This is a genomic window from Ruegeria sp. SCP11, from assembly GCF_040329455.1.
Taxonomy (GTDB): domain Bacteria; phylum Pseudomonadota; class Alphaproteobacteria; order Rhodobacterales; family Rhodobacteraceae; genus Ruegeria; species Ruegeria atlantica_E.
In genome coordinates this window covers 1-56,539 of sequence record NZ_JBDZYG010000006.1, presented here as the reverse complement: position 1 = coordinate 56,539, position 56,539 = coordinate 1, and the positions used below count along the sequence as shown (strand labels likewise).

Annotated in this window: 54 protein-coding genes (1 of these 54 cut by a window edge); 26 read left to right on the top strand and 28 right to left on the bottom strand. The window is 58.5% G+C overall.

Annotated features, from left to right (window positions below; translation table 11 throughout):
* From ABLN94_RS10770 to ABLN94_RS10750, 5 genes are all read left to right on the top strand, one after another.
* Window positions 1-538, top strand: the 3' portion of a protein-coding gene (locus ABLN94_RS10770; RefSeq protein WP_352992256.1) for an alpha/beta fold hydrolase. The gene continues 185 nt to the left of window position 1, outside the view; only the last 538 of its 723 coding nucleotides appear in the window; the start codon falls outside the window, past its left edge; the stop codon is at window positions 536-538.
* A 71-nt stretch (window positions 539-609) separates the two neighbouring features.
* Window positions 610-1,809, top strand: a complete 1,200-nt coding sequence (locus ABLN94_RS10765) for a TCR/Tet family MFS transporter (protein ID WP_352992254.1) — start codon at window positions 610-612, stop codon at window positions 1,807-1,809.
* An 81-nt stretch (window positions 1,810-1,890) separates the two neighbouring features.
* A complete protein-coding gene (locus ABLN94_RS10760; protein WP_352992252.1) occupies window positions 1,891-2,985 on the top strand; it encodes a Zn-dependent alcohol dehydrogenase in 1,095 nt (364 codons plus the stop codon).
* Between the two features lie 26 nt (window positions 2,986-3,011).
* Window positions 3,012-4,244: a mandelate racemase/muconate lactonizing enzyme family protein gene (locus ABLN94_RS10755; RefSeq protein ID WP_352992250.1), complete on the top strand. Its 1,233-nt coding sequence runs from the start codon at window positions 3,012-3,014 to the stop codon at window positions 4,242-4,244.
* Window positions 4,245-4,355: 111 nt separating this feature from the next.
* Window positions 4,356-4,643, top strand: coding sequence for an ArsR/SmtB family transcription factor (locus ABLN94_RS10750; RefSeq protein WP_170492585.1), 288 nt, complete (start codon window positions 4,356-4,358; stop codon window positions 4,641-4,643).
* Here the strand turns inward: ABLN94_RS10750 and ABLN94_RS10745 are convergent.
* Complete coding sequence (locus tag ABLN94_RS10745) at window positions 4,640-7,636, bottom strand: ABC transporter transmembrane domain-containing protein (RefSeq protein ID WP_352992615.1); 2,997 nt, start codon at window positions 7,634-7,636, stop codon at window positions 4,640-4,642. The two genes, ABLN94_RS10750 and ABLN94_RS10745, sit on opposite strands and share 4 nt — an antisense overlap.
* Window positions 7,637-7,879: 243 nt before the next feature.
* Between ABLN94_RS10745 and ABLN94_RS10740 the strand changes: the two genes are divergently transcribed.
* Window positions 7,880-8,239 carry a DUF3307 domain-containing protein gene (locus ABLN94_RS10740; RefSeq protein WP_417750518.1) on the top strand — a complete coding sequence of 120 codons (360 nt, stop codon included), beginning with the start codon at window positions 7,880-7,882 and terminating at the stop codon, window positions 8,237-8,239.
* On the opposite strand, the gene ABLN94_RS10735 is transcribed toward ABLN94_RS10740, so the two are convergent.
* From ABLN94_RS10735 to ABLN94_RS10705, 7 genes are all read right to left on the bottom strand, one after another.
* Window positions 8,197-8,985, bottom strand: coding sequence for a hypothetical protein (locus tag ABLN94_RS10735; RefSeq protein WP_352992248.1), 789 nt, complete (start codon window positions 8,983-8,985; stop codon window positions 8,197-8,199). The two genes, ABLN94_RS10740 and ABLN94_RS10735, sit on opposite strands and share 43 nt — an antisense overlap.
* A 52-nt stretch (window positions 8,986-9,037) precedes the next feature.
* Window positions 9,038-10,342 (bottom strand): NAD(P)/FAD-dependent oxidoreductase, encoded by a 1,305-nt coding sequence (locus ABLN94_RS10730; RefSeq protein WP_352992246.1) that lies wholly within the window; start codon window positions 10,340-10,342, stop codon window positions 9,038-9,040.
* Window positions 10,339-11,013 carry a TetR/AcrR family transcriptional regulator gene (locus tag ABLN94_RS10725; protein WP_352992244.1) on the bottom strand — a complete coding sequence of 225 codons (675 nt, stop codon included), beginning with the start codon at window positions 11,011-11,013 and terminating at the stop codon, window positions 10,339-10,341. Before ABLN94_RS10725 ends, ABLN94_RS10730 begins: the two co-directional genes overlap by 4 nt.
* Complete coding sequence (locus ABLN94_RS10720) at window positions 11,014-12,567, bottom strand: trimethylamine methyltransferase family protein (RefSeq protein ID WP_352992242.1); 1,554 nt, start codon at window positions 12,565-12,567, stop codon at window positions 11,014-11,016. It lies immediately after the preceding gene.
* Window positions 12,567-14,969, bottom strand: a complete 2,403-nt coding sequence (locus tag ABLN94_RS10715; RefSeq protein ID WP_352992240.1) for a GcvT family protein — start codon at window positions 14,967-14,969, stop codon at window positions 12,567-12,569. Before ABLN94_RS10715 ends, ABLN94_RS10720 begins: the two co-directional genes overlap by 1 nt.
* A 111-nt stretch (window positions 14,970-15,080) precedes the next feature.
* On the bottom strand, window positions 15,081-15,710 hold the full coding sequence (locus ABLN94_RS10710; protein ID WP_352992238.1) for a glutathione S-transferase family protein: 630 nt from the start codon (window positions 15,708-15,710) through the stop codon (window positions 15,081-15,083).
* Between the two features lie 16 nt (window positions 15,711-15,726).
* The gene (locus ABLN94_RS10705; RefSeq protein WP_352992236.1) at window positions 15,727-16,224 is read right to left on the bottom strand and encodes a class I SAM-dependent methyltransferase; all 498 of its coding nucleotides are present in this window, start codon (window positions 16,222-16,224) and stop codon (window positions 15,727-15,729) included.
* Between the two features lie 234 nt (window positions 16,225-16,458).
* Between ABLN94_RS10705 and ABLN94_RS10700 the strand changes: the two genes are divergently transcribed.
* The 5 genes from ABLN94_RS10700 to ABLN94_RS10680 are packed head-to-tail and all read left to right on the top strand — an operon-like array spanning window position 16,459 to window position 23,680.
* Window positions 16,459-18,231: an ABC transporter ATP-binding protein gene (locus ABLN94_RS10700; protein ID WP_352992234.1), complete on the top strand. Its 1,773-nt coding sequence runs from the start codon at window positions 16,459-16,461 to the stop codon at window positions 18,229-18,231.
* Complete coding sequence (locus tag ABLN94_RS10695; protein ID WP_352992232.1) at window positions 18,224-20,134, top strand: ABC transporter substrate-binding protein; 1,911 nt, start codon at window positions 18,224-18,226, stop codon at window positions 20,132-20,134. Before ABLN94_RS10700 ends, ABLN94_RS10695 begins: the two co-directional genes overlap by 8 nt.
* Before the next feature lie 14 nt (window positions 20,135-20,148).
* On the top strand, window positions 20,149-21,177 hold the full coding sequence (locus ABLN94_RS10690; RefSeq protein WP_352992230.1) for an ABC transporter permease: 1,029 nt from the start codon (window positions 20,149-20,151) through the stop codon (window positions 21,175-21,177).
* Window positions 21,174-22,328, top strand: coding sequence for an ABC transporter permease (locus ABLN94_RS10685; protein WP_170492287.1), 1,155 nt, complete (start codon window positions 21,174-21,176; stop codon window positions 22,326-22,328). The genes ABLN94_RS10690 and ABLN94_RS10685 overlap by 4 nt, the downstream gene beginning before the upstream one ends.
* Window positions 22,325-23,680: a CoA transferase gene (locus tag ABLN94_RS10680; RefSeq protein WP_352992228.1), complete on the top strand. Its 1,356-nt coding sequence runs from the start codon at window positions 22,325-22,327 to the stop codon at window positions 23,678-23,680. The genes ABLN94_RS10685 and ABLN94_RS10680 overlap by 4 nt, the downstream gene beginning before the upstream one ends.
* Before the next feature lie 88 nt (window positions 23,681-23,768).
* On the opposite strand, the gene ABLN94_RS10675 is transcribed toward ABLN94_RS10680, so the two are convergent.
* Entirely contained in the window at window positions 23,769-26,138 is a 2,370-nt protein-coding gene (locus tag ABLN94_RS10675) for a mechanosensitive ion channel domain-containing protein (protein ID WP_352992226.1), read from the bottom strand.
* Between the two features lie 370 nt (window positions 26,139-26,508).
* Between ABLN94_RS10675 and ABLN94_RS10670 the strand changes: the two genes are divergently transcribed.
* From ABLN94_RS10670 to ABLN94_RS10640, 7 genes are read left to right on the top strand one after another with little or no spacing between them, the layout of a single operon-like run.
* Complete coding sequence (locus tag ABLN94_RS10670) at window positions 26,509-27,723, top strand: glycosyltransferase family protein (protein ID WP_352992224.1); 1,215 nt, start codon at window positions 26,509-26,511, stop codon at window positions 27,721-27,723.
* Window positions 27,720-28,967 carry a glycosyltransferase gene (locus ABLN94_RS10665; RefSeq protein WP_352992222.1) on the top strand — a complete coding sequence of 416 codons (1,248 nt, stop codon included), beginning with the start codon at window positions 27,720-27,722 and terminating at the stop codon, window positions 28,965-28,967. Before ABLN94_RS10670 ends, ABLN94_RS10665 begins: the two co-directional genes overlap by 4 nt.
* Window positions 28,967-30,043: a glycosyltransferase family 4 protein gene (locus tag ABLN94_RS10660; protein WP_352992220.1), complete on the top strand. Its 1,077-nt coding sequence runs from the start codon at window positions 28,967-28,969 to the stop codon at window positions 30,041-30,043. Before ABLN94_RS10665 ends, ABLN94_RS10660 begins: the two co-directional genes overlap by 1 nt.
* Window positions 30,040-30,624 carry a histidine phosphatase family protein gene (locus tag ABLN94_RS10655; protein ID WP_352992218.1) on the top strand — a complete coding sequence of 195 codons (585 nt, stop codon included), beginning with the start codon at window positions 30,040-30,042 and terminating at the stop codon, window positions 30,622-30,624. The genes ABLN94_RS10660 and ABLN94_RS10655 overlap by 4 nt, the downstream gene beginning before the upstream one ends.
* Window positions 30,621-31,760 (top strand): glycosyltransferase family protein, encoded by a 1,140-nt coding sequence (locus ABLN94_RS10650; protein WP_352992216.1) that lies wholly within the window; start codon window positions 30,621-30,623, stop codon window positions 31,758-31,760. The genes ABLN94_RS10655 and ABLN94_RS10650 overlap by 4 nt, the downstream gene beginning before the upstream one ends.
* The gene (locus ABLN94_RS10645; RefSeq protein WP_352992214.1) at window positions 31,757-32,524 is read left to right on the top strand and encodes a polysaccharide deacetylase family protein; all 768 of its coding nucleotides are present in this window, start codon (window positions 31,757-31,759) and stop codon (window positions 32,522-32,524) included. The genes ABLN94_RS10650 and ABLN94_RS10645 overlap by 4 nt, the downstream gene beginning before the upstream one ends.
* Window positions 32,524-33,000: a class I SAM-dependent methyltransferase gene (locus tag ABLN94_RS10640; RefSeq protein WP_352992212.1), complete on the top strand. Its 477-nt coding sequence runs from the start codon at window positions 32,524-32,526 to the stop codon at window positions 32,998-33,000. Before ABLN94_RS10645 ends, ABLN94_RS10640 begins: the two co-directional genes overlap by 1 nt.
* Here the strand turns inward: ABLN94_RS10640 and ABLN94_RS10635 are convergent, their stop codons facing one another.
* Complete coding sequence (locus tag ABLN94_RS10635) at window positions 33,001-34,140, bottom strand: alpha-D-ribose 1-methylphosphonate 5-triphosphate diphosphatase (protein WP_352992210.1); 1,140 nt, start codon at window positions 34,138-34,140, stop codon at window positions 33,001-33,003.
* A 52-nt stretch (window positions 34,141-34,192) separates the two neighbouring features.
* Here ABLN94_RS10635 and ABLN94_RS10630 point away from each other — a divergent pair, with 52 nt between their 5' ends.
* Window positions 34,193-34,876 carry a DUF1045 domain-containing protein gene (locus tag ABLN94_RS10630; protein ID WP_352992209.1) on the top strand — a complete coding sequence of 228 codons (684 nt, stop codon included), beginning with the start codon at window positions 34,193-34,195 and terminating at the stop codon, window positions 34,874-34,876.
* On the opposite strand, the gene ABLN94_RS10625 is transcribed toward ABLN94_RS10630, so the two are convergent.
* The 7 genes from ABLN94_RS10625 to phnG form a co-directional block, all read right to left on the bottom strand.
* Entirely contained in the window at window positions 34,858-35,406 is a 549-nt protein-coding gene (locus tag ABLN94_RS10625) for an AAA family ATPase (protein WP_352992208.1), read from the bottom strand. The two genes, ABLN94_RS10630 and ABLN94_RS10625, sit on opposite strands and share 19 nt — an antisense overlap.
* Window positions 35,403-36,086, bottom strand: coding sequence for a phosphonate C-P lyase system protein PhnL (gene phnL / locus ABLN94_RS10620; protein WP_352992207.1), 684 nt, complete (start codon window positions 36,084-36,086; stop codon window positions 35,403-35,405). The genes ABLN94_RS10625 and phnL overlap by 4 nt, the downstream gene beginning before the upstream one ends.
* Window positions 36,087-36,097: 11 nt before the next feature.
* Window positions 36,098-36,868 (bottom strand): phosphonate C-P lyase system protein PhnK, encoded by a 771-nt coding sequence (phnK, locus tag ABLN94_RS10615; protein WP_352992206.1) that lies wholly within the window; start codon window positions 36,866-36,868, stop codon window positions 36,098-36,100.
* Complete coding sequence (locus ABLN94_RS10610; protein ID WP_352992205.1) at window positions 36,865-37,725, bottom strand: alpha-D-ribose 1-methylphosphonate 5-phosphate C-P-lyase PhnJ; 861 nt, start codon at window positions 37,723-37,725, stop codon at window positions 36,865-36,867. Before ABLN94_RS10610 ends, phnK begins: the two co-directional genes overlap by 4 nt.
* A 232-nt stretch (window positions 37,726-37,957) precedes the next feature.
* Entirely contained in the window at window positions 37,958-39,049 is a 1,092-nt protein-coding gene (locus ABLN94_RS10605; protein ID WP_352992203.1) for a carbon-phosphorus lyase complex subunit PhnI, read from the bottom strand.
* A gap of 3 nt (window positions 39,050-39,052) precedes the next feature.
* A complete protein-coding gene (phnH, locus tag ABLN94_RS10600; RefSeq protein ID WP_352992201.1) occupies window positions 39,053-39,628 on the bottom strand; it encodes a phosphonate C-P lyase system protein PhnH in 576 nt (191 codons plus the stop codon).
* Entirely contained in the window at window positions 39,628-40,086 is a 459-nt protein-coding gene (gene phnG / locus ABLN94_RS10595) for a phosphonate C-P lyase system protein PhnG (RefSeq protein ID WP_352992200.1), read from the bottom strand. The genes phnH and phnG overlap by 1 nt, the downstream gene beginning before the upstream one ends.
* Window positions 40,087-40,188: 102 nt before the next feature.
* Between phnG and phnF the strand changes: the two genes are divergently transcribed.
* A complete protein-coding gene (gene phnF, locus ABLN94_RS10590; RefSeq protein WP_352992198.1) occupies window positions 40,189-40,899 on the top strand; it encodes a phosphonate metabolism transcriptional regulator PhnF in 711 nt (236 codons plus the stop codon).
* Window positions 40,900-41,042: 143 nt separating this feature from the next.
* Here the strand turns inward: phnF and ABLN94_RS10585 are convergent, their stop codons facing one another.
* The 5 genes from ABLN94_RS10585 to phnC all read right to left on the bottom strand — a co-directional run bounded on the left by ABLN94_RS10585 (window position 41,043) and on the right by phnC (window position 45,802).
* Complete coding sequence (locus ABLN94_RS10585; RefSeq protein WP_352992197.1) at window positions 41,043-41,678, bottom strand: chloramphenicol acetyltransferase; 636 nt, start codon at window positions 41,676-41,678, stop codon at window positions 41,043-41,045.
* Window positions 41,679-41,700: 22 nt separating this feature from the next.
* Window positions 41,701-43,068, bottom strand: a complete 1,368-nt coding sequence (phnE, locus tag ABLN94_RS10580) for a phosphonate ABC transporter, permease protein PhnE (RefSeq protein ID WP_352992195.1) — start codon at window positions 43,066-43,068, stop codon at window positions 41,701-41,703.
* Window positions 43,065-43,946, bottom strand: a complete 882-nt coding sequence (gene phnE, locus ABLN94_RS10575) for a phosphonate ABC transporter, permease protein PhnE (protein WP_170492217.1) — start codon at window positions 43,944-43,946, stop codon at window positions 43,065-43,067. Before phnE (ABLN94_RS10575) ends, phnE (ABLN94_RS10580) begins: the two co-directional genes overlap by 4 nt.
* Before the next feature lie 67 nt (window positions 43,947-44,013).
* The gene (gene phnD, locus ABLN94_RS10570; RefSeq protein ID WP_352992193.1) at window positions 44,014-44,916 is read right to left on the bottom strand and encodes a phosphonate ABC transporter substrate-binding protein; all 903 of its coding nucleotides are present in this window, start codon (window positions 44,914-44,916) and stop codon (window positions 44,014-44,016) included.
* Between the two features lie 64 nt (window positions 44,917-44,980).
* Complete coding sequence (phnC, locus tag ABLN94_RS10565; RefSeq protein WP_352992614.1) at window positions 44,981-45,802, bottom strand: phosphonate ABC transporter ATP-binding protein; 822 nt, start codon at window positions 45,800-45,802, stop codon at window positions 44,981-44,983.
* A 163-nt stretch (window positions 45,803-45,965) separates the two neighbouring features.
* Here phnC and rpe point away from each other — a divergent pair, with 163 nt between their 5' ends.
* Window positions 45,966-46,667, top strand: a complete 702-nt coding sequence (rpe, locus tag ABLN94_RS10560; RefSeq protein ID WP_352992191.1) for a ribulose-phosphate 3-epimerase — start codon at window positions 45,966-45,968, stop codon at window positions 46,665-46,667.
* A 14-nt stretch (window positions 46,668-46,681) separates the two neighbouring features.
* Here rpe and ABLN94_RS10555 read toward each other — a convergent pair whose 3' ends face one another.
* The 6 genes from ABLN94_RS10555 to ABLN94_RS10530 form a co-directional block, all read right to left on the bottom strand.
* Window positions 46,682-47,623 (bottom strand): lipid A-modifier LpxR family protein, encoded by a 942-nt coding sequence (locus ABLN94_RS10555; protein WP_352992189.1) that lies wholly within the window; start codon window positions 47,621-47,623, stop codon window positions 46,682-46,684.
* A 189-nt stretch (window positions 47,624-47,812) separates the two neighbouring features.
* A complete protein-coding gene (locus ABLN94_RS10550; RefSeq protein ID WP_352992187.1) occupies window positions 47,813-48,478 on the bottom strand; it encodes a Crp/Fnr family transcriptional regulator in 666 nt (221 codons plus the stop codon).
* Window positions 48,479-48,584: 106 nt separating this feature from the next.
* Window positions 48,585-48,782, bottom strand: a complete 198-nt coding sequence (locus ABLN94_RS10545) for a hypothetical protein (protein WP_170492203.1) — start codon at window positions 48,780-48,782, stop codon at window positions 48,585-48,587.
* Window positions 48,783-49,055: 273 nt separating this feature from the next.
* Window positions 49,056-50,231 carry an elongation factor Tu gene (gene tuf, locus ABLN94_RS10540; protein ID WP_352992185.1) on the bottom strand — a complete coding sequence of 392 codons (1,176 nt, stop codon included), beginning with the start codon at window positions 50,229-50,231 and terminating at the stop codon, window positions 49,056-49,058.
* A gap of 113 nt (window positions 50,232-50,344) precedes the next feature.
* The gene (locus ABLN94_RS10535) at window positions 50,345-50,938 is read right to left on the bottom strand and encodes a hypothetical protein (protein WP_170493951.1); all 594 of its coding nucleotides are present in this window, start codon (window positions 50,936-50,938) and stop codon (window positions 50,345-50,347) included.
* 97 nt (window positions 50,939-51,035) lie between these two features.
* Window positions 51,036-53,384, bottom strand: a complete 2,349-nt coding sequence (locus tag ABLN94_RS10530) for a DNA topoisomerase IV subunit A (RefSeq protein ID WP_352992183.1) — start codon at window positions 53,382-53,384, stop codon at window positions 51,036-51,038.
* 200 nt (window positions 53,385-53,584) lie between these two features.
* Here ABLN94_RS10530 and ABLN94_RS10525 point away from each other — a divergent pair, with 200 nt between their 5' ends.
* From ABLN94_RS10525 to ABLN94_RS10505, 5 genes are all read left to right on the top strand, one after another.
* Entirely contained in the window at window positions 53,585-54,202 is a 618-nt protein-coding gene (locus ABLN94_RS10525; RefSeq protein WP_352992181.1) for an SH3 domain-containing protein, read from the top strand.
* 69 nt (window positions 54,203-54,271) lie between these two features.
* Window positions 54,272-55,099 carry an SDR family NAD(P)-dependent oxidoreductase gene (locus ABLN94_RS10520; RefSeq protein ID WP_352992179.1) on the top strand — a complete coding sequence of 276 codons (828 nt, stop codon included), beginning with the start codon at window positions 54,272-54,274 and terminating at the stop codon, window positions 55,097-55,099.
* Window positions 55,100-55,179: 80 nt separating this feature from the next.
* A complete protein-coding gene (locus ABLN94_RS10515; RefSeq protein WP_170493942.1) occupies window positions 55,180-55,383 on the top strand; it encodes a twin transmembrane helix small protein in 204 nt (67 codons plus the stop codon).
* Window positions 55,384-55,956, top strand: a complete 573-nt coding sequence (locus tag ABLN94_RS10510; RefSeq protein ID WP_352992176.1) for a cob(I)yrinic acid a,c-diamide adenosyltransferase — start codon at window positions 55,384-55,386, stop codon at window positions 55,954-55,956. It abuts the gene before it with no gap.
* Between the two features lie 295 nt (window positions 55,957-56,251).
* Window positions 56,252-56,539 (top strand): electron transfer flavoprotein subunit beta/FixA family protein (locus ABLN94_RS10505; protein ID WP_417750516.1); only part of this gene is annotated, 288 nt, incomplete at its 3' end.

Below are 56,539 nucleotides of genomic sequence, written 5' to 3'. Positions count from 1 at the left end.
GACCCCGCAAACAATCATCGTCGGGCATTCCTGGGGCGGCTATCCCATTAGTGCTGCAGCCGAAAAAAACGCGAAAGCCATGCGCGCGCTTATCTATCTGTGCGCCTATGTCCCGAAAGACGGCCTATCCATGGTCGAGATGCGCAAGCGAGCCCCCCGTCAGCTCATCGTCGATGCGGTCGAAAAATCGGCAGATGGCCTGTCCTACACAGTCAAACCAGATATGGTGCAGGACCTGTTTTATCACGACTGCCCGCCCGAAACCGTGCCTTATGCTTTTGCGCGCCTGTGCCCGCAGGCCATCGCTCCACAAGATACCCCTCTACCCTTGTCCGATAACTTCGCGCACGTCCCCAAGGCCTATATCCGCGCCACCGACGACCATACGATCCCCACGGAATACGAAGAACAGATGAGCCATATCGCGCCCGAGGACTTGCGGGCGACGATCAACAGCTCGCATTCCCCGTTCTTCTCACATCCCCGCTATCTGGCTGAAATTCTCGACGATCTGGAACAAAAGCTACCGGCGGCATAACGCGACGTAACCGATCCTTCACACGTGAACCAAGCGTGATAGGGTCTGGGTGAAACTCGCGAACGGTAGTCATGCGTCTTCCTTTTCTCTTCGTTCTCGGCACGGTCATGATCGACGCCATGGGTATCGGTTTGGTGCTGCCGATTATGCCCGACCTGATTGTCGAGGTTCAGGGCGGATCGCTGGCCGATGCCGCCATCTGGGGCGGCGTTCTAAGTACCGCCTTTGCCGCGATGCAGTTCGTTTTCGGACCGATTCTTGGAAACTTGTCTGATGCTTATGGTCGGCGCACTGTTCTGCTGGTGTCGTTGTTCGTCATGTCGCTGGACTATGTAGTGATGGCGGTCGCAGGCAGCATCTGGTTGCTGCTGGCCGGGCGTATCGTTGGAGGAATCACGGCGGCCACCCATGCCACGGCGGCAGCCTTCATGGCCGATGTTTCCAAACCGCATGAAAAGGCCGCGAATTTCGGCCTGCTAGGTGCGGCCTTTGGAGTCGGCTTTGTGCTTGGCCCGGTCATCGGAGGGGTGCTGGCTGATTACGGTACCCGGGCGCCGTTTTGGGCAGCTGCCGCCTTGTCGGCGTTGACCTTTTTAGCTGGCCTGTTGGTGATGCCTGAAACGGTCACAGACAAAACGCGCCGGGCCTTCAGCCTGCGCCGCGCCAATCCCGTAAACTCTCTGCGCGCCATTGCGGCCTTGCCCGGCATCCGTCCGATGCTTTGGGTCTATTTCCTCTATTCAGTGTCCATCTACGTCTATCCCGCGATCTGGGCGTATTTCACAACCGAGCGTTTCGGCTGGTCTCCACAAATGATCGGCTTGTCGCTGGGCGTCTACGGAATTGGCATGGCCGCTGTTCAAGGCGGCCTGATCCGTCCCGCAACCCGGTATCTGGGCGAGAGGGTCACAATCATCTACGGCATGGGGTTCGAGATCGCCAGCTTCCTGCTGCTGGCCTTTTTGACCAATGGTTTCATAGCGCTGATGTTGATCCCGATCACTGCGCTTGGGGCTGTCGTAACCCCTGCCTTGCAAGCCCTGACATCGCGCGCCACCCCCGACTCGCAGCAAGGAGAGGTGCAGGGCGTTCTCACCTCGCTTCACGCTTTGTCTATGGTGATCTCACCGTTGGTGATGACCACTGTATTTGCGCAATTCATTAAACCCGGTGCCTCGTTCTACCTGCCCGGCGCACCGTTTTTGTTGGCTATGTTGTTGATGATTGTCGGATTCGCGCTGTTTCTGCGCTCGCGCCCTGTCGTGGCGTAACAACGACGCGCCGATGACGGATTCTGTCTTGCGGCATGCATTTTCCCGCGCCACCGTGATCGAAAGGGAGCGAGGGACATAATGCAAACCATCAAAGCCGCCGTCTGCCGAGCGTTCAGCGAACTTCTGGTCATCGAAGACGTATTAATTGCGCCGCCCGGTACGGGCGAGGTCGAAGTCACGCTGGATGCTGTGGCGATCTGCCATTCGGACATCACCTTTGCCAGCGGGGCATGGGGCGGGCACCTCCCGGCCGTCTACGGGCATGAGGCCGCCGGGATTATCACCGCAACTGGTGATGCGGTCGGTGACTTCAAGGTCGGCGATCCGGTTGTCGTCACCCTTATCCGCGCCTGTGGATCATGTCCGTCCTGCGCGGGCGGGCAGCCGACAATCTGCGAGACGCCCTATGACACGGTCAATGGTCCGCTGCGCACTGCGGATGGTGGACCTCTGGAACAGGCGATGGCCTGCGGCGCCTTTGCGGAAAAAGTCGTGGTCAGCCATCGGCAGATCGTTAAGATCCCTGAGACCATGCCGAAAGACGTGGCCAGCCTGTTGTCCTGCGGCGTGATCACCGGCGTCGGTGCGGCGGTGAATGCCGCAAAGCTGCGCCCCGGTCAGGACGTCGTAGTGATCGGCGCGGGCGGTGTCGGACTGAACGCTATTCAAGGCGCACGCTTGGCCGGAGCCCGTCGGATCGTGGCCGTCGACATGACCGAAGAGAAACTTGAAATCGCCAAGGAGTTCGGTGCGACTCACGGCGTATTGGCCAGCCTCGACCAGCCGTGGAAGGCCGCCTTCAAGGCGCTCGGCGGGCGTGGCGCAGACGCCGTTCTGATCACCGTCGGCGCGATCCCGGCCTATGATCAGGCCCCGCGTTACCTGGGCCGGGGCGGTAAGGCAATCATGATTGGGATGCCGCATTCGGGTGCTATGTCCACTTACGAACCCGTTGTATTGGCCGCTCTGGGACAAGGCGTGGTTGGCTCGAAAATGGGTGATGTGGTCATTCAACGTGACATTCCGTGGATGATCGACCTCTATGAACAGGGACGGTTAAAACTGGATGAGCTGATCTCAGGCCGCTGGTCACTGGATCAGATCAACGAGGCGATCGAGGACACCAAGACCGGATCGGCCAAACGCAATGTGATCCTGTTTGACAAGAGCTGACACCATCCATTGGGGAAGGACACCGGATGAAACTGCAGGACCTCGACATCATCGTCACCGCTCCGCCTGCGCCAGGCTGGGGCGGGCGCTATTGGATACTGGTCAAAGTCACCACCGACACCGGGATCACCGGATGGGGTGAATGCTATGCTTCATCCGTCGGGCCCGACGCGATGCGCCATGTTATCCGCGATGTATTCGAACGGCACATGCTGGGCGAAAACCCCGAGAATATCGAACTTATGTTCCGACGCGCCTATTCTAGCGGCTTCACCCAGCGCCCGGATCTGACCGTGATGGGCGCGTTTTCGGGGTTAGAAATCGCCTGTTGGGACATTCTGGGCAAAGAACGTGACCGCCCCGTTTATGCCCTGCTGGGAGGGCTGATGAACGAACGCATCCGCGCCTATACCTACCTCTACCCCCTGCCACAGCATAACTTGACCGACTTCTGGACCTCACCCGAACAGGCCGGAGAATGCGCCGCCGAGATGGTCCGACGCGGGTTCACTGCAGTCAAGTTCGACCCCGCAGGTCCCTACACCATTCGCGGCGGGCATATGCCTGCGATGTCCGATATCTCGATGTCCGTGGCCTTCTGCAAAGCCATCCGCGAGGCCGTTGGTGACAAGGCCGACCTGTTGTTCGGCACTCACGGCCAGTTCAATACCGCAGGCGCGATCCGCCTGGGTCAGGCGCTGGAGCCCTATTCGCCGCTGTGGTTCGAGGAACCGACGCCACCCGACATGATCGAGGACATGGCCCGTGTCGCCCGTAACGTCCGCATCCCCGTGGCCACCGGGGAACGTATGACCACCAAGGCCGAATTCGGGGCCGTCCTGCGCGCAGGCGCGGCCGAGATTCTGCAACCCGCGCTCGGCCGCGCTGGGGGCATCTGGGAGATGAAGAAGGTCGCTGCAATTGCCGAAGTGTTTAACGCGCAGATGGCACCGCACCTCTATGCAGGGCCGGTGGAATGGGCAGCCAATATCCATCTGGCAGCGTCAATTCCGAACCTGCTGTTGCTAGAAACTATCGAGACCCCCTTCCATGACCAACTGATAAAGGGATCGCTGCGTGTGGAGGAAGGATTTGTAACCGCCCCGACCGCGACCGGTCTGGGGATCGAGGTCGACGAAGATCTGGCCCGCGCGCATCCCTACACTGGAGATGGGCTGCACCTGCAAATGCAGGAAGAGCCTTGCGATTACGTCGATGGCAACGCTTTCCAGGGCGGTGCGCCGGCGACCGAGGGGTGACAATTCAACCTGATTTGGGGCATATTGGTCCGACCCCATTTGCGAAACAGGCCTCGCGTGACCGCCACAGACAAAGATAAAAACCAAGCCAATTCTGAAAAACCCGCGGACATGAAAGAAAGCGCCGCGCGGGCGGCCGCGTTTCTCAAAACGCTGGCGCATGAAGGTCGTCTGATGATCCTCTGCCATCTTGGCGAAGGCGAAAAATCGGTAGGTCAACTGGAGGAGCTGCTGGAAATCCGCCAGGCCGCCGTCAGCCAAATGCTGGCCCGGCTACGGCAGGAACGTCTGGTTTCAACACGCAGGGACGGCAAGACAATCTACTACTCGCTACAGGACGGCAACACGGCGCAGGTCATAGGGCTGCTGTATGATCTGTTCTGCAACCCCGAGGCCTAGTTCGAGACGTATCCCGCAATCACCTGCATCAGCTTGAACGCGGTCGCCGCATCGTTTTCGACCACGGCCAGGAATTCTTCCTCACCGATCCGCAAACAAGACAGCTCGGTCTCGGCAATCATGCTCAGCGCGCGTGGCTCTTTGCGGATCAGCCCAAGCTCTCCGACCAGCGCCCCTGGTCCCACCTTGGTAATCAGTTGATCCGGCCCTTCCATTTGCGGAAGATACAGCCCTGCCTCACCTTCAAGCACAACATACGCGCCGTCGGTGGGCTGGTCGTCTTTCAGAAACACCACCTCACCCGGCTTGGCATCGAACCAGCGCGCACCAAATGCCAGCAGTCGCAGCTGCCGCCGGTCGAGACCGGAGAACAGCGGTGTTTGCTCCAACGCGCGCAGCTTGCGTGCCAAGTCGGCTGAGGCGGCGCTGTCTTCTTCCACCTTGGCATCCCCTTCGTCCGAAACCACCCGACCTTGCCGGATTTCAACATACATGTCGAATACATCCGGGTTATCGAACTGGTCGTTCAAATAGATAACCGTCGTCTCCGGCAGCAATTCCCGCAGATTTTTGTACACGGCCACCTGGGTCGCCATGTCATAGCTGGCTAGCGCGTTTTCCAGAATAAGAATGTCAGGCTTCTTGATCGTTGCTCGGGTGAAGGCAAGCGGTTCAGCAAAAACCGCGGGCAGGTTCTGTCCACCTATGGCAATCGGCACATCATAAATCAGCTCAACCACAAGCGAGCGCGCGCCGTTTTCGTCCAGAACATCAACAATCAGCTTGCGCGCCTCGTCCGAGCGACCGCCGCCAATCTGGCTGACCTTGCCGAACAGGGCATTCTCCATCACCGTCAGGCCGGGCGCAAAAGCGTCTTTGTGCAGCGGCAAAAAAACATCCTGCAGCCGCTCCAACAGCTTCTCCGAGTGACTATGGCGCAACTCCAGGATGCGGTTCTTTAGCTCATCCGTAAAAGCAGGCCCGATCTGTTCGGCCGAGATCACGAACGGCACAGCCAAAAGGTTCGCCAGCTTTTCGTCATCCAGCCCCGAAACGCCCTCGTTCCGGGTTTTCTCGACAAGCTCAAGCGCGGTCTCATAGGTTTTGGCTTCCAGACCAAGCTTTCGGAACAACGGATGGTCCGTGCCATCCAGACCAAAGATCTGACGCAGCATCTCGATCACGTCTCGGGTCAGACTGACCAGCGTTTTGTCCAACCCCAATTCACGCAACTGGCCAAGGAAAACGGTCTGGCGGGCCAACAGCTCCTGCGTAACCGGAACCCGCGGAGTCGCGAACAGCAGGTTTTCCGCGACGGGCAACGCCGAATTATACGTGCACCAGTCAAAGACCAGCGCCTGTTGATCCAGCCCGGCCTTTTGCACCGCCTGCCGGACTAAAGGGCGCATTTCAACTAGTTTCTGCGCCAGTTCCGGGTGTTCGGCGGCGACGAATACCTGATCTGATCCGCGCTGAAACAAAGCGGCCCCCGATCCCATTCCGTCGATCAGATGCAGCCACCAATCCCTCAACGCCTCGGGGCTATCGAATCCAGCCAGAGATGGGTCCAGCCAGTTTGCTTTGTACGGATCGGCGCTGTTGCCCGCACGCTGTGTCTCGGCAAAGTCGGGGTCGTCGGTCGGGGTCGTCAGAGGCCTCTGGCGCATCGGCATCATGACGTTGTCGCCCAGCGTGCCCTGAAACATGACCGGGCGCGACGAGGCATAACCGATGTGTGCGGCCACGACACTTTGGTGTAGGGTCGACAGGTTTTCACCGCTCACCTCGACCCGGCCCGAACTGGGCAGGATTTCCCGTGTCAGCAATTCGGCCACAGCGCGTCGATCCTCTTCGCTGGGTGCGGCGATTCCGATGGTTTTGCCGCCCTCAAAAGTGAGGTTCAGATCATCCAAAACCTGATTTCCATCCAAATCCCGAACCGAAACACGGTCCAGAACAATATCACCGCACAGACGAGGTCTTGTCTCGGGCTCACCTTCAAACAGCTTTTCATCCGGCATTCCCGGCGGCGCAAAGCGTTCGATCACCACGTCCCAGCGCAGCGACATGTCCTGCGTCTGGTTGTAGTAAGTCAGCAGCTCTTTCCACGGCGAGCTTAGATCCTTGTACGCCGCCAGCGCCGCAACCAGCGCCCCCAGGGAAACCGAACCCTGTAGAACCAGAAGACCACCGATTAGGTAGAACATGAAAGGCGTCAGCTGCGAGATGAAGTTATTGATGAACTTCATGAAGAATTTCTTCTGGTAGATCTCGAAGCGGATGCCAAACAACCGACCCAACTGCTCTGAGATCATCGCCCGGCGATAACGCCAGCCGCCATTGGCCCGAAGGGTCGAGGCACCAGCAGCGTTCTCTCCGATCTGAGCGGCCAGTATCCGCACCTCCTGGATACGCTTCTTGTTCAGCAGGTTGATCTGGCGCTGCAGCTTGGGAATCAACCAGGCCTGCAAAGGAATCAGCGCCACCGCGGCCAGACCGAACCAGACGCTTTGCAGGAACAGGAAGGACAGGATGGTGATCATCTGACCCGCCTGCAAAACCGGCTGGCTTATGGCGTCGCCCATCAGACCGCCCATTGGCTCGCTTTCGGCGGTGATCATCGACACCATTTCTCCCTGACTGACCCGTTCGAAATAGGGCTGGGGAAAGCGCAAGGCGCGGTTGATCAACTGATACCGGAACCGGCGCAGCATCCGTTCACTCAGCACACCTTTCATTGTGTTGATGCGCATCTTCATCAGACCGTGCGCCAGAACAGCCACCAGAAACGCGCAGCACAGAATGATCAGGAAAGTGGTCTGCGGAACTTCATACCCAAGTACGTCCACGACGGGGCTAGCGGCACCAATCGCATCGTTGATGATGCGCTTGGGCAGCTCCAGCGTCAGATAGAGCAAAGGGAACAACGTAGAGGTCACGGCCAGCAAAATCAGCTGATCGCGTTTTGAGTACTTCCAAATGAACCGGAAAATCGAACGTTCTATTGAACCTGCCCCTATTATGGATCACCGATCCGATCTTGACGAAAGTGCCGCACATCCAACACTTTGAATTTACCGCAATCTCGGCCAAAGACGCAAATGGTTTCCGATTTGAACATTATTCCGCCTTGTGTGAACAAGTTCATTTGCGCCGCAACGGTTTAAGGCCTAAACTTTGCCTTGGACGATATCGGGAGGAACACTTTGACTGCCAATTTAGGCGCAGTGTTTTTGATGCTCTGCTTACTGCAGATCAAACATATGTTCGCTGACTTCTATCTCCAGACACCCAAAATGTTGTCCGGTCGAGGTGAGTATTTTCACTGGGGCCGTGCTCAGCACGCCGGCGTCCATGTTGTCGGTTCAGTAGTCGTGTTCCTGATATTCGGTGCGCCTTGGTCGTTCATTCTTATCATCGCCGCGCTGGAATGGATCGTGCATTTCAATATTGATTTTGCCAAAGCCAGCTATTCCGACAAGAAACAACTGGTGCCGTCCCAAGCAGCGTTCTGGCGCGCAGCTGGGCTGGACCAGTGCATGCACAATCTGACCTATATTGCCATGGTTTGGGCTTGGGTGAAGTTCGCCGTCTGATTCACCGCCATCTCGCGGGCTTTATGTTGCAAAACAAATGGCCGATAGGCCGCCATCCACTGGCGATCCACCTCATCAAGTTTGGCCACATCGAATCTGTCCTCAGCCTCCCAATAGCGGCCGGAAGGAACAAGATATCCCAACTCATCCTCCACCTGTAATACCCCCGTCATCGCATCTGTGTCTGGCAAATCTTGCGCCCCCAAGTCATCCAAGGCGACGGAAGGAAAAAGCAATCGGCTTTTCCCCCGAGACAACCGAACAACCCTGCAGCCCTGCGCCGCGCCAAACAATGCAAGTCGTGCGGATTTGGCCTCAAGCGACCGCAGAGAAATATCCGCGCGCAAGGGATCTGCCGATCCGATCCCGTAGAAATGGGTCTTACCGTTTCTCGGATAGATCATGTCACAACCGAAAAAAGCCAGAACCGCAGGGTTCAATGCGGAAAGCGCCCAATAGCCGGCAGTGAAGGCCATCGTACCCCCGGCATAGACAAACCCACCGAACTCGTTTTGGGCCGGAACGTATTCCTGTGCTGTGACGACCCGCTGTTGAGGGCCGATACTGTCCGGGTGATTTTCGGCCGGGAAATCTTCGGGATGAATCAAAATGTCCCAATCCGGCCTGATGCGCCACGCATTGTTAATGGCTACGATATGCGTAAAGGGGTCGCGCACCCATTGCTTCGCAGCGACTGCGCTCGGAGCGCTACCTAGAATCAGAACTCGGTTTGTTGGCTTGGTCATCCTGGGCCCCACATTTGGTTCCCAGGAAAACTAGAGCCTTTTGGCCTTCTGGCTAGCCCAGCACGGAGAAACTGCTTTCTTCGTTGATCGGACGTTTACGGGAATAGAACCCGACATCAATCATGCGCTTGATATAGGGTAGTTCGAATTGCAACGGTTGCGCGTCGTGATCCATCCCGCCTTCACAATAGTCGATCAGCGCGGTCATCATCTTGCCTGCAATCGGTGCGTTCTTGTACTGGTTCCCGCTGGTACCGCAAGCCATGTAGAACCCCGGTAGACTGGACTTGTCATAGATCGGAATCCAGTCGGTCGAGGCGTCATACAAATCGACCACCCCACGCGTTTTTGATGGGATACCAAGGCTGGGTACACGTTGCGCATAGCGCATGGCCTGCGTGGTCCACTGATCCGTGAAATCGTGATTGTAATGCACGTCGTCCTCGCACCACTGGTGAGGATCACATTCCGGGTCTTCCGAGCCGACGAGGATGTGGTTGCCATGTTCAGGGCGGCAATAGCAGGCAATATCGCTGTCCGATACGATGGTTCCGTCGTTTTCGAAATCGAACCCTTCGGGCGCGGGGACGTGTACCACTTCCTGCCGCAAAGGGCGGGTCTCAATGGTCATGTCGTCCAGCACACCGGCCAACTTGTTGATGATGGCCGAGCCCGGCCCCGCGACGTTCACCACCACTTTGGCGCGGATTTCCTCACCCGACGCCAGTTTGACGCCCGCAACACAACCTCCTTCGGTCAGTATCTCGACCACCTCGGCCCCGGTACGCACCTCGGCACCGTGCTGTTTGGCGGCATCCATCAAGTTCTGCGCCGAAAGCGCCGGGTCGGTAACGTAACCGGCCTGCGGCCAAAACACACCGCCCTGCATCTTGCGCCCGTTGGGCTGGCCGAACTCCGGATCATCCATGCGGCGCGCCGGCGAAAAGCTATCCAGAGAATAGACTGGCAAGCGTTCGGTGATCTTTTCAGGCGACCATTCCTCGAAAGGGCAATCCAGATCGGCACTGTTCTTCATGTGCTTTTCCAGCATCCCGTTGGCGTCCGTCTTCATAACCAAACACCCTGTTTCCCGGAACTGAGCCAGGTTGGCGTCTGCAGGCAGGCCCAGATACTCGGCCCAGTCACGCCAGTAGTGGTAGCCTTCCCAGGCAAAAGCGGTGCCGTCGAAGGTTGAGTAATGCATCCGGATGATCGCGCAGGACCCCGCAGTTGAACCGTGACCGACCTGCGCGTTTCGGTCCAGCGACAGGGTTTTCCACCCGGCCTTAGCCATCTCGAATGCAATGGCGGCGCCGATGACGCCGGTGCCGATGATGACTGCGTCTGGTTGGCTCATTCTATGTCTCCCTCCCAATAGCGCTTTGAATATGCGCTGAATTCTTCAACTTCCTCGGGTCGCGGTTCGACACCGGTAAAGACGTAAAGGTAATGCGATACCATCGACAACCGCGTTTCCATTGGCTCGTTCAGTTGCGCCAGATCGTAGCCAATCTGCATGTAGTACAACACGCGGGCACGGGTTTCGGCCTCGACCTCGGAATACCCATAACGCGCGAACATGGCATGAAGTGCCTCGAGCCGCCGGGCGTCCGATTGATCCAGCGCACGCCGCACCTTGCCCGACTTGCGCGCCCAATCGCGCACGGCAAAGTCCAACGCCGTGTCGAACAGATCGGTGTTCACCACGCAGCGATGCACGTTACAGACTGCGCCTGTGATCGTCTCTGCCGGAGCTTCGGCCTGCGCGATCAGGGCTGCCGTATTGGTCGCCTGCCAGCGGGTTAGCAACGCGTCCAGCAGTTCCTGCCGCGACTTGAAGTACCAGTAGAAAGAAGACCGCGATACGGCCATCCGCTCCGCCAAATTCAACACCTTGATGTGGTCCACACCGTCCGAGATGAGCACGTCCATCGCCACGTTCAGCCAATCGTCGCGCGTGACCTTGATGTTGCCGACCAAAGGTTCAGCCTTGGGATCGTCCCGGTGCAGGATCGGTTTGGTGTTCATTCAACTCTCCGGCGGTGCGCCGCCCTCAGCCGTACGACGCGCTATGAAATCCTGCAAGGCACCCATTCGGTCGCTGTCCCCAGCGGGTGCTTTGAAATCGCTCAGAATGCCTTTCCAGACACTGGTTGCACGGTGATTGGCATCAACCGAACCGCGTTCGGTCCAGGTGCCGAAATTGGCGTAGTCGTGGACGTGGGGCTGGTAGAATTCGGTGTTATACCGCTCCATCGTCTGACTGGAGGCAAAAAAGTGACCGCTGGGTTCAACCTCCCGCAGGGCCGTATCAAAGCCGATCTCGGCGGTTCCCGCCTGCGCCCCGGCGCAGAGTTCGGCGACCATGTTCAGCACCTCGGCATCACAGATCAGCTTTTCAAATGACACGGTCAGCCCACCCTCAAGCCATCCGGCTGAATGGATGATCACTGTCGCGCCGGCCATCAGACAGCCCCAGAGGCCGAACTGGTTCTCATTCGCCGCCTGCACGTCGTTGATATTGGCGGCTGATCCGGCTGCGGACCGCCACGGCAGACCCAAATACCGCGCTAGCTGTCCCGCCGCCAGTGACGCCTGAAAATGCGACGGCGTTCCAAAAGCCGGTGCGCCGGATTTCATGTCCACATTGCTGGTGAAGGTACCATAGCAGACCGGCGCGCCCGGATTGGTTAGTTGGGTCAGCGTCAGTGCCGCCAAAGCCTCAGCATGGGACAGCGTGATTGCTCCAGCCACAGTGATCGGTGCCATCGCGCCCATCAGAGTAAAGGGCGTGATGATCGACATCTGGCCGTGGCGGGCAAAGTCGATCAGGCCCTGAGCCATCGGGATATCCAACGTACGTGGGCTGTTGGTGTTGATGATCGTGTAGCAATGCGCGTTGCCCCGGAAGTCGTCGTCCGACAGGCCTCGCGCGGTGGACAGCATCTCAAAACAGTCCATCACCTGCGGGGTCCCGCGCGAAAAGAAGAACGGGAACTTGTCCGTCAACTCCATCTGCGCCTGCGTCGTGAAATAGTGGCGTAGGTGGGTTGGCACGTCCTGAGGCTCGACTTGGGGCGAGATCATCTGGAACACGTCGAAATGATGTGTGAGTTTCAGGAATTCCAGATAGTCCTGCCTGGTCGCGGGGCGGCGGCCCCGTTCCAGATCAGTGGCGTTCGGGGCGCCCGCACCCGGCTGGAATACGAGGCTGCCGAGTTCCAGCGCAAAATCACGCCGACGCGCGCCTGCCCGGCAGTTGATCGACTTGGGGGCAGCAGCGACGGCGGCTTCAACCATGTCGCGACCGATGAAGACCATTTCGTTGTCTTCTTCCACGCGCGCGCCCGCTTTCTCAAAGATCCGGCGGGCTTCGGGCAGCAGGACCTTTACTCCCAATTCCTGAAGCGTCCGCAAGGCCGTTTCATGCATGTCTCCAATCTGATCTGCAGGAAACACATCCATCTGCGGGAACGGATTCCTGAGCTGGCGATAGTTCACATCGCGCTGCGGCGGAGGTGTTGCCTCAGCCCCGCGTCCACGCCGTCGCCTGCCGCGCTCGGATGTTTGCGAAATGACCATCAGCCCCTCATCGCCTCGCCCTGCGGGTCATACGGAGACGCCGCTATGACGCGTGCGGAACGCTCAATACCGACCACATGCACAGTCAGTTCCGTACCCGGTTCGGCCTTGTCGCGATCAACCAATGCCATCGCCAGCGACTTGCCGATGTAATGGCCGAAACCGCCCGAGGTCACGAATCCCACACGGTTTTCGCCTGACCAGATCGGCTCATACCCGCTGGCATCTGCGTCCAGCGCGTCCACCTCGAGCGTCACCTGAACCTGCGCAGGACCGTTGCCGTCTCGCTCGGCAACAGCCGCGTCCTTGCCGACAAACTCCTTGTCCCAGTCGATCCAGCGGTCCATCCCGGTCATACCTGGTGTATAAAGCTGGGTGAATTCCGCAGACCAGATGCCAAAGCTCTTTTCCAACCGGGTCGAGAGCATGGCGTTGAAGCCACATTCGCGAATACCCTCATCCGCTCCGGCCTCGAGCAACATGCGGCGCAGTTTAATGTGATCGCCGCAGCGACAGTTGATCTCGTACCCCTTTTCGCCTGTCACCGACATGCGTGCCACGCGGGCGCGGACCAGCCCGATATCGTAGTCACCGCAACCCATGAATTTCAGGCCCGAGAGATCCTGCTCGGCCAGTTTCTCGACTACAGCCTGCGACTTCGGACCGACGACGGCGAACCCACAGTACTCCTCACCCAGATCGCGGATATCAACGCCGTCAATCATGTGATCGTCAAACCACCGCATATGCCAGGCGCGCAGGTAGTAGCTGCCCATGATCCACCACGTGCCATCGCCCCAATTGAGCACGGTCAGATCACCCTTGAGCCGCCCATTCTCGCCCAGCATCGGAGCCAGCTTGGCGCGGCCTGGCGCGGGCAGTTTTGAGGCCATTACCTTGTCCAGCCAAATCTCCGCATTCGGGCCGCTGACTTCGAACCGCGAAAAGCCCGAGATGTCCAGCAAGCCCACACCTTCGCGGATCACCTTGCACTCTTCGGCCACGATGTCATGCGCGTTGGAGCGTTTCAGTGTCGGCGTCTCTTCAAACCCTTTCGGCGCGAAATAGAGCGGCACCTCGAGATCCCAGCTGACACCCCATTTGCACCCGGCCTCGGTCATCGCGTCATGGGCCGGAGCCATTTTCAACGGACGACCCGCAGGCAATTGCTCGTTCGGATAGGTCATCACGAAGCGGCGGGAATAGAACTGGCCGGTCGTCTCGCGGATGTAGCGCTTGTTCTGCGCGAAGTCGCCATAGCGCGCCACATCCATCGGCCACGCATCAGCCTCGGGCTCACCATGGATCATCCATTCAGCCAGCGTTTTGCCAACACCGCCACCCTGCAGGAAACCTGCCATCACCGCACAGGCAGACCAGTAGCCGGGCTTGCCGGGCACCGGCCCAACCAAAGGGTTGCCGTCGGGTGAGAAGGTAAACGCGCCGTTCACCCATGTCTTGATGCCCACATTCTGGATGGACGGGTAGCGTTCAAAGCCCAGCGTCAGTTCGTTCTCGATGCGATCGAGCTGTTCCTGAAACAGTTCCTCGCCATAGTTCCATGGCGCACCGTCCATGGCCCAGTGTTCGTGATCGACTTCGTAGATACCGACCAGAACGCCCTTCTGGTCCTGCCGCATATAGGTGAAGCCTTCGAGATCCACGGTCATCGGCATCTCGAAATCCGCCTCGGCGACCTCGGGAACGGTGTCGGTGATCAAGTAGTGGTGTTTCAGCGGAGAGACTGGCAACTCAATCCCAGCCATACGCCCCACCTGTTTGGCCCAGAGGCCTGCCGCATTGACAACATGTTCACAGGTGATCGTGCCCCGGTCAGTCACCACCTGCCAACCATCGGCGGTCTGGATCAGTTCCTCGACCTTGGTTTCTTCATAATACTCCGCGCCGCGTTTCTTGGCGGCGGTCGCATAAGCCTGAACGGTCCCGGTCGTGTCGATATACCCCTCACGATCCGCCCACATTGCACCAAGCACACCGTCGGTGGACATGATCGGGCAGCGCCTTTGCGCTTCTTCCGGGGAAAGCAGCTCGCAATCATCAATGCCAATGGACTGGAAAATACGATAGTTGGCCTGCAGCCACTCCCACCGTTCCGGTGTTCCCGCCAGCGTCAGGCCACCGGTCATGTGCAGGCCGATATTTTGGCCGGACTCTTTTTCGATCTCGCTGAGCAGGTCGATTGTATACGCCTGAAGCGAGGCCATGTTCGGGTCGGCGTTCAGTGCGTGGATACCGCCTGCCGCGTGCCAGGATGACCCCGAAGCAAGCCGCCGTCGCTCCAGCATCACCACATCCGACCAGCCGAACTTGGCCAGGTGATACAGAACCGAGGCACCCACGACACCGCCCCCGATAACCACAACGCGATACTGAGATTTCATCCTGCCCTCCCCTGCATGGTACGCAGTGGACGCTAAACTCACTGTTCACTTCTGTCTAGACATTTCTGTACAGTTCTATCTGCGCGCAATTTGCGAACGAAAACTACCGGATTAGAGCTGAGCGCTGGGACGTGCGCTGATCGTTTCATACCACGCCAGCGTGGCCGAATTTTCCTTTGGAATTCGCTTCTTGATCACCCGAGCAAAGTCCACAAAGACAAAGGTGGTGATATCGGCCAGCGTAAACTCGCTCCCGGCGATATGGGGGCTTTCCGCCAATCGCGTTTCGAGCAATTCGAAGAAATGTTCAACGCGCCCGGCCCCACGCTGCGCGAGTTCAGGAATCTGAGGATGATTCACCGGGCCCGGAATCGCCCTGTCGGCAAAGGCCGGATGCGTGTTGCGAAGCGTCTCGGCGATGGGTTGCCCACCCTGCTGCTCGACAATGCTGTTCCACATCAAAACCTGGCCCTTTTCATCTGGGGTTCGCCCCATCAAAGGAGGTTCAGGAAAACGGGCTTCCAGATAAGCGGCAATACCAAGGTTTTCGGTCAGTGCCGCGCCTTCATCGGTGATCAGCACCGGAACAGTCGCGTTTGGGTTTACCGCTTTGAACGCATCGCTCAGTTGTTCACCCATCGCAATCGAAATCTCGCGGGTTTCGATGTCCAATCCCTTCTCGGCAATGAACATGCGGGCGCGGCGTGGGTTGGGGGCCGTCGAGCAATCGTAGAACAGCATGGAACGCTCCTGAGGCTTAACGGCGATAGATAAAACACCGGCCCTCGACGGCACCGAGCGGCAGGGGAATTTCGGTCAGGCCATTGAAATACATCCGGTCGCTGGAAACCATCAGCCCGCCTTCAGCCAGCAGAGGCTCGATCAGGGGCGATACGAATCTGGCAAAAGCGTCGTTCTTTTCGCGGTTATGACCGCCGAGATCGGCGTGAATAAGGCTTGCTGTCGCGCCAAATCGGTCCAAAGCGGCGGGCAGCGTCTCGCGCACATCCCCCAGAATCACTCGGTCCTCGGGCGGTGTGGAATCCGGATGTGAGGCCACCGCTCTCTCGAAAACAAAGACTGGGCGGTTCTTCACGTATTGCACCATGTGATGATAGGTGCGCCCATTGCCCAGACCCAGCTCGAAAACCGGACCTGACATGCCGCGCGTTTCGGCGATGGCAAAATCCAGACAGGCGCGCTGCGACACCATGCGGTCAATAAACAGATCCAGTCGGCTTTGGTCGTCGGACACGGGGAAATATCTCCTTGATAGTAAGTCGACTTGTTAGATGTGGCCGACAAGGCATTTGATGACAAATCCTCAAGACTTTGTGTAGGCAAATTGGCGTCAGATTCACAATTCCGCGACATTTCGGCGTAAGAACGGGTTTGACTAGCCTGCCCCAACCGCGCGAAACTGCGTCAAAAAACACGGGGAGTTGATCAAGCCGATGCCGAACTACGGCCGAACGGGTGGAATACCCGCATGACCGCGTTGCTGTCTGTCCGCGATCTCAGCATCGGATTTGGTGCGGGTGAGGCCGTTGTCAAAGGCGTCAACTTCGATGTGGAGGCTGGGCAAACGCTCGCTCTGGTGGGTGAGTCCGGATCGGGCAAAACCATCTCATGCCGTGCCGCCTTACGCATTTTGCCGCGAACGGCTCAGATTCGCAGTGGCACGATTACCCTGAATGATTCCAAAGGCATGGTAGATCTGACCCGGATCAACGAACGTGAGATGCGCGGCATTCGCGGCAATCGGGTCTCGATGATTTTCCAGGAACCGATGCGGTCCCTGTCACCTCTGCACAAGATCGGCAATCAGGTCAGCGAAGTTCTGTGGCTGCACCGCGGCGCTTCCGAGGCGCAAGCCCGCAAAGAAGTCATTACGCAGTTCGAACGTGTAGGATTCCCGGACCCTCAGCGCGCCTATGATTCTTACCCGTTCGAGTTGTCTGGTGGTATGCGTCAGCGTGCGATGATTGCGATGGCAATGGTGTCCAAGCCGGAACTGTTGATCGCGGATGAGCCAACCACAGCGCTTGACGTAACGACACAGGCGCAGGTGCTGGGTCTGATCAAAGAGTTGCAGCGCGAGACCGGAATGGCGCTTATCCTTGTCACGCACGATCTGGGCGTTGTGGCCAACATGGCCGAGCAGGTCGTCGTCATGCACAAGGGCCGCGTGATGGAGTCGGGTGCCGCTGCACCGATCCTGACCGCGCCTGCACATCCCTATACGCAGCAACTGTTCAACGCCGCGCCCGAGATCCCCGATAAGGAAGCGGTCGGGATTCCAATGCCCGACGAGGACTTGATCCTGCAAATGAAGGATGTGTCCAAGACCTACACCATGCGGTCCAGCAGAGGCTGGCAGGGGGAGCGTCTGATCCATGCCTGTCGTGGAGTTGATCTGAAACTGGCGCGCGGCAAAACTCTGGCCATAGTGGGCGAAAGCGGATCGGGTAAGACCACGGCCGCGCGCATCGCATTGGGCGCCGAGCCACCCGACCCCGGTGGAGAGGTACTGTTTCGCACCTCTGCTGCCGAAGACCCGATCACCGTACACCACATGACCCGCGCCCAGCGCACGGCCTTTCAGCGCAAGGCGCAGATGGTGTTTCAAGACCCCTACAGCTCGCTCAGCCCCCGGATGCGCATTCAGGACGCGATGACCGAGCCGCTGGAGATACACAATATCGGGTCGGCATCAGAACAGCGGGACAAAGCTGCCGAGATACTGCAACGGGTGGGCCTGAACGCGGATATGCTGAAACGTTACCCTCACGCCTTTTCCGGCGGGCAGCGGCAGCGCCTGTCCATTGCCCGAGCGATGATGCTGGACCCGCAACTGATCGTCTGTGACGAGCCGACCTCGGCACTGGATGTTTCCGTTCAGGAGCAAATCCTGACGCTGCTGGAAAACCTGCAAGACAGTCTGACGCTGTCTTATTTCTTCATCTCGCATGACCTTGCCGTTGTCGCACGCATCGCCGACGAAGTTGCCGTTATGCGCCGCGGGCTGGTGGTCGAACAGGCCCCGCCCGAGACCCTTTTCTACAACCCCCGCCACCCTTACACAAAGGCGCTGATTGCCGCTCAGCCAGAACCTGACATCAACCGACCCATCGACCTGAAATTGGTTGCTTTGGGCGCAGGTTCGCCAGACAGTTGGGATGACGCCTTCCGATTTACGGACTCCGTGGTACCTTCACTGGTAGAGATGGAGCCCGGCCATAAGGTAAGATGCCATGTTTAAGACCACTCGCCCCCTGTTTCTGGCCGCCACGCTGGCCGCCACATGGATGCTGCCCGCAACGGCAGAGACACCCACCCCGCTGGAAGGAGAATTCTGGGCCACCGAGGTGAATGCAGGCAACCTGCCACCTATTCAGGAACGCCTTCCCGCCGAACCGCTGGTCGTAGATCTGGCTGCCAAAGGTCGGGAGTTCGGAACACCCGGCGGCACATTGCGCACCATGGTCACTCGGTCCAAGGACATTCGCCAGATGGTTGTGTACGGCTACGCCCGATTGGTCGGGTTCAACGAGAATTATGAATTGGTCCCCGACTTGCTTGAGTCGTTCGAGAGCGACGGCAACCGCAAATTCACGCTGAACCTGCGCGAAGGGCACAAGTGGTCCGACGGGTCGCCTTTCACTTCCGAGGATTTTCGGTACTGGTGGGAAGACGTTGCAAATAACGAGCTTCTCAGCCCCTCTGGCCCGCCCGATTTTCTGATCGTCGAGGGCAAGCTGCCAACCGTCTCCTTCCCTGACGAGACCACTGTCGTTTATGAATGGGAGGACCCCAACCCCGACTTCCTGCAATCGTTGGCTCAAGCTCGCCCGCCGTTTATCTACCGGCCTGCCGAGTTTCTAAAACAATATCACGAGAAATATGCCGACGCCGAAGAACTGTCCTTTTTGGTCAACGATGCCCGCGTCAAAAGCTGGGCAGCACTGCATAACAAGCTGGACAATTTGTACAAATACGACAACCACGAGTTGCCGACGCTACAGCCTTGGCTGAACGCCAGTTCGGGCAAGAAGATCCGGCACAATTTCGTGCGCAACCCATACTATCACCGTATTGACAGCAAAGGCGTGCAACTCCCCTATATCGACGTGGTCGAGATGGAGATCGTCGCCCCCGGTCTGGTTGCCGCTAAGGCCAATGCCGGAGAGACAGACCTGCAAGGGCGTGGGCTGGCGTTCCGCGATGCCTCGATCCTGAAAAAAGGCGAAGAGGTCGGCAACTATAAAACGCGGCTGTGGAAGACCGGGGTGGCCTCGCAGATTGCAATCTATCCCAACTTGAACTTTGCAGATGAAGGGTGGCGCGAGGTCCTGCGCGATGTGCGCGTACGCCGTGCCCTGTCTTTGGCCATTGATCGCGAGACGATCAACCAGGCACTGTACTTCAAACTGGCTCTCCCTGGCGCGATGTCAGTCCTGCCGGCCTCTCCGTTTTACTCCGAAGAAAACGCACAGGCTTGGGCGCAATTCGACGTCGATCAGGCCAATGCCTTGCTGGACGAGGCCGGTCTGACCGAGCGCAGCAGGAACGGAATCCGCTTGTTGCCTGACGGTCGCCCGATGGAATTGATCATCGAAACCGCCGGTGAACGGCAAGAGGTCGAGAACGCCTTGCAGATTGTCACCGACACATGGCGCGAGATCGGTGTGGATTTGGTGATGCGCCCGCTGGACCGGGACATTCTGCGCAACCGTGTGTTTGCGGGCAACACCATGGCCTCGGTGTGGTTCGGCTGGGATGACGGCATTCCGCAGGCCCACACCTCGCCCGCCTATCTGGCTCCAACCGATCAGGTCTTTCTCGCCTGGCCGAAATGGGGACAATACTATCAGACCAGCGGTGATGTGGGCGAAGCGCCCGATATGCCCGAGGCCGAACGTCTGATGCAACTGGCCCATGATTGGGAAGTTGCCACCTCTGATGACGAGCGTAAGGCAATCTGGACCGAAATGCTGAACATCCATGCCGACCAGCTTTATGCCATCGGTATCTTGAATGGCGCGCCTCAGCCGGTTGTGGTTTCCAACCGCCTGCGCAACGTGCCTGAACAGGCCATGTGGGCTTGGGAGCCCGGCGCGCATTTCGGCATTCACCGGCCGGACGAATTCTTCTTCGCCGACTGATCAGGAGCAGCTAAATGGTTATGCTGCGCTATGCAGTCTATCGCTTTTTCACGATGCTGTTGACGCTGCTGGTGGTGTCGGTACTGATCTTCGTGATCATCAACCTGCCGCCCGGTGATTACCTGAGCAACCAGATCGCGGAACTGCAGGCCTCGGGCCAGTCTGCCGGCGTTGCCAAGGCTGAATTCCTACGCACGGAATATGCGCTGGACCGGCCCATCTCGGAGCAATACCTGATCTGGATGGGCTTCTGGCCCGGCCCCCATGGGTTTGAAGGGCTGCTGCAAGGCAACTATGGTTGGTCCTTCGAATTTGACCGCCCGGTGGCCGAGATCGTGGGTGACACCCTCTGGCTGACAGTAATCGTCAATCTGGCAGCAATTCTCTTCGTTTATGCGGTCGCCCTACCCTTGGGTGTCATCGCTGCGGCCCGGTCGCGGACGTGGATCGACTATACTTCGGCCTTTGTCGGCTACCTCGGCCTGGCCACCCCGAACTTCCTGCTGGCGCTGATCCTGTTCTATTACGGCCACCGTTATTTCAACCTGCCGATTGGGGGCCTGATGGATCCTTCGTTTGAAGGTCAGCCAATGAGCTGGGAGAAAATGAAATCCATCCTCGTCCACCTGATCGTACCAACCTTTGTCATTGGCACATCAGGTGCATCGGCCATGATGCAACGCTTGCGTGCCAATATGCTGGACGAGCTTGGCAAACCTTATGTGGAAACCGCTATTGCCAAAGGTATGTCCCCGTCACGGATGCTGACGAAATATCCGCTGCGCGTTGCCTTCAATCCTTTCGTGGCCGATATCGGCAATCTGCTGCCCTCGATGGTGTCCGGGTCAGTTCTGGTCTCAGTCGTGCTGGGCCTGCAGACGATCGGACCGGCCTTGCTGACGGCGCTGAAAACGCAGGACCAGTTCCTGTCCGCCTTCATCCTGATGTTCGTAGCTCTGCTGACCCTGATCGGCACCATGATCTCCGACATCCTGCTGGTTATGCTGGACCCGCGCATCCGGTACGAGGGGCGTGAAGCATGACCCAACATCCCGACGGTCGCTATGTCGACGACGCTCCATATGATCCAGACGCCGCCCTGCAACAGCTTGAGCGCGCAGATCTGGACGCGCCGAATTGGGTGCTTGTCTGGCGCAAGTTCAGAACCCACAAGCTGGGCCTGATCTCAGGCATCTTCTTGCTGCTTTGCTACCTGATGCTGCCCTTTGCGGGGTTCATCGCGCCTTATGGACCGAATGAACGGAACGGCGAGCATCTCTATGCGCCCCCGCAAAGTGTCAATTGGTTCTACGAAGGTAAATTCATTGGCCCCCACGTCTTTCCCATCGTGGCCGAGGCCGATCTCGAAACCTTCCAGTGGAAGTTCGTCCCCGACCTTGAAGACCCGCGCGCGGTTAAGTTCTTCTGCGAAGGGTCTGAATATAAGCTTGCGGGTCTGATCAGATCAGACACCCATCTATTCTGCGCCCCCGAAGGTGCAACCTTGTTCCTTTGGGGATCAGACCGTCTGGGTCGCGACGTGTTCAGCCGCATTCTCTACGGTGCGCAACTGTCGCTGACCGTGGGTCTGATTGGCATTTCGGTGTCGTTTTCCCTTGGAATCATATTTGGCTCGATGGCCGGGTATTTCGGCGGCAGGATAGACTGGGTCATCAACCGCGTGATCGAGATTCTACGTTCTCTGCCCGAGTTGCCGTTGTGGCTGGCACTGTCCGCTGCTGTGCCGTCGAACTGGAGCCCGGTCGCGGTATTTTTCATCATCTCCATCATTCTGGGCATTCTTGACTGGCCCGGCCTTGCCCGTTCCGTTCGTGCTAAATTCCTATCGCTGCGCGAAGAAGAATATGTGCGCGCAGCCGAGATGATGGGAGCAAGTTCCGGGCGGGTGATCCGCAAGCACCTGCTACCGAACTTCATGTCCCACCTGATCGCATCGGCCACCTTGTCGATCCCAGCGATGATCCTTGGGGAAACGGCCCTCAGCTTTCTTGGTCTCGGCTTGCGGGCACCGGCGGTCAGCTGGGGCGTGATGCTGAATGACGCACAGAACCTTGCCTCGATCGAGATTTACCCGTGGACGGCGATCCCGATGCTTCCGATCATCGTCGTGGTGCTGGCCTTCAACTTCCTAGGTGACGGTCTGCGCGACAGCCTGGACCCGTATCAGCAATGACCCTGATCTCCGCCCTCCCCGCCTCTGACGGTTACAAGGCGACCGGAAAGGGCGCGCGACCAAGCGCCTTTGCCGTGTCCGAACTTGCGACGGCCAGTTTTGGTGCGGTCGGTCAGGAACTGGCGCGTTTTGTGACTGCTCTGAGCCTCGCAGCCAAAGCGCCAGAGGTTACTGTCGATCATCGCCTGGCCTCGCTCTGGTACGGCTTTTCATTCAAACCAGACGGGTGGGAAATGCCGGACCTCTGGGATGCGGTCGCCGGAGATTATCAAGCCTCAGACGGCTGGATCAGGTTACACACCAACCTGCCCCGCCACAAATCGGCAGCGCTGAAGGTTCTCGGTGTGAAGGCTGATCGAAACGCCGTAGCGCAAGCCCTGAAAGACTGGTCCATTGCTGATCTGGAAACAGCCATCGTCGCCCAGGGCGGCGTTGCCGCGGCCATGCGCAGTCGCACGGAATGGCTCGACCATCCTCAAGGCAGGGTCATTTCCCGCGACCCGCTGATCGGCTGGCACAGCCCGAGGCAGATAAAGTTACGCGACCGCCCCGAGGCAACGGCCAGCCGGCCCCTCGCAGGCCTGCGTGTTCTGGACCTGACCCGCGTTTTGGCAGGTCCGGTTTCAACCCGCACGTTGGCTGGATTTGGGGCCGAGGTTTTGCGCATCGACCCACCTGGATGGGACGAGCCCGGCGTTATTCCCGACATTTCGCTGGGCAAGCATTGCGCTTACTTGGACCTGAAATCTCCTACCGGATTGAGCAAGTTGCAGGACTTGCTTTCACAAGCCGATGTTTTCGTTCACGGCTACCGCCCTGGCGCATTGGATGCCCTTGGCCTAACCAAAGCCAAGCGGGATGAGCTGGCTCCGAACCGGGTCGAGGTCACCCTGAACGCCTATGGCTGGCAAGGGCCATGGTCCACCAGACGCGGTTTTGACAGCCTTGTGCAGATGAGTGCAGGCATCGCAGATGCCGGGCGGAGCTGGGCCAAAGCGGAAAAGCCGACACCACTGCCGGTTCAGGCTCTGGATCACGCGACAGGCTATCTGATGGCCGCCGCCGTGCTGTCGGCACTGGCCGAGGCCGCCTCGGGCAATTCGATCATGCTTGCCCAGTTGTCACTGGCTCGCACCGCAGAACTGCTGGCCCGACTGGCGAAATCCGAAACGGATGAGGACATAACCAGTGCTGTGCCTGCCGATTATGCACCCGAGATCGAAGCTTCAGGCTGGGGCAACGGTCATCGTCTAAAACCAGCCCTGGTCGTAGGTTCCGCTAAAATGTCCTGGCCCCTGCCCGCTTCCAAGCTGGGCACGTCCAATTCAGATTGGCCATCCCTTACCGCATGATCCGACCGCCGCGCGGAACGCGCGGCCCTGCCCAACGCTTTGAATGGCGTCTCGTCAGAGATGCAATTCAAAGGGGCGGGAGCCGCCCCTAGCGGTCGTCGCCTCCACCGGGTCCGATATCGTCCAGATAGTCCTCGTCGATCGCGGCCTGTACGGCACCGGTCACAGCTTCGCGTTGTTTCGGTGATAGATCTTCCGGGTCTTTCCCTTCGGCCAGCCGCACGGTGACCTCGCGGTGGGCAAACTTGATACCTTCACGGGCAAACAGCTCGCGGATCTCCTGATACACCTTCTTGCGCACCAGCCACTGATCCCCCGGCTTGGTCATGAACTTGACCCGGATGATCATCGCCGAATCCTGCATCTCGATCACACCCTGCGATTTCAACGGCTGGATAAAGTTGTCACCGATCACCGGATCGCTCAGCAACTGCTGACCCAGCTTCTTGATCAGTTTGCGCACCTTTTCGACATCGGTGTCATAGGTCACGCGCAGGGGCAGTTTCATGATCACCCAATCGCGCGAATAGTTGGTCAGCACCTTGATCTCACCAAAGGGAATGGTGTTCAGCGCGCCAAGATGGTGGCGCAGCTGGAACGACCGGACTGAGATCTTCTCCACCGTTCCCTTCACGTCGCCGATGTCGATGTACTCACCCTTGCGGAAGGCGTCATCCATCAGGAAGAACGCCCCTGAAAAGATATCGCGTACCAATGTTTGCGAGCCGAACCCAACAGCCAGACCTACGACACCGGCGCCTGCAAAGAGCGGACTGACATTGATGCCCAACTCCATCAGAACGATCAGCGCGATGGTCACGACCACAACAGCCAGAATGGCACCCCGGAACAGCGGCAGCAGCGTCGCCAGACGGCTCTGCCCACCTTCGCCGCCCTCGTCGCCCAATTCCGCCTCTTCACCGCCATCGTCGATTTCCTCGGCAATCTTGCTGTCGATCCAGATGCGGAAGAAATGGAACAGGATGTAGCCGATGAACAGGATGACCATCACGTCCAGCGCGCGATCGATTGGCAGGTCTTCACTCCAACTGGCTTCGGGGTTCCAGATCACAACCAGTGCATATAAGCCAACGACAAAGGCTAATATCCCCGCCACACGACGGGCCAGATCCTCATATGTCAGGATCGAGTGTTGGCGTTTCTCCGCCTCAGGTGTCTCGGCGGGTTCCGCAACCTCTTCCGCTGCCTCCGCATTCAAATCTTCCATTTGGCGGTTGCGGTCGAAATAACGCTCCAACAGATAGTTCATCGCCCCATAAGCCACGACCACCGACATGAAGATCGCATAGCTGCTGGCTACGATCGGAAGCGAGTTCTCATTTTCCAGAACCAGATCAACCGCCAGTTTGAACCAGCTAAAGACGATATAGACGATCAGCGCCGGTGCCCAAGCGAACGAGATAAAACGCGAAATCCAGGACACCTGATCCGGTGCACGCCCCCCGCGGATGGCGTTGGAAATGGCGCGGGCGTTGAACAGGATCATCAGCACATTGCCCAGCGCGCCGAACATGGTCAGGCTGCCATAGACCATCGCATAGACATTGTAGTTCAATCCGAAATCGGCAACCCAGGTCGAAAACAGAACAACTGATATGTCATAGGTCGCAAGTGCAGAGGCCCAAAAATACAGGCGTTTCGCGTCCCGATCAGAAAACGGTGGCAGACGATATTGGCTAAGGTAAGGCGACAACACCATACGCCACAGATCGGACACCGTTCGCGACAGGAAGAAGGCGGTAAATATCGCCGTCACGGTGAATTGGATCGAGATGTCTTCAGCCTCACCAAAGAACAGGTATCCAACGATAAGCGCCATGAGCATCGCAAAGATCGTGGCTCCGATACCCATAAAGAAGCGGAACACCAGAAACGGCATCTTTTCCCGATAGCCCTGAGGGTTTTCCTTGGACCGTGCGACAACAAGCTTCTTGGCCATGCGCTTGCCATAGATCTCGGTTGACAGCCAGCGCCCCAACAGCAGGAAAAGGATATTCCAGAACAGCACCTCAACATAGGTTTGGATTCGACCATCTGGGCTGGTCTGACGCAAAACGTACTGCACTTCGAAAATCGAGTAGGGCAAGGCCTCCAAGCGCGATTGCATGGACGCGCGGAAGTCCGAAAACTTCTCTTGCGCCTTCATTAGCTGCGAGCCTTCGGCCATTGGGTCGTGCGCTTCTGGATCCGCAGCGCCAGCCTGATTGCCCGATGAGACGACCTCTCCGGTGCTGTCGATGACGATCACGCTGGCACCGGCTTCGGTCGCAGCCCTGATCGCGGCGGCCAGATCACCGTCCTGATCCGAAGCTGTCTCCGCTTCGGAGCCCGAGTTATATCCAGGGATCAAAGACGTTTGCGCTGCTGCTGCGGTGACAAAGGCCGCTGCGAAAGCCCACAAAACAAGGGCTATTCCAGCAATGAGTTTGAGTTTCATCGAGCAGTCTATCCAATTCACGTGTTGCACCGCAGGTTATCGAAGCGCCTGAGTATATTCAAATATTCAGCCTTTCGCTTCCCGAAATCGTGTCATTTCGTGTTCCCGCTGCAATGTTGGAGACAAGAGTGTTTTCAACCTTGAAAAAACTGAATATGACCGACGCAGTAGTTTGGGTGGAATAGCAAGATCAACGCCGACCTCGGCAGGTTAAAACACCTGTTTCCCTCGGCGCTCAGGATGTTGCCATTTCGCCATGCTTAACGAATTTGCACGATCTCGAGACCCCCTTTGGCAAGCGGCGTCAAAGAATATACGGTAACGGGGGGAAACGCGCGGATTTGCACCCAGAAACACGATAGGCGAAGGCATGAGCCTAGGAATACAAAACAATACAACCGGCCGGGCGCCGCGCATTCTGTTCTACAGCCACGATACGTTCGGATTGGGGCACCTGCGCCGGTCGCGTGCTCTAGCCGCGGCCATTACACAGGCCAACCCGCAGGCGTCGGCTCTGATCCTGACAGGATCCCCTGTGGCAGGCCGCTTCACGTTTCCGCGCCGGGTTGACCACGTGCGCCTGCCGGGCGTGACCAAACGCGCCGATGGATCTTACGCGGCGCGAACAATCGGCATGGGTATCGAAGAGGTCACTGAACTCCGCTCGGGGCTGATCCAGACAGCGGTTCAACAGTTCGGCCCGGATATGCTGATCGTCGACAAGGAACCCACCGGCTTTCGTGGAGAGCTGGTCCCGACACTGGAACACATGCTGCATTCGCAGCGCACCAAACTGGTTCTTGGCTTGCGCGATGTGCTGGACGAGCCTGAAGTACTGGCCGCCGAGTGGGAGCGAAAAGAAGCCCTTGCAGCGACCGAGCGTTTCTATCACGAAATTTGGGTCTATGGGCTGCGCTCAATCTATGACCCGACCAAAGGCCTTCCGCTCAGCCACGCGGCGCAATCGCGCATTCACTGGACCGGCTATCTGCGTCGCGACCTTGGCCCGGTGGGTGAGCCGCCCGAACAACCTTACATCCTAATCACGCCCGGTGGCGGTGGCGATGGCAAAGCGATGGTTAATCTTGTCCTGTCTGCCTATGAGAAGGACCCGACGCTATCGCCCCGCGCAGTGCTGGTCTATGGACCCTTCCTGTCCGGCGAGTTGCGTGAAGAGTTCGAGACCCGCGTCGCCGCGCTGAATGGCCGGGTGACCGCTGTTGGGTTCGAATCCCAGATCGAAACGTTGTTTGCTGGGGCAGCCGGGGTGGTTTGCATGGGCGGGTACAACACCTTTTGCGAGGTGCTCTCGTTCGACAAACGCGCCGTCATTGTACCCCGCACGACTCCGCGTTTGGAGCAATGGATTCGCGCCTCGCGTGCCGAGGGGCTTGGTCTGGTCAGCATGCTGGACGAAAACCGGGACGGCTTGACACCGGACTCAATGATAAACGCGATCCGCAACCTGCCGCATCAGCCCCTGCCGTCACAGGCCATTCAGGCCGGGCTGTTGGATGGGCTGGACTACGTCACCGACCGCGTAGACACATTGCTGAGCCTGGAACAGGAACGGGCCATCGGATGACCGCAGCCCAAACGAAACTGGCGGTGCTGGTCAAAGGGTGGCCGCGCCTGTCCGAGACGTTCATCGCCCAGGAACTCGTCGCCCTGCAGGAAGCCGGGCACAGTTTTGACATCTGGTCTCTGCGCCATCCGACCGACGTAAAACGCCACCCGTTGCATGACCGCTTCCAAGGTCAGGTGCATTACCTACCGGAATACCTGTACGAAGAACCGCAGCGTGTCTGGGCCGCTCGGCTGACGGCGCAAGCGCTGCCGGGTTACACCGAGGCTTACCGGGTCTGGCGCGCCGACCTGCGCCGTGATCCGAGCCACAACCGCATTCGGCGCTTCGGGCAGGCCTGCGTACTGGCCGCGGAACTACCCGAAACAACGCGGGTGATGTATGCACATTTCATGCACACTCCGTCCTCGGTCGCGCGCTACGCCGCGATCATGCGTGGCCTGCCGTGGAGCTTTTCAGCCCACGCCAAGGACATCTGGACCTCGCCCGAGTGGGAAAAGGTGGAAAAACTACAGGCCAGCACCCACGGCGCAGCGTTCGGCGCGACCTGCACGGCATTCGGGGCGAAACATCTGCGCAGCCTCGCCGATGACCCGTCTCGCGTTGACCTGATCTATCACGGATTGGACCTTGGCCGCTTTCCTGCCCCGCCCGACCGCACGCCACGCGCGCCGGACGCATCGTTTCACATGCTCTCGGTCGGTCGTCTGGTCGAGAAAAAGGGCTTTGACCGTCTGATCGACGCCTTCGCGCTGCTGCCTAAGACGCTTGACTGGCATTGGACCCATATCGGTGGCGGCACGCTAAGTGACGCCCTGCAAGGCCGCGCCGAGGCCGCAGGCTTGTCACACCGGATCACATGGAAAGGCGCCTGTGACCAGCCCGAGGTCATTGCCGCGATGCGCGTCGCCGACTTGTTCGTGCTGCCTAGCCGAATTGCCGAGGACGGAGACCGCGACGGACTGCCCAACGTTCTTATGGAAGCCGCGTCTCAGCTGTTGCCGATCCTGTCGACGCCGGTCTCTGCTATCCCCGAGTTCATTGAAACGGGAATACACGGGGTCTTGTCTGATGATGAGCCCAGCGCGCTGGCCACGGCAATCGCCCAACTGGCTGCCGCACCGGATCAGGCTGCGTCGATGGCTTCCGCTGCCTATGACCGGTTGATTACTGATTTCCGCATGGACCCCGGCATCGCACGTCTGTCAGAACGTCTATGCGCGTTGGGTTCAGGCACAGATTGATGGCAAGGGTCGCATTTTACGCTCCGATGAAGGCCCCGGACAGTCCAGTGCCATCGGGGGATCGCGAAATGGCCCGCAACCTTATGCAGGCGATCTCGGCACAGGGCGATACCGTCGATCTGGCGTCCCGGTTACGCGTGTACGACAAGGCCGGAGATGCGCAGGTGCAGGCCGCATTGCGCGCCGAGGCCGCATCGGAAGCACAGCGTCTGATCGCCGAACTGTCGCCGGACACCGCTCTTTGGGTGACCTACCACAATTATTACAAAGCTCCGGATCTGCTGGGGCCAAGCGTTTGCAAGGCGCGGAATATCCCGTACATCCAACTCGAAAGCACCCGTGCGACCAGTCGCCTGAACGGCCCCTGGGCCGAGTTTGCGCAAGCCGCGCATGATGCCTGCGACATGGCTCAGGTGATCTTTTATCACACCGCCAATGACCTGATCACTCTGAAACGGGAACGGTTCGGTGACCAACGTCTCGTGGAACTACCGCCGTTTTTGCCGCTGTCAGACTTACCGCCTGCATCCCCTTGCGTTGGCCCGATGCTGACGGTCGGGATGATGCGACACGGCGACAAGCTGGCGTCTTACACCATGCTTGCTGACGCGTTGGCCCATCTGGACATCGATTGGAAGTTGAATATCGCCGGCGATGGCCCAGCCCGCGCAGAGGTCGAGGAACTCATGGCCCCCTTCGGGTCCAAGGTCCGGTTTCTGGGTCAGTGTGACCGCAATGCTTTAAAGGCCATGTACAGTACGGCCTCCCTTCTGGTGTGGCCCGGTGTGAACGAGGCCTACGGAATGATCTATTTAGAGGCGCAGGCCAGCGGCCTACCAATTGTCGCGCAAGATCGACCCGGTGTGCGTGACGTCCTGACCCCGTCGGATTACCCTTCGGTCGATGCAGGCTCAGAAGGTCTGGGCGCAAGAATGCAAACTTTGCTGAAGGACCACGCCTTGCGGCTATCGGTCGGAGCAAAGGCCCGCACACTGATGGCTAAGCGCCACATGATGCCTGCTGCCACAGACACTTTCTGGCAAACCGTGCGACCAATGGTGGAGACCACCAGATGACCCGATTGGCGCTGCTTCGACACGGGCACACCCAATGGAATCGCGCTGGGCGTATTCAGGGGCGCAGCGACATTCCTCTGGACGATGAGGCCTGCGCGGAACTTGCAGGGACACGCCTTCCTGCCCCATGGGACGGCGCAGACCTTTGGTCCAGCCCGTTGTTGCGCGCCAGTGAAACGGCGCGTCTGGTCGCCGGGCGCGAACCGCAGACCAAGGATGCGCTGACCGAGATGAACTGGGGCGATTGGGAAGGTCTGCGCGGAGTGGACCTGATCGCCGATCCAGACAGTGGTTATCGTCATATCGAAGACTGGAGCTGGGATTTCCGCCCCCCGAACGGCGAAAGCCCGGCCGAGGTTTGGACCCGACTGAAACCTTGGCTGAACGGGCTGACAGGTGACACGGTTGCTGTCTGCCATATCGGCATCATGCGAGTCATACTTGCGCGTGCCTGGGGATGGAATTTCGACGGCCCCGCCCCCTTTAAGATCAAGCGCAACCGACTGTATGTCGTTGATATGCCGACCCTTACCCCTTTGCCGGAACCGATCCGCCTGATCAAACCCGAGGCGCCAAAATGAAGGTGATGATTGTTGTCACACATTTGCTGGGCACGGGCCATCTGAGCCGGGCGTTGACACTGGGCCGGGCATTTGTAAGTGCAGGCCACGAGACATTTGTCGTCTCGGGCGGGATGCCAGCACCGCAGTTGGACAGTACAGGCCTGACGGTGCTGGGCTTACCGCCCCTCCGCTCGGACGGCACTGATTTCACCCGGCTTTTGACCCAAAGCGGTGAGCTAGCGAAAACTGATTACCTGAAGGCACGTGAGACAGCTTTGGCCGAAGCCATTCGGAGTTTTGCGCCGGACGTTCTGATCACAGAGCTGTTTCCCTTTGGACGGCGGTCTCTGGCGGCAGAATTCAACGCCGCTTTGGAAACGGCACACTCCCTGCCGCGCCGCCCAATTGTTCTGGCTTCTATCCGGGACATTCTGGCGCCGCCCTCCAAGCCATCGAAAGCGGACCGCACAGCAGAGATTGTCGAGCTATTCTATGACGGCGTCCTCGTTCACTCGGACCAAAGCGTCATTCAGCTGGACATTAGTTGGCCCGTTACAAGGCAATTGCGCCAGCGGCTGTTTTATACAGGCTTTGTTGCACCCAATGCCCCGGTACCGCACGCCGATTTGGTAGGCAAAGACGAAATTCTGGTCAGCGCAGGTGGTGGATCAGTGGGCCAGCCGATCTTTCACGCGGCCATCGAGGCCGCCCGAAAGATGCCCAACAGGCGCTGGCGCCTGTTGGTGGGCGGACAGGACGCACGAACGCGGATTGATCAATTGCAGAAGCTTGTTGGCGATGCCCCGGTTACATTGGAACCGGTGCGCCCGGATTTTCGCCAGATGCTGCCTCTTGCCGCGGCCTCGGTCAGCATGTGCGGCTACAATACTGCGCTGGACATACTGCAATCCGGAACGCCGGCAGTGTTCATTCCGTTTGACGACGGTAAAGAAGTTGAACAGAGCTTGCGCGGTCAGAGCCTCTCTGAACAGCCAGCCATCGACGTTCTGCCCAGCAAGGAACTTAATGCTGATGCTTTGGCACGGGCCGTTGCTGCGGTCATTTCCAGCGGCCCGCGCCCGGTGCCCTCTCAGGGTTTTGACGGCGCCGCCAGAACGGTCGAGATTGCGGTAAACCTGAGGGGTCAAGCATGACAGTGGACTGGCGCCCTCTGGATACCGAATTGACTGCGTGGAAGGCTGAAGAACTGACGCTGCCCGTATGGTGGCGTGATGACGATGCCGTTTCTGCGACACCGCAGCTTAAGACACTGTCGAAGCTTTCAGTCGCATTGGGTTTGCCGGTACACCTTGCGATCATTCCCCGCGACGCCGATGCAACGTTGGTGGAACATGTCACGGCCCACAAGACATTGATCCCGGTGGTGCATGGCTGGGCACATCATAACCACGCGCCGCCTGACGAGAAAAAATCCGAGTTCCGGTTGCACCGCCCGCAAAAAGAGATCCTGAGCGATGCACAGTCCGGGTTGGAACGGTTGAAATCACTGTTCGGGGATAGACTCTGCCCGATGTTCGTTCCTCCGTGGAACCGCATAGCGCCTGACGTCGTTCGAGAATTACCTGGCTTGGGCTATTGCATCCTCTCAACCGCGACACCGCGTGCGACCAGCTGCCCTGTGCCTGGGCTAGAGCAGATAAACACCCATCTGGACCCGATCGACTGGCGTGGCACACGCGGTCTGATCTCTAAGAATACACTGATCATCCAGACAGCAGGTCTGCTGCGCGACCGGCGCGAGGGGCGTGCCGACAATGCCGAACCGTTCGGTGTTTTGACCCATCATTTGGTCCACGATCAAGACATCTGGACTTTCACCGAAGAGTTGCTGCGCAGACTTCTGGACGGCCCCGGCCATGCCTGGGCAGCACCAACCAAACCAACCGGGGGATTTTAATGAGCCGACTGGATTCCATGCTACGCCGCCTTACGGCCCAACGCGACGGGCTGAATTGGGCCGTGGCGCAGATCAGCGATATGGAGGGCGATGTTCTGGACATGGGCTTGGGCAATGGCCGCACCTATGACCACCTGCGGGAAATCCTGCCGGAGCGGAGAATCTGGGTGATGGACCGAGTGTTGCAATGCCACCCGTCCAGCACGCCCCCGGCCGAGGATTTTTTGCAGGGTGAGGCGGAACCCATGCTAGAGAAACTGGCTTCTAATGCCTCCAGGATCGCACTCGCCCACTACGATTTCGGACGCGGTATCAAGGAGGAGGACGTTGCCGAAGCCGCCCGCCTCAGCCCGCTGATCGCAGAGGTGATGCAGCCCGGAGGGTTACTGATCTCAGGCCAACCTCTGGTCGGATTCGAACAAATCCAAGGCCCGGGCACTATCGCACCAGACCGCTATCTGTTCTATCGCGCCTGATCAGGCTACGCGCCGCCCGCGCGACCACACTCCGTTCAGTGCAGGGGCACCCTCACGCATACGGAACCGGATCACATCCGCGCGGGCTCCGGTGCGCAATTCACCTCGGTCAGGTAACCCGACGACCTGCGCGGGCGTCTGCGTTACAGTCCGCAGACCGCGGGGCATGTCCCCCCACATTTCACCCAATCGTGTGGCCGACAAGAGTAACGCGGCGGGTACGTAGTCCGAAGACAGGATATCGAGGTGGCCCAGATCGGCCAGCTCCCGTGCGGCGACGTTCCCGGAATGCGAGCCGCCCCGGATCACGTTGGGTGCTCCCATCATCACCTTGATGCCATGATCATGGCAGGCTCGGGCAGCCTCGACTGTGGTGGGAAACTCCGCCAGTTTAATACCGTGACCGGCCGACACCGCCACCTGCTCTTGCGTGGTATCATCATGGCTGGCCAACATCGCACCAAAGCGCTTGGCGGCTTTTACGGTTTCGACTTCATGACGGTCACCATTGCGCTCGCGCAACGTTTTGAGCTGCGCAACGTGCTGCAGGAACTCGTCATCATTCATGCTGTGCTTGCCCTTCATGTAGGCTTCGAGCTGCGACATATCCCGGAACTGCCGCTGCCCCGGTGTATGATCCATCAACGAGACCAGACCGACGCGATCTTCTGGGCCGAATTCGTCCAGCTCATCGACCAGCGTTTCAGAACAAACTTCGGCCCGAAGATGCAGGAAATGGCTGATCTTCAGGGCGTCCTGTTCGCGCAATTGCCACAGCTCTTGGGACAGGTTGCGCGCGTATTTCTTGTAGCGGCTACCACTTGGGATCGAGCCGATGCGCATCGCGTCAAACACGGTGGTGATTCCGGTGCTGGCCAGTTCCGCATCATGGGCCAGAATCGCTGCAGCGTGGGGCCAGTCGACCTTGGGGCGCGGCTGGATGTGGCGCTCAAGGTTATCCGTGTGCAACTCGACCAAACCGGGGCTGACGTAATCGCCTTCGCAATCTTCCGCTCCTGCTGGTACTGTCGAGCCAATATCGAGCTCGGCAATGGTCTCTCCAACAATGCGGACGCTGCCGGTTACCGTCTCATCCGGAAGAACAAGGGTGGCATTGGCAAGGATCGTTTCTTCTGTCATCTGAACTTCACACAATCTGAGCTATTGGGAAGGCCACGCATAGGAGGCCAATGTGACATTCACGCGATACGCGATCTATTTTGCGCCACCGGTCGAGGCCGAATGGACGAAATTCGCCACCAACTGGCTGGGCTGGGACATGGAAGCTGGCGAAACCTGCGCGCATCCCGTGATTGACGGTATTGACGTGGCGGCCGTGACCGAGGTGCCGCGCAAATACGGGTTGCACGCGACAATGAAGCCACCCTTTCGCCTGTGCGACGGGCAAACGGTTCAGGCGCTGTCCGAAGCCTGCGCGCGGCTTGCTGCCACGCAACCCCCTGTCACTTTGAACGGGTTGGAGATCGCGCGGCTGGGTCGCTTCCTTGCCTTGCGCCCGCGGGGCGATGAGACCGCATTGAACGCCTTGGCGGCGGCCTGCGTGCGCAATCTGGACAGCTTTCGCGCCCCTGCATCGCAGGCTGAATTGGACCGTCGACGTGCCAACGGCCTGTCGGCCGAGCAGGACGCCAACCTCGTGCAGTGGGGCTATCCATATGTGATGGAGTCCTTCCGGTTTCACATCACCCTCAGTGGCAAGCTGGACAAACCCACGCTTGCGATAGTTCAGGATGCCTTGGAAACGCAACTGATGCCCTTGCTGCCGACCCCGTTCCGGATCAGCGATCTGGCCCTTATGGGAGAGGCCGAGGATGGGCGGTTTCACCTGATCCATCGCTACGCCCTCTCCGGCTGAAGCTGCGCGAGTATAGCGCCGATCGTCGCGTCCAACGGCCCCGAGTTGTCGATCTCGATCACGCGGGCCAACCCCTCAGGCAAGGGCGCTTGGGCGCGGGCCAGACGTCTCGCCTGTTCGGTTGAACTTTCTCGCCCGCGCACAGACAAGCGTCGCGCCAGAACCTGCGGGTCGGCGGTCAGCGAGATCACGACCAGATCACCAAACACCTCCTGCGCCCTTAGCAGAACCGAGCGTGATAGGTTCACCAGCACCGCATCCGCCTGTTGCCTGAGGTCTCCGATATCTTTGGGCACCCCATAAAACAGCCCGTGTGCGGGCCAGTGGAGGGCGAAAACGTCCTGCCCGACCAACTGCTGAAACCGTTCAACAGACACCCGGTCAAAATCCTCACCCTCTTCACCTTCTGGCCGCGTAATCACCCGGCGTGCCCGCACGATGCTGGGTACGCGGGCTTCCAGCGCCTCCATCACGCTGTCCTTGCCAACACCGGACGGGCCAACGACCGCTATGACTGGCGCGAGGCTCATGCGGGCACTCCGGGTGTAAATTCAGACACGTTGATCTCACGATCACACACCCGATCACGTGCACCGACATCGTGGAAGATACCTACAATAGCTGCGCCCCGCGCCTTGGCCTCTTCAATCAGCGTCAACACTGTCTCGCGGTTCTGCACATCCAGCGAGGCCGTAGGTTCATCCAGCAGCATCGCCGGATAGTCATGCGCAAAGCCGCGTGCGATGTTTACCCGTTGCTGTTCACCACCGGAAAAAGTGGTTGGGCTCAACATCCACAGGCGTTCGGGAATATTCAGCCGCGCCAGCAGAGACGCCGCCTTATCCAGTGCCAATTGCTTGTCGCGGCCGATGGCCAGCAGAGGTTCAGCCACCACCTCTAACGTCGGAACGCGCGGCACAACACGTAGGAACTGGCTGACATAGCCCAGCGTCTCGCGCCGCAGGGCCAGGATTTCCCGTGCCTCAGCCCGTGCTACATCCAGCCCCCCGACAAAAACCTGACCGGAGGCCGCCAGATAGTTGCCGTAGATTACGCGCATCAGGGTGGATTTACCCGCCCCCGATGCCCCCGTCAGGGCCACGCATTCACCGGGTGCGACCTTAAGCGAAGCCCCGGCCATCACCGGGATCACCGCACTTCCCTGATTGTGCAGGGTAAAGCTCTTGCTGACATCTTTAAGTTCAATCATTGCCTTCACCTTCAAACCTGCAGAACGCTGGAAACCAACAGCTGCGTGTAAGAGTGTTGCGGGTCGTCCAACACCTGATCGGTCAGCCCGGCTTCGACCACGCGGCCGTCCTTCATCACCATCAACCGATCCGCCAACAGGCGCACCACAGCCAGATCATGAGTGACGATAATGGCGCTCAGCCCCATCTCGCGGACCAACCCACGCAGCAAGTCCAGCAATCGCGCCTGAACCGAAACGTCCAGCCCCCCGGTCGGTTCGTCCATGAACACCAGCCGAGGCCCAGTCACCAGATTGCGCGCGATCTGCAGCCGCTGCTGCATCCCGCCAGAGAAGGCTGTGGGGCGATCATCCACCCGGCCCTCATCGATCTCGACCCGCTCCAGCCAGTCGATTGCCTTGTCACGGATGTCGCCATAGTGGCGGTCACCCACCGCCATCAGACGCTCACCGATGTTACCTCCAGCACTGACCGACATGCGCAGCCCATCACGGGCGTGTTGATGGACAAAAGCCCAATCGGTGCGACCCAGCATCCGGCGTTCCGGTTCGGACATTGTCACGGTGTCCACGGGTCCGTCTGCACGAGTGTCAAAGATGACCCGTCCCGCATCAGGCTCCAGATGCCCGGCCAGACAGTTCAGCAGGGTCGATTTACCCGACCCACTTTCACCAACGATGCCCATTACCTCGCCGGGGTAAAGGTCGAAGCTTACATCCGCGCATCCGATCCGCGCACCATAGCGCTTTTCGATGCGTTTGACTTGCAACAACGGTGTCATGCCGCGCCCTCCTCGGCCAATCGACCCACATGGCCCGCCGCACGACGGGACCGGCAATAGTCAGTATCGGAACAGACAAACATCCGGTTGCCAGCGTCATCCATGATCACCTCGTCCAGATAGCTGTCCTCAGCCCCACATAAGTCGCAGGGATGGTCGGCCTTGGTGGCTTCAAACGGGTAATCCTCGAAATCGAGGCTGACGACCTTAGTATACGGCGGCACCGCATAGATCCGCTGTTCCCGCCCGGCCCCGAAGAGCTGTATCGCGTCCATCTCCAGTTTGGGATTATCGAATTTCGGGATCGGAGACGGGTCCATCACATAGCGATCCGACACTTTCACCGGATAGGCATATGAGGTCGAGATCGCGCCGTGTTGGCTGATATCCTCGTACAGCTTCACATGCATCAGCCCGTATTCCTCAAGACTATGCATTTTGCGCGTCTCGGTCTCGCGCGGCTCAAGAAAGCGCAGCGGTTCCGGGATCGGCACTTGATAGACAAGGATTTGATCCTCGGTCAGCTTCGCCTCGGGGATGCGGTGGCGGGTCTGGATGACGGTGGCCTTTTCGGTTTCTTCAGTTGTTTCCACGTCCGCCGTGTTCTCAAAGAACTTGCGGATCGAGACAGCATTTGTTGTGTCATCCGCCCCTTGGTCGATGACCTTGAACGTATCCTCAGGCGTCAGCGTCGCGGCCGAAACCTGCACCCCGCCCGTGCCCCAGCCGTAGGGCATTGGCATTTCTCGACTTGCAAAGGGCACCTGGTAGCCAGGCACAGCCAGACCTTTGAGAATAGCCCGGCGGATCATCCGCTTGGTCTGTTCATCCAGATATGCAAAGTTGTATTCGCTCATTATGAAATCCTCACGGCAATGCGAGCGGGAACCTGATTTTGACAGACGTTTCTTTCACTGAAATCGCTATCATCTTGGGTACTTTTGCATTCGTAATTCTCCTTTGGCGACTGCCGTCTCGAAAGCAGCAACCCCGGCCACGTCAAAGATTGGATGGCAGCTCGGCAGGCGTTTGGTTTAACGGAGGTACTGATTCCGGAGGCGGTGATTGCGGAAGTGGCGGCGACTGAACTCATTCCGCAGCCTCCCTCGACATAATCCGCTCCTCGGCTTCGCGGCGCAGTTTGCGAACCAGTTCCAGCTCGGACTGGAAGTCAACGTAGTGCGGCAACTTTATGTGCTCGAGAAAGCCTGTGGCCTGAATGTTGTCTGCGTGGCTGAGGACAAACTCCTCGTCCTGCGCAGGGGCACCCAGATTGTCTTCCCCCAGTTCCTCCCAGCGCAGCGCCCGGTCGACCAATGCCATCGCGATGGATTTGCGTTCCGACTGACCAAAGACCAGCCCATAGCCCCGCGTGAACTGCGGCGGTTCGGTCTTGGAGCCTTTGAACTGGTTTACCGTCTCGCATTCGGTTAGTTCGATTTCTCCGATTTCGATGGCGAAACCGAGTTCGGGGACGTCCATCTCAACCGCGACCTTGCCGATCCGCAATTCGCCAACAAAGGCGTGGTTGCGGGCATATCCGCGCTGGGTCGAGTAGGCCATGCCCAGAACAAACCCTTCATCCCCACGCGTCAGCGATTGCAGTCGAAGGGGGCGATCGGCCGGAAATTCCATGGGTTCACGAGTCAGGTCACCGGGAATGGTGTCACTGGAAGGTTCGTCCTGAATGATGTCTTCGCCCTTCAGAAACTCGGTTATGTGCGGTGTCGGCTCGGTGCGTGGGCGGCTTTCGGGTGCCGAAGAAACCTCGCCCTCCGCGGCCAGTTTGAAATCCAGCAAGCGGTGCGTGTAGTCGAAGGTCGGACCCAGAACTTGCCCGCCCGGTGCGTCTTTGAACGTGGCTGAAATCCTGCGATCACAGGCCATCTGACCCGTTTCCAGCGGGTTCGAATAGCCAATCCGGGGCAAGGTCGTCCGATAGGCGCGGATCAGAAAGATCGCCTCGATCAGATCACCGCGCGCCTGCTTGATTGCCAGCGCCGCCAGATCGGGATCGAATAAGGATCCCTCGGCCATCACCCTGTTCACGGCCAGGCTCAGCTGTTCGCGGATCTGCGCGATGCTCAGTTCGGCAATGTTGGTTGATCCGCGTCGTTCCTCGGCCAGCCAGGCGTGTGCGTTCTCAATGGCCTTTTCACCGCCTTTGACAGCTACATACATGGCCTAGCCCTCCGCCCTGATCTGCGTACTGCGCGGCAGGGCCGCGACTTTATCACCGCAGGTAAAGAAGAAATCGCACCCCAACGGATACAGCACTGCGTTGCCCTGAAATGCAGAGATATCGGGCAATGACAGGTGTGCTGTGTCCCTGATCCCCGGTCCGGACAGCGCGGCCCCGGCTTGTCGCAAGTCGGTGCATTCAACGATTAGGGTCGCTGACCGATCTGGATATTCTGCCGTACCAATACGGTACTGGCTCAAAGGTCCAAGCTCTTGCCACGTTCCCACCGCGAAGCCCGCCTCGGTCGCATCCGAAACGGGAGCGCCAGTGTGAAAAGCCAACCACTGTCGTACCGCATCTGTATCGGTCGCGCCGGCCAAGTGAACCTTGGTTTCCGGATCGCAAAGAGTCAGCAGCAACGTCCCAGCTGCCGTTGACAAGGGGGCTGGTGGTTCGCTGCCGGACACCGTGCGGATTTCACCCGGGCGAGCCATGACCGTCATTGCCGCGCGAAAGGCGTGTGCCGCGTCAATCGGTGCGTTCTGGAAGCCACCAGAGAATTGGGTTTGGGCGCTCATCAATCCTCTCCTCGAACCATAGTAAAGAATTCGACCTTGGTGGCCGCAGCCTTGGCCGCACGAGCGGTTTTAGCGGCCTGCATCTGCTGGCTGAGCGGCCCTATCACCTGCGCCCGAATGTCCCCCGCCGCTTCGGTCTGCATCAACGCATCGATCAGTGCCGCAGCTTCGGCCTTGCGCCTGGAGCGGCCCTGCACATAACCGTGCCCGACCGTGCCGTCCTTCAGGGCAAGCGAACAGCGCGTGACCGTCATTTCACCTAGATTGAATGGTGCGCCTGTACCGCCGGTCCGCCCCCGAACCATCACACCACCGACTTCTGGGCTGCGAAGCCAGTCAAAGCTCGGTTGCGCTTCGAATTTGCTCCACAATGCCATCAAAGCCTCCTCCGGAGCCCGGGCCAGTAGCCCCATCCATTCCTTGCGCGCGACTTGCGCAATGTTCTGTTGATCCGCCATCAAAACCTCTTGGCCAGGTTGTCTATGTGAACTATACAACTAGACAAATATTACACTTCAAGGAAATGACTCGCAATCGCAGTCGTGTGAAAGTTTAGTGACATGAGCAAAACTCCAGTTTGGAAAAGCATCGCGTTAAGCCTGACTTCGGACATAGCCGAAGGGCGATACAGTACCGGTGACCGCCTACCGACCGAGGCGCAGTTGGCAGCACAGCATGGGGTCAACCGACACACAGTTCGGCGCGCCTTGTCTGAGATGGCAGAACAAGGATTGGTGCACCCACGGCGCGGTGCGGGAGTGTTCGTGGCTGCCCGCCCAACCGACTATCCGATTGGAAAACGGGTAAGATATCACAAGAGCATTTCGGCCAGCGGTAAGATACCGGGCAAAACAATCTTGTCTCTGACCACCCGCGCGGCAGATGAGACCGAAGCAGACGCGCTGCAGCTTAATCCGGGAGACGCGGTCCACGTCTATGACGGGCTGTCGCTTGCTGATGGCCAACCCATCGCCCTCTTTCAAAGCGTTTTCCCGGCAATTCGACTGCCTGAAATCCTCGAAGCGTTGCAGGACACGAAGTCGGTCACCAAGGCGCTGCAACACTGTGGCATTCCGGATTACACGCGTATCTCCACTCGCCTGACGGCACGGGCCGCAACGGCGACTCAGGCCCTGCACCTGCGATTGCCCCAAGGCGCGCCCGTTCTGTTTTCGGCCGGGATTAACGCCGGCCTGGATGGGGTACCCGTTGAATACGGGCGCACTGTTTTCGCCGGAGAACGGGTTACGTTGACCGTGAATGACGACTAAGCGGCGTGGCTTTCCCGCTCGTCCTCGGCCTCCTTGGAGAGGCCTCATCCCGTTGGGCGTCGCGCCGCGCCTTGCGCGGCGCCGGGCCCAAATCCCCCAAGGGGGATCGGCGAAGCCGATGCTCCTGCGGGTGCGGGTGCGTTTCAGCCTGCTGACGCAAAGGCCAGCTCGTACTTTTCAAGGAAAGCTTCGGCGCTCAACGTTCGGAAATCCGGTAATGCTGCGCGCAGGCGCTGGTTGTCCCAATCCCACCAAGCCAAAGCCAACATCCGCGCGACAATCTGTTCTGAAAACCGGCGGCGGATTGGTTGTGCCGTTACCCCACCGACAATCATGTATGGAGGCACATCTTTGGTGATTACTGCCCCCGAGGCGACGATGGCACCGTGTCCAATAGTCACTTCGGGCTTGATGATTGCCGCATGACCGATCCACGTGTCATGCCCAATCTTTGCTGTGCGAGTGGCACGATGTGCGAACCACTCCGGATCGTCCTGCACATCATCCCAATAGTCCGCCGAGCGGTACAGGAAGTGGTGCAAAGACGCTTTTTCCATCGGGTGATCGGTCGCCCCAATCCGAGTGAAACTGGCGATATTGGCGAATTTGCCGATCTCGGCATTGGCAATGTCACAGGTTCGATCACAATAGGAGTAATCCCCCCAAACCGAGTTGGCGACACGACTGCCTGCGCCGATTTCAACATATTCCCCGAATCTACTGCCAGAAATCTGGCAATCGGGGTGGATAAATGGTTGGTCCGGGCGCAATCGTGCCATGTCTTGTATCCTTAGTCGTCGGTCAGGGCAGTAGAAGTGGTTTCACCTTGGGGTCGCGCGGTCTGCGCTTCTTGCGCGTCTCGCCCTGAATCAGGCGTTTGCGCAGCCAGCCCGAGAACCAGTCCATAAGCATCACCATCAGGATGATCAGCACGATATAATAAGCGACTTCTTCCCAGTCCTTCTGCGTGATGATCGCCTGCGTCAGCAACAATCCAATCCCGCCGCCTGTAATAGCGCCGATCACAGTGGCGCTGCGGGTGTTGGATTCAAGGAAATAGAGCAACTGGCTCAGCAACACCGGCGTCACCTGCGGGATTACACCAAAACGATAACGCTGCGGGGCGTTGGCTCCGGTGGACTGCACGCCTTCGATCTGCTTCTGATCGACATTCTCCAACGCTTCCGAGAATATCTTGCCGAAGGTGCCGGTATCCGTCACGAGAATAGCCAATGCCCCGGTCAGCGGGCCGGGACCAAAGGCACGGGCCAGAACCACAGTCCAGATCAGAGCGTCCACCCCCCGAACAAAGTCGAACACTCGGCGCGTCGCAAAGCGCACAGACTTCATAGGGTTGAAATTACGCGTCGCCATAAAGGCCAGAGGTAACGCGACCATCGCCGCTCCCAACGTACCCAGGAACGCCATCAGGATAGTTTCAAAGATGGCCCAGGCAACGTCCTGATGCCGCCACATCTTGTTTGTCCAGAAATCGTACAGGATCGCGCCCGCCTCACCCTGAGCAACCAGTCCGGCAAGTTCCGGGAAGGACTTGCCGTAGTACGGACTGTCGAGCGTGAACCAGAACAACTCCCACCCGGTGAAATAGCGAAACACTTCCGAGCGATTGCGGGTCACGGTCAGGCGCCCGGCATCCGTGGTGATCGCCAAGCGGTTCTTGGACACGTTGATCCAATCGGGAACGTCACCTAATGGCAGTTCTGCTTGCACGCCAGCTGAACGTGACGGCGTGGCTCGGACGGTGCCATAGCCGGGGATCTCATATTCCACTGTATCCGGCCCAAAGCGCACGACGTGACCGTCTTCCAAGTCGATCACCGTAGTTTCGCCCAGCGTCACCCAATCGGGAGCCTCGCCCGCGGGATAGGCACCCTTGCGTTCGCCCTCAATTGCGGCAGACACTTGGCCTGAGCGGTTGTCCCTCTCGATATGTGTCTTGTAGCTGTAGCTGTCAGAAACCAGCGTCTTGCCGTTTTCCCAATGCGCCCGTGCGGCCAACCCAGGCACATCGAAGGCAAAGAACACGTAGATCAGGTAAACCAGCACCAACGCAGGCAAGCTAAAATTTACCAAGCGCTTTCGGCTGAACAGGCAATCCGCCTCTATCTTGAGTTCTGAGGTGGTCAGATTGGTTGCGAAGGTGCTCATGCCGAGGCTCCTTTTTCTGACCCGTGGGCCAGACGGTCGCGCAGATAGCCTGATATCTGATCGACGATGACGATTGTGACGAAAAGCAGAATGAAAATGGCTGCCGCTTCGTCGTAGCGCCCCTGCCCCCAGGACATCGCATTGCGCAGTTCGTAGCCCAGACCGCCTGCGCCGACGAAACCCAAAATGGCCGAGGCGCGGATGTTGATCTCGAACCGCAACAGGGCATAACTGACATAGTTTGGGCCGACCTGAGGGATCACACCCAAATACATGCGCTGCGACCAGTTTGCGCCGACCGATTGCAGCCCCTCGACGGGTTTCAGCGAAGCGTTTTCGTTGACCTCGGAAAACAGCTTACCCAGAGCGCCCGCGGTATGGATCGCAATCGCGATCATCGCGGGCACCGGACCACCGCCCAAAATGAAGATTAGGACCAGCGCGATGACGATTTCCGGGATTGCCCGAAAGACATCCGAAATACGGCGGAACAGCGGAATCAGCGACGGCCAATAGGCCATGCCCCGTGTGGACATCAGCGCCAGAAACGTTCCCAATATCGTACCGACCAATGTCGCCGCGGCGGCTATATTTAGCGTTTCCACCAGCGCCGGAAAGAACTCGACGAGATTGGCGGGCATCTCGGCGATCTTTTCCCAGGCTTCCGAAAGAACCTCAGCCGGGTAGTCAAATATCCGGTGCCAGCCGTCGATAAAGCTGCCCGCATTGCGGCTGTCGGCAGTACGGAACCCTGCGGCCATCATGGCCACGAATAGGATCAGGAGGATACCACCATAGACCCTCTTGCGTCGCGCCATCGCGGTGTAGTCGTCGCGGATCTGATCGACGGTCGAGGACCCAGCAGTCAGGTCTGTCATGGAATGCTCCCGAGTGGAAAAACGGGGCCCGATTTTCCACCGGACCCCGATTATTGGATATGCAGGCTTAGTTAGACTTCAGCTTGCGTGCTTCGATGATGACTTCGTAGGCGTCATGGGTGATTGGGTCGAAGCTTTTGGCCTCACCCGCAGCCACGCCGTAGAAGCAATTCTGGTCTTTCTCGCTCAGAGTGTCCCACAGTTCGGTCACCTTGGCTTTGACGTCCTCAGGCAGCGCCTTGCGGACCACAACCGGGCCTTCCGGGATCGGCTTGGATTTCCAGATTTCGACCATGTCGTTCATGTCGACCAGACCGGCATCCACGGCGCGACGCAGGGCACCCGACTGATAGCCGTCTTCCCATTCGCCCAGGCCATCGGCCCAGGTCACGCCACCGTCAACGTCGCCGTTGTTAACCGCAACGATGGTTTGCTCGTGACCGCCGGTGAATTTCACTTCACCAAAATAGTCGCCCGAGTCCATGGTCGCGCCGGTGGCGGCGGGGATTTCGATCGACGGGATCAGGTAGCCCGAAGTCGAGTTCGGATCACCGAAACCGAAGGTCTTGCCCTTCATGTCGTCCAGCGAGGTGATGCCGCTGTCCTTGCGAGCAAAACCAACCGAGTAGTAACCATAACCGCCATCGGTGTTGACCTTGACCAGAACCGGCTCAACGGCTTCGGGGTCGGACAGGTAGGTTTTCGCGTAACCCGACGCACCCAGCCAGGCAACGTCGATAGTGCCGCCCAGCAGGCCCTGGATCACACCGTTATAGTCAGCGGGTGCGAAAAGTTTGGCCGGGACGCCCAACGCTTCTTCGGTATAAACGCGCAGACACTCGTTGTTGTTCAGACGGTCCTGAGCGTTCTCACCGCCCAGAATTCCGATGCGGAATTCACTGATTTCTTCGGCCATGGCAGGCGCGGCCAGTGCAGTGGTCGCCGCCAGGGCAGCAATGAATTTTTTCATCTGTCTCTCTCCAGGTTTATATGCCGGCCTTTCATCGGGCCGGTCGATGAAAGGGGTGGTCGGCTCAGATGGTGGCTTCGGCTTCCATCAGGGCCTTCTGGGTAGCGTCCAGCGTCTCGATCTCTGTCGAGGTCGCCTCTTCCGAGAAGCTGGCATCAGCACCATAGATCTCACGGGCGACACCGGTGGTCAGCTGTTCGGGCAACCCGTCAAAGACGATGCGCCCGTCACGCATACCGACCACGCGGTCGCAATAGCGGCGCGCTGTGTCCAGCGTATGCAGGTTGGCGATGACTGTGCGGCCGTCCTCTTCGTGGATGCGGCGCAACGCCTGCATAACGACCTGAGCATTCATCGGATCCAGCGAAGCGATGGGTTCATCCGCCAGAATGATTCTGGGGTCCTGCATCAGGGCGCGCGCGATGGCGACGCGCTGCTGCTGGCCGCCCGACAGCGCCTCGGCGCGTTTGGGGGCGTGCTCGGCAATGCCCAGACGGTCCAGAATGTCGATGGCGCGGTGAATTTCGTCCATCGGGAATAGGTTGAACATGGTCGCTAACGTCGAGTGGCGGTTCAGCGTACCGTGCAGCACGTTCGAGACCACATCCATACGCGGTACAAGATTGAACTGCTGGAAAATCATGGCGCAGTCGGCCTGCCAGGCGCGTTTCTCACGACCCTTCAACTGGGTGACGTCGCGCCCCTCGAACAGGATCTGGCCGTCGCTGGAATCCGTCAGGCGGTTGATCATCCGCAGTAGGGTCGACTTGCCCGCACCTGACCGCCCGATGATCCCGATCATGCAGGGTTTGTCTACATCCAGCGTCGCCGCGTCCACGGCAACATTGTCGCCGAAGCGTTTGGTCAGTTTCTCAATCCGCAGCACGTGCCACCCCCAATTCATGTTGGCGGTCAATTACAGCTGCTGCTCAACGGCTTTGTGTCAGGGCGGTGAAAGTTTTGTAACGGTCCGCGACCCACGGGGGCTACCCATTGCAGTTCCGCACAGGTATACGCGAACGCGACTCTCCAGCTTTTACGAGGCCGCTATGAGCTTTGACCGCACCATCAAGATTGCACCGTCGATCCTGTCCGCCGATTTCGCAAACTTCGGGCAAGAGATCCAAGCCATCGAGGCTCAGGGCGCCGACTGGGTCCATGTCGACGTCATGGATGGCCATTTCGTCCCGAACCTGACTTTTGGCCCGCCCGCCGTCAAAGCCTTCCGCCCGCATGTGAAGACGGTGATGGACGTTCACCTGATGATCACGCCGGTTGATCCCTACATTCAGGCCTATGCCGATGCAGGTGCTGATATCCTGACCGCCCATGTCGAGGCCGGTCCGCACACTCACCGCACCCTGCAGGCCATCCGCGGCGCTGGCATGAAAGCTGGCGTTGCCCTGAACCCGGGCACCCCGGCGGAGGCGGTTGAGCATCTGCTGGATCTCACCGATCTGATCTGCGTCATGACCGTGAACCCCGGCTTCGGAGGCCAGAAGTTCATCGACATGACCGCCAAGGTTCGCAAGCTGCGCCAGATGATCGGAGACCGCCCGGTGCATATCGAGATCGACGGCGGTGTAGACCCAAATACCGCCCCGCTGGTTGCTGCGGCAGGTGCAGATGTGTTGGTTGCCGGGTCAGCTGTGTTCAAAGGCGGGTCAGTAGGCAAGCCGGAAGTTTATGGCGAGAACATCAAGGCCGTGCGCGCTGCAGCAGAATCAGCACTGACGCAAGCCGCTGTCTGAACGGCAACCAGAGGTCAGAACGAGATCTTGAAGTTAATAGAACCAACAACCTGTGACTCCGGTTGTTGGTCGAACTCCTCACTCAGGTAAGTCGCACCGTAGAAAAGCGTCCCGTATTTTGCTTCCCAGTTGAAGCCAAGGCGCGCGCGATACCGCTCGTGTTTGAGGCTGACGGTGCCTGAATCAGGAATGTAAGCACTGTCAGCCACATATGCTGCGTCAAAACCGAAGATACCGCTGACACCCTTCGGCCCTGTACGCATAGTGCGATAGCGCTGCCCAGTGATCTTATCGCGGATCAAGAGCTCTGAACGCCCCACTTGTCCAATCGTTACGTCCATTCCAACGCGGGCCAGGGTTTCATCTCCGGCGCGCAAGGAGACGAACGGACGGAAACGTGTGTTGCGGCCAAATTCCCACTCTCGGCCTATTTCCACAACTGCAGTGGGGTAGAAGTCGTTCGGTATCTGATCGTCCAAAACCGCCTTTGACGGCGGCGTGCTTCCGATCAGTTTGTGGAATTCGCTCTGAAGGCTATCCACGCCGGTTTGCGGACCTACTGCAACCAACTCGGCACCGACAGTGTATTGCGCACTCCGCTTTTGAAAATGGGAATAGGCGCCCAGAGACAGGATGCCAGCATATTGTCTGTCTGTCGGGCTTGGATTGACCAGATCTTCTGGCGAGATCATCTGGGTGTAGGCGCGGATTTCGATTACATCCCCAAACGCCTCAGGCAAATCCCCGTTCCATCCTCGCGCCAAAATCCACGACAGATTCAACGATGATGTCTGCCAACGATCATGATCGTCGCCAACCAGATCGTCCGTGAACAACCAGCCAAACCCAACCAGTTCCCTCTTGTCGGGTTTCGCAGCAACCGTTGGGGCGGCTGCGGACTGCGCATAAAGAAACTGAGGCATAGAGATCAGGAGGAAAGCCAAAAAAGTCTTCATTTTTGGCTCCTTATAACTTTCTGCGCCAGATCTTTAGCTGGAAGAAACCCAGCCCAAGGTGACCGTAGAAAGCGATTAGCCCTTCGACAAGAACCACGTTTAGGTTGAAAGAATCCCGATACTGAAAAGCAACATTCAATTACAACGGAGAACCACACGCAACATTCAGGCTGCTGCTGAACCGAGTGTTTAAGGCATTTGTAGTCGGGCAGTCTGTAGAAATCGCGAAATCTCGAGCCCTAGACTGGCTTCTATTGAGATCGCCAATTCGGGCTGTTGTTGAAGTTCCGCAGTCAGGTGGGGCATCTTCCACTCGATCACGCGTGACGGTTTCAACGCCGTCACGGTTACCGGCGCTTTGAAATCCTGACTTTTGCTCAGAAAGGCCGTACCGCCAAGAAAACGGCCTTCACCCAATCGATCCATACTGTCGCCGTTCATCTCAACGTCTACCTCACCCTCCATTATAAGCGAGAGGCTGTCCACGTGATTTCCCTGCGTCAAGATTTGGGTTCCTGCCGGCACATCTTTGGTGACGCCCATTTTCAGCAGTTTGTACGCGTCCCGTTCAGAGAAATTGCGCAGCGCGATTTCGTAGAGATGCCTCTCAGCATCGGTAAAAGGCACTGGCCGTCGTTCCAGCAAAAGGCGCACAATCCAAAAGATGTTGATGCCCGTGAAAAACAGGTTCCACCCTATCGGAGCCCAAAGGGGGGTGCTTTGCAGATAGTAGTATGGAAGCAGGATAGCGGCCCCGATTACCGACAGAACACGCAGCCAGAAAATGTCTCTGACCGAGTAGGATATCAGGTAGAAGACATTCGCCGTATTTACTAAAAGATCCAAACCCACCATGCGCTTACCTCATCAGCTATGCGCGCTGACCGGGGCCAGATACGCTTTAAGGGTGCATGTTGAGTTTAGCAGTCACGTTCATGCGGGTCACAGCTTTGAATCCAAACTAGGACTTCTCTACACGAAAGCTCTCGGGCTCTTCCGAAAGAAAGGTTATCTGGCTCACCTTTTTCTGCGAACGCCGTTTGCACACCCTGCCACTGGTCACGGGATCACCATCGCTCAGGATAGCTGTCTGCATGTCATCCAGATCTTTGCTGTGAAGGATGCGTGTGCCGTACTGTACAAATTGAAGCCCAAACATGGTTTACCCCTTTTTCTGATCCCCTGGCGTGTTTCCCCACACACGAGACGGGGCTTCAACGCGAACAAACGGATATGATTGCATCCAGCGAACAAACGACTTGGCTCAAGCCAGCTGCAGTTTGTTCCAGAGGAAAGGTAGGGTTGCTTCCTTGCCGCCAAATGAAGAGGAGATTAATCCGTATTTCGACTGGTCACACCAAAAAAGCCGCCCCCGAGGGAGCGGCCTTCTTTAGTTCAACGATGTGCCGGGCTGAAGCTCGGCCTACCGTGATTACTCGATGATTTTCGAGACAACGCCGGCGCCGACGGTGCGGCCGCCTTCGCGGATCGCGAAGCGCAGACCGTTTTCCATCGCGATCGGTGCGATCAGCTCAACGCCGAACGACACGTTGTCGCCAGGCATGACCATCTCGGTGCCTTCGGCCAGGGTCACGGTGCCGGTCACGTCAGTCGTACGGAAGTAGAACTGCGGACGGTAGTTCGCGAAGAACGGAGTGTGACGACCGCCTTCTTCCTTGGTCAGGATGTAGGCTTCGGCTTCGAACTTGGTGTGCGGCGTAACCGAACCCGGCTTACACAGAACCTGGCCACGCTCAACACCGTCACGGTCAACACCACGCAGCAGGGCGCCGATGTTGTCGCCTGCTTCACCGCGGTCCAGCAGCTTGCGGAACATTTCAACGCCGGTGCAGGTGGTTTTCGAAGTGTCACGGATGCCGACGATTTCGATTTCGTCACCAACGTTGATCACGCCACGCTCAACACGGCCGGTCACAACGGTACCGCGGCCCGAGATCGAGAACACGTCTTCGATCGGCATCAGGAACGGCTGGTCAACAGCACGCTCGGGGGTGTCGATGTAGTCATCAACAGCCGCCATCAGTTCCTTGATCTTCTCTTCGCCGATTTCCGGGTTGTTGCCTTCCATCGCGGCCAGAGCCGAACCTGCAACGATCGGAATATCGTCGCCGGGGTATTCGTAGCTGGACAGCAGTTCGCGAACTTCCATCTCAACCAGTTCCAGCAGCTCTTCGTCGTCAACCTGGTCAACTTTGTTCAGGAACACGACCATCTTCGGGATGCCAACCTGGCGGCCCAGCAGGATGTGCTCGCGGGTCTGCGGCATCGGGCCGTCAGCAGCGTTCACAACCAGAATCGCGCCGTCCATCTGCGCGGCACCGGTGATCATGTTCTTGACGTAGTCAGCGTGGCCGGGGCAGTCGACGTGCGCATAGTGGCGGTTGTCGGTCTCGTATTCCACGTGGGCGGTCGAGATGGTGATGCCACGTGCTTTTTCTTCAGGCGCGCCGTCAATCTGGTCATACGCTTTGAAGTCACCGAAATACTTGGTGATTGCTGCGGTCAGCGTCGTTTTACCATGGTCAACGTGGCCAATCGTGCCGATGTTGACGTGCGGTTTTGTACGCTCAAACTTTTCCTTTGCCATTCCTCAGGCGCCCTTTTGCGATTTGGGGGACCCTTGGTCCCGTGGTTACATCTGCGCGCGCGAGATATTTGGTTCAAAGGGGAAAATCAAGCACATCCTGCGTTAAAACCCGTTTATGATGCCGGATTTTGCGTCACCACGTCGGATTCCAGCGGCTGGATCAGGTCAGGGCGCCGATCGAACCAGCCGTTCTCTTGATGTTCCTCGGCCAACCACTCTTCAACCCGGTCAGCAACTTTCAGAGCGAGACCGCTCATTTGTTCTTCTTTGGTGCGCTCGTGACCGGACCCTTTAAGGGCACTGCCGCCTGTCGTATCTTCCAGAACCTGGAACTGCTTACCCTTGGCAAGGAACTCTTTTTCTTTCACGTCGTAGACATTGACCAGAACGATCGCCGTGCTTTTGGGGTTGTAGATCACCGGGATGCCCGGAGGGGCCAGCATGTAACCTTCCAGGCTGATGCCGATATCGTATTCCTGAGCGCCCTCATATCGACCAAGTCGGATATCAACCGCATTCTGAATCGAGGCCGTCCATTCATCCGGTGTCGCGTCACGGGACACGGGCCCCTGAACTGCCTTATCTGCAAAAGCGTAGTTGACCCTGAGCTTGAACTCACCCAGCTCTTCAGGTTCTTCGTAAACCTGCGTCTGCGTACAAGCACCCATGAGGGTCAGTCCGGTAATCAGGGTCAGAATGCGCAGCATGATCTCTTCTCAATAGGCCTGTTTTTCTTTGATCTAGCGCACCGATACGGCCTGTGCCAAGCCGTATCGGCGGAATTCGCCCGAAACCACGCTCAGATCACGAGAATTTATAGTCCCGCGGGAACCCATAGGGCGGTTTTTTCCCGACGCTGGCGCGCTTGGCTAACCATTGGGACATATCAGCCTCGTGCCGGGTTTTGTCGCCACCCATAGACCATTTCAAGCCCTCTTCCCAGTTGAAGGTGGTGATATCAGAGAGGCCCCCATCCAGCTCCAGTGTCCCCTGACGACCGCGCGCCATGTTGTATTTCTGCAAACGCACGCCCTTGCCGCGGGTCATCTCGGGCAGTTCTTCTGTCGGGAACACAAGGAACTTACCGTTCTGAGACACAACGGCCACATGGTCGCCATCGACCGGCTTGCAGATCATCGCTGTCTCGTCGCCCTTGACGTTCAGCACCTGTTTGCCGTTGCGGGTTTGGGCCAGCACGTCATCCTCGGGCACCATGAAGCCGTTACCCGCATCCGAAGCCACCAGCAGCTTGCGTCCCGGTTTGTGGATCAGGATGTCGATGATCTGCGCCTCGTTCGGTAAGTCGACCATCAGGCGCAGCGGCTCGCCCATGCCCCGCCCGCCGGGCAGGTTGGCGGCACTGACGGTGTAGAACCGCCCGTTCGAAGCAAACACCAGCAGCCGGTCGGTCGTTTCCGCATGGAATATGAAACGTGGACCGTCACCATCTTTGAACTTCAGCTCTCGCTTCAGGTCGATATGGCCGGTCATGGCGCGAATCCAGCCCATCTGAGAGCAGACGACCGTGATCGGTTCTTTGTCGATCATCGCCTCAAGCGGCACCTCTTCGACTTGCCCCGCTTCGGCAAACTGTGTCCGACGTGCGCCACCTTCGTAATCTTTGCCGAAGGTCTTTTTGGTCTCTTTCAATTGCTCCGCGATCTTGGCCCACTGCAAAGCAGGATCGGCAAGCAGGTCTTCAAGGTTGGCGCGTTCCAGCATCAACTCATCACGTTCGCGGACCAACTCCATCTCTTCCAGACGGCGCAAAGAGCGCAGGCGCATGTTGAGGATCGCGTCGACCTGAACTTCGGACAGTTCACCCTCACCCGGCTTGGGCGAGACATAATCGGCTTCGCTGGTCGCGCGGACATGATCGATGCCCCAATCTTCGCGCATCAGCGCAGCTTTGGGGTCGTCGTCATAGCGGATGATGTCAATCACGCGGTCGAGGTTCAGGAAGGCGACGATAAAGCCCTCCAACACTTCAAGGCGATGATCGATCTTCGCCATGCGGTGACGCGAGCGGCGGATCAGCACCTCTTGCCGGTGATCGAGGAAGGCGCGCAGCACTTCCTTCATCGAGCAGACCTTAGGCGTCACACCGTCGATCAGCACGTTCATGTTCAGGCTGAACCGCACCTCAAGGTCAGAGTTGCGATAGAGCATTCCCATCAACACCTCGGGGTCCACGTTCTTGGAACGCGGTTCGAGGATCAGGCGGATGTCATCGGCGGATTCGTCACGCACATCGGCGAGGATCGGGATTTTCTTGGTCTGGATCAGCTCGGCGATTTTTTCGATCAGCTTGGATTTCTGAACCTGATAGGGGATTTCGGTGACGATGATCTGCCACTGGCCACGGCCCAGATCCTCGACCTCATACTTACAGCGCAGACGGAACGAGCCGCGCCCGGTGCGATAGGCCTGAGCGATGTTCTCGGGCGGCTCGACGATCACGCCGCCGGTCGGGAAATCCGGACCGGGCACGTAGTTCAACAGGGTGTCGTCGCGCGCGTCCGGTGTCTTGATCAGATGCAAACAGGCGTCACACAGCTCCGAGATGTTATGCGGAGGGATGTTCGTCGCCATGCCCACCGCGATACCGCTGGCGCCGTTGGCCAGCAGATTCGGGAACTGCGCAGGCAGCACCACCGGCTCGGTCAGCGTGCCGTCATAGTTATCGCGGAAATCGACGGCGTCCTCGTTCAGACCTTCCAGCAGTGCCTCGGCCACGATGGTCATCCGCGCCTCGGTGTATCGAGAGGCCGCCGGGTTATCGCCGTCGATGTTGCCAAAGTTTCCCTGCCCGTCAACCAGCGGATAGCGAACGTTGAAGTCTTGCGCCAGACGCGCCATCGCGTCGTATATCGCCGCGTCACCATGCGGGTGATAGTTACCCATCACGTCACCGGAAATCTTCGCAGACTTACGGAACCCACCTGTCGCACTGAGTCGCAACTCGCGCATCGCGTAGAGGATTCGCCGGTGAACCGGCTTCAGCCCGTCGCGCGCATCCGGCAGCGCACGGTGCATGATGGTAGACAGCGCATAGGTCAGATAGCGTTCGCCAATTGCGCGGCGCAGCGGTTCAGCTATCTCGCCCCCGTTGTCAGGGGCCTCCATGTTGGGGTCGTCGATCGTATCGGTCATACATGATGTGATACGCCGCAAGAACGCCTTGGTAAAGCAAGCAGCGCATATTTTGCTGGGGACAAGTGGCGCTTTTTGCAACAGGGGGAGACAACCCCCCGATTTCCCCCGTTTTTCGACTTAAGGTCGGAAATATGGTACCCTGAACAAATTAGACTGCTGCCTATTTCTTGTTTCTTGCGATTACCGGGGGATGCGCCATGACGCGCCTTATTGTTATCACTTTCGTTGCACTCGGCTGGTGCTTTTATGTGATGAGCGACGGGCCGGATTTTGAACCGCGCGGCCTGCGTGCAGAAAAACCCGAAAAACCTGTTCGGATTGCTTCAGCCTCAAACACGACGGTCGCGTCCGTACGCGTCGAAGAGCTTGTGACCACCGTCACAATCCGAACCCCATCAGTGCGGGCTGAGCCAACACCCGTCCCGGAAGAGGTGGTTGAGTTCATAGCGGATGACGCCAGCCTCGCCTCTTTTTCGGGCCTGTCGGTATTCGACGATCAAAGCGCCAACATCACGCTAGCCTCACTTGAAGATGGCGTGACCGGGCTGCGCCAAATCACCGACGAGACGCCGGAAGATACGGCAGAAACGCCCGCCATTCCGGAGCCCGAAAAAGACATCCGCGAAATCTCGGGCACACGCGTGAATATGCGCGACGGGCCAGGTACGATCTACCCGATCATTGCCAAGGCCACCATCGGCCAGAAGGTCGAGGTGCTCAGCGAATCCGGCACCGGCTGGCTACGTCTTCGCGTGGTGCCGCTGCAACAGGTCGGATGGGTTTCTGCCTCGCTGGTGAGAAAAATCTCAAACTAACGCGGTCGTGACATTGTCCTGACCCGAACCGCGCAATAGCTATAAGTAAGGTTCGGATTCAGGAAGATCATGCAGAAAACCATTCTTATCACCGGTTGTTCCTCAGGTATTGGTCTGGATGCGGCGCATGGCATGCGCGCCCGCGGCTGGCGGGTGTTCGCATCCTGCCGTCAGCAACGCGATTGCGACCGACTGCGTGCACAGGGGTTTGAAAGCCCGCGCATTGACTACACCGACACCGACAGCATTACCTCGGGTCTGGCTTCCGTGTTCGAGGCCACCGGCGGCACTTTGGATGCGCTATTCAACAATGGCGCGCATGGTTTGCCCGGCGCAGTCGAAGACTTGCCGACGGATGGTCTGCGTCTGATTTTCGAGGCCAACTTCTTTGGCTGGCACGAGCTGACCCGGCAAGTGATTCCGGTCATGCGGGCGCAGGGGCACGGGCGAATCGTTCAGAATTCGTCGGTTCTGGGTTTGGTCGCTTATCCGTGGCGCGGCGCCTACGTGGCCACGAAATACGCAGTCGAAGGTCTGACGGACACGCTGCGCCTGGAATTGGCTGATTCCGACATCAAGGTAATCCTGATCGAACCCGGCCCAATCACGTCGAAAATCCGTGAAAACTCGATCCCCTTCTTCGAGCGTTTCATCAATTGGGAGAACTCGGCCCTGCGGGATCGCTACGAGTCTTCTCTTTTGAAAAGACTATACGAATCCTCGGGACCCGACCGGTTCGAATTGCCCGCCTCGGCCGTGACCGACAAGCTGGCTCATGCGGTTGAGGCGAAGCGCCCCCGTGCCAGGTACTATGTGACAACGCCGACTTATATCGCCGGATATCTGCGCCGCATTCTGCCGACCCGCACCATCGACCGCATCCTTACTGACGTCTAAGGCGAAATTACCCGTTCGCTTTTCACACCCACGGGTCTAGATGATATCCTAAGGAAACAAGAAACCCGGACGGTGTACCCATGGACCTTTTGATGGTCATCTTACTGTTGGCTATGGCGGCTGTTGTCGTTGTACTTGCGATCGGCATTTCAAACTTCGGCAAAAGCGGTAAGGCTGCTGCAATGAAAAGCAACAAGATGATGCGCCTGCGTATCCTGTTTCAGTTCATTGCCGTTGTACTCATCGTGCTCTACGTCTGGCTGCGTGGACAAGGAGCACAGTAAATGGTCGTTCTGAATAAGATTTATACCCGCACCGGCGATGACGGCAAAACCGCGCTGGGAAATGGCGAACGGGTTGCCAAATACTCCGGTCGCGTTGCGGCCTATGGCACTGTGGACGAGTTGAACGCCTTTGTCGGAGTGGCCCGCACCGAGGCCGAGGGTGAGGTCGACGCCGCACTTTCGCGCATTCAGAACGACCTGTTCGATCTGGGCGCCGACTTCTGCCGCCCCGAGATGGAAAAGGACGCCGAGGCCGACTATCCCCCGTTGCGCATCGTTCCAGCCCAGATTGACCGGCTCGAGGCCGAGATCGACGCCATGAACGAATCGCTGGAACCTCTGCGCAGCTTCATTCTGCCCGGTGGATCGCGGCTGGCGGCGCAACTGCACGTGTGCCGGACCGTCTCGCGTCGGGCCGAGCGGCTGGCGGTGGAACTGACCAACATGGAGCCGGTGAACGAGGTAGCTGTGAAATACCTCAACCGCCTCAGCGACTGGTTCTTCGTCGCCGCGCGCTGCGCTAATGAAAACGGAACGCAGGACGTGCTGTGGGTTCCGGGCGCGAACCGCTGAAAGCGTCGAGACGTCCATTGGACGTCCCGGGATCAATATTCTCGCTCAGCGCTCAAACCATCTTTCAAGGGTAATTTCAGAAATATCCACCCGGGTGAGATCGCCAACAAAATCCGACCGTCCGGAAACTTTATTGCGGCCTCATCCCTCAAAAAACACAAAACGCGACGTCCCAAACCCATGACGTGACGATTTTGCCCTGTTGTACTGTGAATTGAGACGCTATTCAGTCGTCCGAGAGCATTGGTGGAGTCGCGTCGCGGCTTACCGTTTTTTGTGAGGAGCAAGCGCTACAATGAAGGTACTCGTGCCTGTCAAACGCGTGATTGACTACAACGTGAAGGTTCGCGTGAAAGCGGATGGTAGCGGAGTCGATCTCGCCAATGTCAAAATGTCGATGAACCCGTTCGACGAAATTGCGGTGGAAGAGGCGATCCGCCTGAAAGAAGCGGGCAAGGCGGACGAAGTTGTTGCCGTTTCGATCGGCGTCAAGCAGGCGCAGGAGACGCTGCGGACCGCGCTGGCTATGGGCGCCGACCGCGCGATCCTGGTTGTGGCGGCGGATGACGTGCACACCGATATC

What these genes read in the sequence shown, in the direction of transcription:
- phnG (WP_352992200.1), bottom strand. Translation starts at nt 40,086, where the DNA reads ATGGCGGATCAACAGAACATTGCGCAAGTCGCGCGCAAGGAATGGATG.
- ABLN94_RS10760 (WP_352992252.1), top strand. Translation starts at nt 1,891, where the DNA reads ATGCAAACCATCAAAGCCGCCGTCTGCCGAGCGTTCAGCGAACTTCTG.
- ABLN94_RS10585 (WP_352992197.1), bottom strand. Translation starts at nt 41,678, where the DNA reads ATGGCACGATTGCGCCCGGACCAACCATTTATCCACCCCGATTGCCAG.
- phnL (WP_352992207.1), bottom strand. Translation starts at nt 36,086, where the DNA reads ATGATTGAACTTAAAGATGTCAGCAAGAGCTTTACCCTGCACAATCAG.
- ABLN94_RS10510 (WP_352992176.1), top strand. Translation starts at nt 55,384, where the DNA reads ATGGTCGTTCTGAATAAGATTTATACCCGCACCGGCGATGACGGCAAA.
- ABLN94_RS10690 (WP_352992230.1), top strand. Translation starts at nt 20,149, where the DNA reads ATGGTTATGCTGCGCTATGCAGTCTATCGCTTTTTCACGATGCTGTTG.
- ABLN94_RS10655 (WP_352992218.1), top strand. Translation starts at nt 30,040, where the DNA reads ATGACCCGATTGGCGCTGCTTCGACACGGGCACACCCAATGGAATCGC.
- phnE (WP_170492217.1), bottom strand. Translation starts at nt 43,946, where the DNA reads ATGACAGACCTGACTGCTGGGTCCTCGACCGTCGATCAGATCCGCGAC.
- ABLN94_RS10675 (WP_352992226.1), bottom strand. Translation starts at nt 26,138, where the DNA reads ATGAAACTCAAACTCATTGCTGGAATAGCCCTTGTTTTGTGGGCTTTC.
- ABLN94_RS10555 (WP_352992189.1), bottom strand. Translation starts at nt 47,623, where the DNA reads ATGAAGACTTTTTTGGCTTTCCTCCTGATCTCTATGCCTCAGTTTCTT.
- ABLN94_RS10720 (WP_352992242.1), bottom strand. Translation starts at nt 12,567, where the DNA reads ATGGTCATTTCGCAAACATCCGAGCGCGGCAGGCGACGGCGTGGACGC.
- phnK (WP_352992206.1), bottom strand. Translation starts at nt 36,868, where the DNA reads ATGACACCGTTGTTGCAAGTCAAACGCATCGAAAAGCGCTATGGTGCG.
- ABLN94_RS10520 (WP_352992179.1), top strand. Translation starts at nt 54,272, where the DNA reads ATGCAGAAAACCATTCTTATCACCGGTTGTTCCTCAGGTATTGGTCTG.
- ABLN94_RS10725 (WP_352992244.1), bottom strand. Translation starts at nt 11,013, where the DNA reads ATGAACACCAAACCGATCCTGCACCGGGACGATCCCAAGGCTGAACCT.
- ABLN94_RS10545 (WP_170492203.1), bottom strand. Translation starts at nt 48,782, where the DNA reads ATGTTTGGGCTTCAATTTGTACAGTACGGCACACGCATCCTTCACAGC.
- ABLN94_RS10650 (WP_352992216.1), top strand. Translation starts at nt 30,621, where the DNA reads ATGAAGGTGATGATTGTTGTCACACATTTGCTGGGCACGGGCCATCTG.
- ABLN94_RS10755 (WP_352992250.1), top strand. Translation starts at nt 3,012, where the DNA reads ATGAAACTGCAGGACCTCGACATCATCGTCACCGCTCCGCCTGCGCCA.
- ABLN94_RS10660 (WP_352992220.1), top strand. Translation starts at nt 28,967, where the DNA reads ATGGCAAGGGTCGCATTTTACGCTCCGATGAAGGCCCCGGACAGTCCA.
- tuf (WP_352992185.1), bottom strand. Translation starts at nt 50,231, where the DNA reads ATGGCAAAGGAAAAGTTTGAGCGTACAAAACCGCACGTCAACATCGGC.
- ABLN94_RS10640 (WP_352992212.1), top strand. Translation starts at nt 32,524, where the DNA reads ATGAGCCGACTGGATTCCATGCTACGCCGCCTTACGGCCCAACGCGAC.
- ABLN94_RS10715 (WP_352992240.1), bottom strand. Translation starts at nt 14,969, where the DNA reads ATGAAATCTCAGTATCGCGTTGTGGTTATCGGGGGCGGTGTCGTGGGT.
- ABLN94_RS10765 (WP_352992254.1), top strand. Translation starts at nt 610, where the DNA reads ATGCGTCTTCCTTTTCTCTTCGTTCTCGGCACGGTCATGATCGACGCC.
- ABLN94_RS10605 (WP_352992203.1), bottom strand. Translation starts at nt 39,049, where the DNA reads ATGTATGTAGCTGTCAAAGGCGGTGAAAAGGCCATTGAGAACGCACAC.
- phnF (WP_352992198.1), top strand. Translation starts at nt 40,189, where the DNA reads ATGAGCAAAACTCCAGTTTGGAAAAGCATCGCGTTAAGCCTGACTTCG.
- ABLN94_RS10700 (WP_352992234.1), top strand. Translation starts at nt 16,459, where the DNA reads ATGACCGCGTTGCTGTCTGTCCGCGATCTCAGCATCGGATTTGGTGCG.
- ABLN94_RS10550 (WP_352992187.1), bottom strand. Translation starts at nt 48,478, where the DNA reads ATGGTGGGTTTGGATCTTTTAGTAAATACGGCGAATGTCTTCTACCTG.
- ABLN94_RS10685 (WP_170492287.1), top strand. Translation starts at nt 21,174, where the DNA reads ATGACCCAACATCCCGACGGTCGCTATGTCGACGACGCTCCATATGAT.
- ABLN94_RS10625 (WP_352992208.1), bottom strand. Translation starts at nt 35,406, where the DNA reads ATGAGCCTCGCGCCAGTCATAGCGGTCGTTGGCCCGTCCGGTGTTGGC.
- ABLN94_RS10670 (WP_352992224.1), top strand. Translation starts at nt 26,509, where the DNA reads ATGAGCCTAGGAATACAAAACAATACAACCGGCCGGGCGCCGCGCATT.
- ABLN94_RS10680 (WP_352992228.1), top strand. Translation starts at nt 22,325, where the DNA reads ATGACCCTGATCTCCGCCCTCCCCGCCTCTGACGGTTACAAGGCGACC.
- ABLN94_RS10515 (WP_170493942.1), top strand. Translation starts at nt 55,180, where the DNA reads ATGGACCTTTTGATGGTCATCTTACTGTTGGCTATGGCGGCTGTTGTC.
- ABLN94_RS10530 (WP_352992183.1), bottom strand. Translation starts at nt 53,384, where the DNA reads ATGACCGATACGATCGACGACCCCAACATGGAGGCCCCTGACAACGGG.
- ABLN94_RS10735 (WP_352992248.1), bottom strand. Translation starts at nt 8,985, where the DNA reads ATGACCAAGCCAACAAACCGAGTTCTGATTCTAGGTAGCGCTCCGAGC.
- phnD (WP_352992193.1), bottom strand. Translation starts at nt 44,916, where the DNA reads ATGAAAAAATTCATTGCTGCCCTGGCGGCGACCACTGCACTGGCCGCG.
- ABLN94_RS10695 (WP_352992232.1), top strand. Translation starts at nt 18,224, where the DNA reads ATGTTTAAGACCACTCGCCCCCTGTTTCTGGCCGCCACGCTGGCCGCC.
- ABLN94_RS10740 (WP_417750518.1), top strand. Translation starts at nt 7,880, where the DNA reads ATGCTCTGCTTACTGCAGATCAAACATATGTTCGCTGACTTCTATCTC.
- ABLN94_RS10750 (WP_170492585.1), top strand. Translation starts at nt 4,356, where the DNA reads ATGAAAGAAAGCGCCGCGCGGGCGGCCGCGTTTCTCAAAACGCTGGCG.
- ABLN94_RS10525 (WP_352992181.1), top strand. Translation starts at nt 53,585, where the DNA reads ATGACGCGCCTTATTGTTATCACTTTCGTTGCACTCGGCTGGTGCTTT.
- phnH (WP_352992201.1), bottom strand. Translation starts at nt 39,628, where the DNA reads ATGAGCGCCCAAACCCAATTCTCTGGTGGCTTCCAGAACGCACCGATT.
- ABLN94_RS10730 (WP_352992246.1), bottom strand. Translation starts at nt 10,342, where the DNA reads ATGAGCCAACCAGACGCAGTCATCATCGGCACCGGCGTCATCGGCGCC.
- ABLN94_RS10535 (WP_170493951.1), bottom strand. Translation starts at nt 50,938, where the DNA reads ATGCTGCGCATTCTGACCCTGATTACCGGACTGACCCTCATGGGTGCT.
- phnE (WP_352992195.1), bottom strand. Translation starts at nt 43,068, where the DNA reads ATGAGCACCTTCGCAACCAATCTGACCACCTCAGAACTCAAGATAGAG.
- ABLN94_RS10665 (WP_352992222.1), top strand. Translation starts at nt 27,720, where the DNA reads ATGACCGCAGCCCAAACGAAACTGGCGGTGCTGGTCAAAGGGTGGCCG.
- ABLN94_RS10710 (WP_352992238.1), bottom strand. Translation starts at nt 15,710, where the DNA reads ATGCTGTTCTACGATTGCTCGACGGCCCCCAACCCACGCCGCGCCCGC.
- ABLN94_RS10610 (WP_352992205.1), bottom strand. Translation starts at nt 37,725, where the DNA reads ATGAGCGAATACAACTTTGCATATCTGGATGAACAGACCAAGCGGATG.
- ABLN94_RS10645 (WP_352992214.1), top strand. Translation starts at nt 31,757, where the DNA reads ATGACAGTGGACTGGCGCCCTCTGGATACCGAATTGACTGCGTGGAAG.
- rpe (WP_352992191.1), top strand. Translation starts at nt 45,966, where the DNA reads ATGAGCTTTGACCGCACCATCAAGATTGCACCGTCGATCCTGTCCGCC.
- ABLN94_RS10635 (WP_352992210.1), bottom strand. Translation starts at nt 34,140, where the DNA reads ATGACAGAAGAAACGATCCTTGCCAATGCCACCCTTGTTCTTCCGGAT.